Raw genomic sequence first — 55,598 nt, 5'->3', positions numbered from 1 at the left:
GCGAGATCTCAATCATTTCTGTGTTGGATGCTACCGGTGCATTGAAGATGAAAGCCAGTGTCCTTTCTATGGGGAGAAAAAGAAGATGATGGATAAAGTGGAGGAAGCGGATCTTCTCATCTTCACAACACCAACCTATTGTATGAGAGCCTCTGCGCCCATGAAGAGTTTTTTGGATTTGACGTTCAGCTACTGGATGGTCCATAAACCAAGAAAAGTCATGTTCCAAAAAAATGCTGTGGTGGTGACAACGGCTGCTGGCAGCGGAATGAGACATGCTTTGAAAGATATCTCTAATGCACTGTTCTTCTGGGGAGTACCTAGAATCAGAACCTATGGCGTTAGTGTGCAAGCGATGAACTGGGCAGGGGTTTCTGATAAGAAGAAGTCACAGATCGATAAAAGAACGGACCGGATTGTAAGAAGTCTTCAGCGTAACCATCACCCAAAAGCAGGGATGAAGACAAAGGTGTTTTTCCTTATGATGAGAAAGATGCAGCAGGGGAATAGGGGCGCAAGTATCTCCGAGAAAAACTATTGGGAAAAAGAAGGTTGGCTGGGAAAGGTTCGACCTTGGCAGAGCTAACAGCGGAGCAAGCTCGCTAGGTTGTGTTCAGGATCATAAGAAGAAGGGGATTGTATGAAAAAGGAAGAGCTGATTTTGAGCCTTGATGGAAATCAAGACTTCAAACAGATGGCTTTGGAACTCGCGGAGAAAAAAGAGGATCTGGAGTTTGTAGTGAAGTTTGTGAAGAAGGAGCAGTCCAGCCTGAAGTACAAAGCCTCAAAAATCATAAGACTCATCAGTGAGGAACACCCTGAAGTGCTCAAGCCTCACATGGATGAGATCTTATCCTGGATCCATCACCAGAACAGCTTCATCAAATGGGATGGGATTTTTGTCATGGCAAATTTTGCCGGATATGTAGAACAGGATAATCAGCTTTCTTATGTTGAAGCCTATCTTTCTCTTCTAGAAGATCCACAAATGATTACCGCAGGCAATGCTGCGGGCAGTGCCTGGAAAATAGTTCATGCACTGCCTCAATATGAAGGAATCATCACAGAAAAGCTTCTTTCAGTACCTAAGATCATCTATGTTCACAAGAGAGAGCCCTCACCGGAATGCAATGCCATTGTATGTGGGAAGGTGCTGGAGTGTTTTGAGAAGTATTATGACAAGTCGGCGCATCAGGAAGAAATACTGAAATTTGCAAAGGGGCAATTACATAGTGTGAGGAAAGCGGTGGTGAAAAAAGCGGTACTGTTTGTAAAGCGAGTGGAAGAAATCAAGAAGTAGTGAGAGAGTATTGGAGGGATAGTTTTGAATGTTTATTCTAAAAAACTGCAGCTCCTGCGAACCCCCTACCCGGAACCCACGGAGGAAGTTCTAAAGGAAGCACTTGGTAATACTTACAGCATATACTGTCAATTTGTTGAAGGTCTGAGCCTAGAGGACATCCGGCTGAACTGGAAGTTTTATAAAGATGGCCATGCATGGCTAGGAAAAGGAATCTATGGCTGGACTGGTCCTAGAGGTGGAAAAAAAGAAACAACTGTATGCTGGCTGTCCATCTGGGACGGTTTTTTCAAAGTGACGGTATATGTGCCAGACCGGGAGAAACAGAATATGATGAACTTACCTATTCAGGAGAATCTTAGGAAAGAGATCGCTGAAACCCGAAAACTTGGCGAAAAGCTGAAGTTTTTACCCGTTGTTTTTGAAGTCTATACCAAAGAAACACTGGAGGATCTAAGTGAAGTGCTTTCATTTAAGAAAGCCGTGAGATAAAGATTAAATGCTGAACGAACTGAATTTGGAGGGAATATATGCAGATCGCATTAACGAAAAAGCTTGCAGAGGCTTTAAAAGAAAAGCCAGAAGCCTTTGATGAATCCATCAGTCCGCTGTTCTCCTGGACAGCAAATTGGACCACAATCTGGAGTGACAATAAGACCGAGGAGCTTCTGATTCTCATAAATAATGCCACTAGATTCACAGTGGCAATCTATAGGGTGAAGAAAAAAGATCTGAAGAATTTCGAGCGCATAGCTGTGGAAGGTATAAGGAAAACCATGCTTGAGATGAATCTCAATCCGGAGATGGTAGAAGAATACTTGAGGCTCTCAGGAAGCTTTGTCTATGCAAAAAACAGCAACCGCCAGATCACCTCTTGGATGACCCAGACAGGAATTGATCTTTCTATCCCCATTGCGGATAGGTATGCCCATGTTCCAAATTTCTACAGTGATACCCTTGGTGTACTGGTGAACCACAATACTTTTAGAAAAGCGGGATCCAGCAAGGATAGTATCCGTGTGCCTTTGAAGGACATGGTTACAGAACTTCAGAAACTTACGGGAATGAAAGCCTATGATACCAGAGCTATTGAACTACAGATCACACTGGACCTTGAACTCTATCAGGTGAAAAGAAGAGTCCTCGTGCCTGCAGACATCAGGTTTGAAACTCTCCATAGGGTCATACAAAGCGCATTTGGATGGCAGGACTACCATCTCTTTGAATTTGAGATGAAGGATGAGAAATCTGGAAAAGTTATCAAGAGAATTGTGCCAAGGGAAGAAGATCTTGAGTACCATGAAGAGGCTGAAATCATGGAAGGTCGTATTCTTTCAGAGTTTATGCCAAGGATAAAGGAAATCAATTATGTCTATGATTTTGGCGACTATTGGGAACATCAGATCACTTTCCTGAAGGAGCATGAACACTATGATGACAGTCTTCCTTTTCTTCTGGAGTCAGAAGGAAAAACGCCACCAGAAGATGTGGGAGGTGTCGGAGGTTTTCAAGATTTTCTGGAAGCTAAAAAAGATCCATCTCATCCAAGATATGAGGATCTTCTCCATTGGAATCCCTACTGGAGTCCCGAACTGGCCGATTGGGAAAAACGCCCCAGACATCTGCACATCTACAATATATAACCACAAGACCGTTGGTCTCAGTTCTTGATCATATGAGAACTGAGACTTTTTTCATTATTTTCTTTAAAAGTTTTAAAAGCAACCTGCAGTTGACAGTAAACGAACGGAAGTTGGTTGGCATTCATTCTCTTTTCAGTTACCATAAACCTAAGAATTAACTTTATGGAGGTTAGGTATGAGTCTTGGAGAGAGAATTCAGATGCTACGGAAAGAAAAGAAGATGTCGCAGAATGACTTGGCAGAAAAAGTGGATGTATCCAGACAGTCTGTCTCAAAATGGGAGACGGATACAGCGAAGCCAGAACTTCAGAAACTCATCCTTATGGCTGAGCTTTTTCAAGTATCCTTGGACGAGTTGGTTTCAAGTGAAATCTCGGAAGGAAATGAACGTGTTATAGATAAGAGGCATGAGGATGATTCAGTGGAGTCATCAGAGCGTGGGTTCACGTTCACTTTTTTGGGGCTTATGGGCAGAACCTACAATCAGACACTGTCTACTTTGTATCTGTATCTGATTCTGTTTTTTGCAATTCTTCCTGTAAACATCTATCTCTATGAGAAAGGATTCTTTGGTCCTGTCAGCTTCAGCTTCATCCATCAGTTTGACCTTCTGGTTTTGGGGTTTTTGCCCGATCTTCCATTGATCGCAGTATTATTTGGTATCTTCATCTGGCGGCTGGTAAAGAAGGAGCATAGGTACCGTAAAGTGAAAAAGATGGATCTTGCGCTTCCTGTCATTTTTTTCCTATTATCGTTCTTGCTGCCTTTATTTTTCTGGATGGCAGACAGTCCCTGGACGTCTCTAATTATTTTAGCAGGACAGAGTGGACATCTGTTGGTATTTGCGGATCTTGCAGTGATGAATCTCATGGTTTCGGAGAAAAAAGTAAGAGCGGAAGAGTTCAGCTAGTGAGAAGAAGTGTATCAGAAAACAAAGGCTATATTCGAACCTTCGTAAATGCATGTATTAATAAGGAAAACTCCCCTGTTGACAATGGCTGACAGGGGAGTTTCTATAGGGGTGTTAAACCGATGATATGAATCGATACGATGAAAATAATGAATACACAGTGAAATATTTGTATAAGAATCATGGATTTATGCTCAAAGTCCAAGGGATATTGTATAATGATTTCACTGCAGGATTGAACGGATTGCATATAAGATATCTTGTAGAATTATCGCTATTGTAATGCTTTGAAGCATTTGAAGGAGGCTAATATGAAGAAGATTGTAGTACTTTTACTCATGCTGTTCAGCGTATCTTTTGTCATTGCAGGATGTTCCAGCTCACCAAGTGAGGAACCTCAAACTCCGGAAGAGACACCATCAGAAGGAGAAGAGGAAGAACTGATGCTTACACTGGAGGAGCTCAGTGCCTTTGACGGTAAAAATGGAAACAAGGCCTATGTTGCTGTGGATGGCATCATTTATGATGTTACAGATTCCTCTGCATGGAAGGACGGAAACCATAATGGAAATCAGGCAGGTCAGGACCTGACCAAGGAAATCATGGAAGATTCGCCTCATGGCATCAGTGCACTGGAGAATGTCCCTGCCATTGGTAAGCTTGTAGAAGACTGATGACACTCTTAGAAGTCTTGGTGCTCTCATGAAGAGGGCAACCAAGGCTTTCTTTTTTCTGCTTCTTGATTCTTCAACTTCCTGGAACTAGAATGAAAGCAAGAAATTCTATGATTTAAGTTGATGACAAATGCTAAAGAACGGAAAATAGAATCTTAAATAGGAACATGAGAAAGGAAGGTGCCAAGAGGATGTCAGTTTCTGAAAAGTACCGTAAGGATCTGGAGGAAATATGTGCGCATAGATATGATCTTGGAAGTGATCTTTGGACAAGCTAGGATAAAAGAATTCTGAAAGGATCCCTTTTCGCTGATTGAATCTGTGCAGTATCTGCAGGAAATCGGCATGAAGCCAGAGGATCTTCTATTGATAGAAGCGGCTGATCTACTTTTTTCTATTTGGAGAGAAGATGGCCCGTTTCAAGTGTATCGCTAAGGCAGCATCTTCTGGAGATACAGCACGTGGGTGGCGGTTGGAGGTGCAAGAAGTGCAGCTATGGGCAAGGCCCAGAAACTGAATTTTCCAATCCGTTTCCAACCCTCGTTGCACTGGATGCTTTCAGATACACGCCATGGATCAATGATAGGCAAGAACTGGATAAGGCTGTGGAGTTTCTTCTATGCCACTGGACCACGAATCTACCCTTGGGACCCTTCCAATATGGCATTGGCACTCTTTTAGTCAGCTGGTTCTCTTTTATGGGTCTGATTTTGTTTGGATCCCTGATTCTCATAATTTTGGGTTTTACTTTGTAAAGAAGAAACCAGTACTGTGGGAAAGCTAGGAGAAAATGAGAGAATTCCCAAAGCAAGGGGGAGTAAAAATACTGTTTGGTGTTTATCTTGTTTTGTGCTCCACTTAGGGTATCTACTATGGCATGAGCACTAGAAGACCAGCGGTCCTTATTTTTTATGCGTTGGGACTTCTGGGAACCATTTTTGTATGGGCTTATTTTTACCAGACCCATACTAGAGAATATTGATGATCTGAAAAGAAAGGCAGGTTACTCATGACTGATTACACAAATACGAAAAAGAACGTTCTTGATGAAGGTCCGTTCTATCATGGGACAAAAGCGGAGCTAAAGGCTGGAGACTTACTGGTTCCAGGATTTAACAGCAATTACGGTTCAGGCAAAACTGCAAAGTTCATCTATTTTACTGCAACCATGGATGCGGCCATATGGGGCGCTGAACTGGCACAGGGAGAGTCAGAAGGCAGGATTTATCTTGTGGAGCCTTCAGGAGACTTTGAGAATGATCCGAATCTGACGGATAAAAGGTTTCCTGGCAATCCAACGAGATCCTACCGCACCGAAGGGGCGCTTCGTGTACTTGGGGAAGTGAAGGGGTTTCAGGGACATTCAGAAGAAGATCTTGAGAGAATGAGGAGTCATCTGAGGGAGCTGAAGAATCAGGGGATTGAGGCCATCAATGAGTAATATCAAGGAAGGGATTCAGTATCATGAGGAAGAGTTGGAAGATGCAAGAAAGCATCTCCATGCGCTTACAGAAAACTGCAGGAAAATGCTGCCAAAGTTCCCAGAGAAGAGTCCGCAGCATACACTGCTCCTGAATCGGATCCGGGCACTTGAAGTCTCTTATGACGTTCTTTCAGACCCGTCTGGAAAATATTCTGAGCCGAAGAAAAGTATGGAGAGCATTCTGGAGCCATTAGCTTCCATCATCAGAAAATCTCAGAAAGCTCTGGAGAAAGCGAAGCCTCATTCACCCCAAGCCAAAAGACTAGAAAGACTCATCAAAACCATCACCATCAGTATAGAGCATCTGAACTTAAGTGAGAATAGAATGATCAAATAGAAGATCCTGAGCTCACAGAAGGAAGAAAAACTTTTGCTGGCTCAGGATCTTTTTTTGTAAAATTATTCTTCCATAGTTTTACAACTTGATGTGCGTCAAGTGAGAAAGAGAGAATTGGATTTATACTAAGCTCATCAGATCCGAATGAAATAAAAAATAGAGGAGCAGTGAGATCATCATGATGCTAAAGAAGAAGTTTGTAGAAGTCTCAGAAAAAAATGTACCAGTACTGAAACAGTATGTTCCTATCGTGAATAGAGTTCATGGAGGACACCATCCTGAAATGAACGAAGTGAAGGAGCTGTTTGAGGGAATGCTTTCCAAAATGAATCAAGCAGGTGAAAGCACCAAGGACCTTGAAGAGTATTTCTTGAAGTTGAGAGGGGTCACGGATCATTACAAAGTACCTGAGGATGTTTGTGAAAGTTATGAGGCTGTCTATCGGCTCTTAGAAGAAATGGATAAGGCTTATGACAGTGAACGGGAATAGAACCGTGAAAGGTGGGAAATAGGATGCAAAGAATCATATTAAAAAGTAAGAACCGTATTTTAGTCATGAGTGGGATCCTCATTGTTTTGGGCTTTGCGGGGGAGTTTCTACTCCAGAACGAAATGCTCGCCATGGCTGGCCTTGGGGCAGCTTCCATTCTTGGTGTTCTGCCCATTGCCATACAGGCCTATCAGGCGCTGAAGGTGAAGGTTGTGAGCATTGATGTCCTGGTGACCATCGCAGTTCTTGGCGCCTTTGCCATAAAGAATCTGGAAGAGTCAGCCATCGTTACCTTCCTGTTTCTCTTTGGAGCCTATCTTGAGCAGCGTACGCTCAATAAGACCAGATCTGCCATCAAAGAACTGACAGAGATGGCACCGGAAAGTGCTTTAAAGAGACAGCCGGATGGTTCTTTTCTTGAAGTGGACGTAGATGAAGTGGATGTGGAGGATGTCCTTCTGGTGAAAACCGGTGCCAAAGTTCCGGTGGATGGCAGAGTGCTTTCTGGAGAAGGGTATGTAAGCGAGGCGAGCATCACCGGAGAGTCTCTTCCTGTGGAGAAGAAGCAGGGCTCAAAGGTCTATGCAGGAACCATCCTGGAAAATGGAACCCTTCAGATTGTGGCAGACAGAGTGGGAGAAGATACGACCTTTGGCAGAATCATAGAACTGGTGGAAGAGGCTCAGGATGCGAAATCTGAAGCGGAGCGCTTTATTGACAGATTCTCCAAGTATTACACTCCGCTGGTACTTCTCTTATCCGCTTTTGTGTTTGCTCTGACCCGGAATGTGGAGCTTTCCATCACCATTTTGGTATTGGGATGTCCAGGTGCTCTGGTCATCGGTGTACCCGTCTCCAACGTCGCAGGTATCGGCAATGGTGCAAAGAACGGTATTTTACTCAAGGGCAGTGAAGTGATCCAGGATTTCAGCAGGGTGGATGTGATGGTTTTTGATAAAACTGGTACATTGACCGTGGGACATCCTAAGGTGTCAGACCATGCTTATTTTGGAGAGGATGAGAAAGAAACCCTGAAGTATTTATCCAGCGTGGAAAGAGAGTCTGACCACCCCCTGGCAAAGGCTGTGGTGGAACATATTGGCATCACGGATGCTTATACGGTAAGTGAAACAGAAGTGATGAAGGGCGGCGGAATCGCAGCCAAAGTGGAAGGAAGACAGGTTCTTGTGGGAAATCTGTACCTTATGGAAGAAAACCAGGTTGCATTTCCTGAAAAATCTCTTGAAATCATCCATCAGTATGAAAGACGAGGGGATTCGCTGGTACTGACCTCAGTGGATGGAGTTCTGGAATCAGCGCTTGGTGTCCGGGATCAGGTGAGACCTGGAGTGAAAGAGGATCTTAAAAAACTCAGGAAGCTTGGGGTGAAAGAGCTGGTTCTTCTTTCGGGAGACCATCAGGGCACTGTGGATGTGGTGGCAGAAGAACTGGGGCTTACCAAAGCCTTTGGACATATGCTGCCGGAAGACAAATCCGCCTATATTAAGAAGCTTCAAGAGGAAGGTCACGTGGTGGCGTTTGTGGGGGATGGGGTCAATGACAGTCCATCTCTAGCCTTGGCTGAGATTGGCATCGCCATGGGCAGCGGAACAGATGTGGCCATTGAAACTTCTGATGTGGTACTGATGAATGGAGACTTCGGAAAGCTTCCCCATGCCCTGGGGCTCACCAAAGCCACAGCCAGAAATATGAAGCAGAATATTGCCATTGCAGTAGGTGTGGTGCTGGTTCTTCTGTTCAGCTTGTTCTTCAGTGAATGGATGAATATGTCCATCGGTATGCTGGTCCACGAAGCAAGTATCCTGGTGGTGATTCTGAATGGCATGAGACTTCTGAAGTTTTCCCTATTCTCTCCCAAAGCTGAATCAAAAAGAAAAATAATGCCGAAAGAATCCTATGGAACTTGATTTGCATCAAGTACGAACCCGTGTAAAAGAGATAGTATAAAGACAAAGAAAAAAGAGGAGTGAACCCCCATGAAAAAAGGAACTATGCAGCTGGAAACCCTAACCTGTCCTTCCTGTATCCAGAAGATTGAAGGTGCCGTGAAGAAAATGGATGGCATCCAGGAAGACACATTAAAAATATCCTTCAACTCCAGTAAAGTGAAATTTGATTTCGATGAAGAGAAGGTCAGTCTTTATGATGTGGAAAAAGCCATTGTGAAACTTGGGTATGACGTTTTAAAATCCCAGGAAAAAGAAGCCTAACCTCATATCGAGGAAAGCGAAAGCATCTGATTCAGGTGCTTTTCTTTTTTGCTCCTCTTCAGTCTGGAAAAGGTCCATGGTACACTAAAAAGGAAGAAACCGACAATCTCAGGCTCCTAAAGTCGAGCTTCAGATGATGATTACGAGTAAACTGGCAGTAGAGGTGACAAATGGATTGGATTGGCAGAATGAATGAAGTGACTCAGTATGTGGAAGAGAATCTGGAAAACAGCATTACAGCTGATACAGCAGCAAGGCTCGCTGGATGCAGTGAAGATCAGTTTCTGAGGGTGTTTTCTTACTTGGCGGAGCAGTCTTTTCGTGACTATGTGAGAAACAGAAGACTGACTCAGGCGGCATTTGATCTTTTGAAGGGAGAAGGGAGAATTCTTGATCTTGCGCTGAAATACGGGTATGAGTCTCAAGATGCGTTCAGCAGAGCTTTTCGGACATACCATGGGATCCTTCCCTCTAAAGTTCGGAAAGGTGGAGCTTTTCTTCAGTCTTGCCCGAGACTTACGTTCACCTTACAGATGGAAGGAGGAAAGAATATGAACTATCAAGTGGAAGAAAGACCAGCCTTTACGGTGCTGGGATCAGTGCATCCAATAAAAACAGAGGAAGCTTTTATGAAAGTGCCTGACATCTGGGCTTGTGCCTGGAAGGATGGAACCATGGAAAAGCTGAATGAGTGTTACAGTGGACTGAAGCCGGAAGGGTATCTTGGCATTGCAGCCGGTGGAAAATGGGGTGAAAGCGACAGCATGGAATACATCCTGGGTGTGACCGTGGATGAGGAGAATATGAAAAGTAGAAGTGAAGCTCCAGAAGGATTAGAAAAGAGGTTTTATCCGTCATCCACCTGGGTGATTCTTAAAGCAGATGGAGAGCTTCCTCAGGCGATTCAGGAAAAGTACAGGGAGTTTTATAGAGAATGGCTGCCCCAGTCCGGCTTTCGTCTGGCAGATCTTCCTGTCATAGAATGCTATCTGGCAGAGAAAAAACAGGAGATTTGGATTGCAGTGGAAAAGTGAGATGAAATCACAACAATCCAAATAACGCTAAGATACCGGTTTTCCCATGGGAGGCCGGTACTTTTTTCAGTGATATTCTGTTTTTTCTTCTGAATAAAAGCTACAATAAGAGAATAGAAATGATAGTGTCTCCGAACTGATTCATATCAGTCAGGACCTGGAAGGGAGTTAGCGTATGGATATTGAAAAGAACATCGGCAAAGACTTCTCTGGCGTGATATCTGTGGTGGAAAAAGATAAGATCATCTACCAGAAGGCCTTTGGCTATAGAGACCGTGCCAATGAAATCCCAAATACTGTTGATACAAGATTTGAGACCGCTTCTGCTGGAAAAGCCTTTGTGGCGGCTGCAATTCTGAAGCTTATTGAAGAGGGGAGCTTGAACTTTGAGACTGCGCTTGGTGACGTGCTGGATTTTGATCTCCAGGGGATAGATAAAAATGTGACAGTCCATGAGCTTCTGACCCATACCTCCGGCATTCCCGACTACTTTGATGAGGATGTGATGGAGAACTATGAGGACTTGTGGGTGGAGGTGCCGAACTACCGTATCAGAACCTCCAAAGATCTTCTTACTCTTTTCATCGACAAGCCTATGATGTATGAAAGAGGAGAAAAGTTTAAATATAACAATTCTGGCTATGTGATGCTGGGATTGCTGATTGAAGCTCTGAAAAAGGTTCCTTTTGATGTATACCTTCAGGAAAAAATCTTTGATCCTGCGGGGATGAGAGATACAGGCTACTTTGAGATGGACAGGCTCCCTGCAAGATGTGCCTATGCCTATATCTATGATGAGGCTCGGGGAGACTACAGAAACAACATTTATTCTGTGGATGTGAAAGGAACAGGGGCTGGCGGCGCATTCACTACAGCAGAAGATGTGGAGAAGTTCTGGAAAGCACTCTCATCAGGAAAGATTATGTCAAAAGAGATGTTTCATGAGATGAAAAAGCCTCAGGGCAAAGCCTCCTTCTATGGATACGGGCTGTGGATCCTGGATTCGGATACACCCTGTTTTCAGGGAAGTGACCCCGGGGTGAATTTCTACACTTCCTTTGATCTGAAGGAAGAACGCATCATCACCATACTCTCCAATGTGGAATACGATGCGGAGGCCCTTCATGATCATATCAGGAATGAGCTCCGTAAATAGTTGACGTCTTAATTCGAATAAACAGGAGGAATCTTATGAGTACGAAACGTAAAGTTCTTTTAGATCTTGCAGTATCACTGGATGGTTATATTGAGGGACCTCATGGAGAGATTGACTGGTGCATCATGGAAGAAGAGATGGCTTTTGAGCAGTTTTTGGAAAGAGTGGATACGATTCTTTTTGGCAGAAAGTCTTATGAGCTGTTTCTTCAGTTTCTAAGAAATCCATTTCTTTCTGAAGAAGACAGATTCATGATGGTAACCATGAACAGCAAGAATAAAGTTGTTTTTTCCAGAAGTCTGTCAGGCTTAGATGATGCAAGGATCATATCTGAAAATCTGAAGGAAGAAGTGGAGAAGCTTTTGCTGGAGCCAGGGAAGGATCTGTGGCTTTATGGAGGTGCCAGCCTCATTGAGGCATTCATGAAAGAAGATCTTGTGGATGAGTACAGACTCTCTGTGCATCCGGTGCTGCTGGGAAGTGGAAAGTCTCTTTTTACAGGTCTTATGGAGCGGAAGAATCTGCAGCTGAAAGAAACCAAGTCTTTTCCATCCGGAGTTGTGCAGCTGATTTATGAAAAATGCGCTATTCCAGGAGAAATTATCTAAAGAATCCCGGACGTCGGGACTATGAGGTGTTTTATGATCATTGTCCTCTTTGGTGTTTCAAACGTCGGAAAGACAACTACCGCGAGGAATCTTGCTAAGCTTCTAGGGTATCAGTTTGTGGACGTTGATGAGTCCATCAGAAAAAGGTATGAGATTACCGAATCGGTATTTCTCAGAAACTATGAGCTGGTGAACAGAAAATTGCAGCAGATCAAAGAAAAAGGTATTCGTATCTCTCTGGATGACTTCGGCACAGGATTTTCTTCTCTCTCCAGACTGAGGGATATGAACATTGATATTGTAAAGATTGATAAGTACTTTATTGATAAGATCGTGGATCATGGAGAGGACAAGCTCATCACAGCGGATATCATTTCCATGGCTCATAAGTTTGGACTCCAGGCTGTGGCTGAAGGGGTGGAGGAAAGAAAACAGATGGATTATCTCAAAAAGTACCACTGTGATGTGGTTCAGGGATACTATATCAGTAAACCGCTCTCTCAGAATGATGCCATTTTATTTCTTCAAGGGGACTAGGAAGAAATGAAAAATCCCTTTTCAGCTGCATGTGTCTGCTTTAATCTAATTTTAGCTTTTTGGCGTATAGTATTCATTATGAATAGATTAAAAGGAGAAAACGGATGCGGATTGCAAATAATGAAATCAGTGAAATGGAGAAATACCTGAAGAGGATTGATGAAGACACGTTGAACTGGGTGCAGAGAAAGTCTAAAGAGGTCGCGAGGCTCATGTCTTATTACCGCTGTGCCATGATGGAGGTTGAGACCAAGCTGAATGTTCTTAATGAAGAGTTCTCTTGGGAAATGGACCATAATCCCATCAGCAGCATTAAGAAACGACTAAAATCCATGCCGTCCATCATCGGAAAGCTAGAGAGAAAAGGTCATCCTCTGTCCATGGAGAATATCGAAGAGCATCTCATGGATGTAGCAGGGGTCAGGGTCATCTGTTCTTTTCCAGAGGATGTCTATGCCGTGAGAGATGCGCTCATCCGGCAGGATGATGTGGTGCTTCTGGAAGAAAAAGACTATATCAAGAATCCAAAGCCCAATGGCTACAGAAGTCTTCATTTGATTGTTGGGATTCCGATTTTTCTTGCCAAGGAAAAGAAAATGATGAAGGTGGAAGTGCAGCTGAGAACCATCGCCATGGATTTCTGGGCATCTCTTGAACATCAGTTGAGGTATAAGAAAAACAGCTGCTTCACCAAGGAGATGGCGGAGGAACTGACGGAGTGCGCAAGGAACAGCGCAGATCTTGACCTACGTATGGATGCCATCAGAAAGAGTGTAGAAAAGAAAAAGCATCTGGAGCCATAGAAAATAAAAATCAGAATAGAAATATGAAGCATTCCCGTGTCACAGGAGTGCTTCTATTTTTTTATTTTCATGTTGAAAATAAGTGAAGGCCGCAGAAAGTGAGAGCAGTGTCATTAAATTATACACAAGTGAAGACTTAATATCAGGTGAAATATGCCGAAAAAGATGATATCACCTGATTTCACTGGACAGAGTTAAAGAAGTGAAGTTGGAATTTTTTGGGGGGAGTAAGGACGGAACGGGACAGCAGGGAAAGACAGAGAATAAGAATCAGCGTGGATTCTTAGAAAGACCATTGCACCAGTTTTGGTAGCTCATTCTAGTATACGAAGGAGAAAATTTCCAATGAAGTTAAAAGGGAAAATTGTTTTTGTCACAAGCATCATCATTGTATTGGCCATAGGAGCCCAAGCAATCGTCAGTATGATCTCCACCAGCAGATCCTTGGAGAAGGTCATCGTCATGCAGCTGGAGGATCAGATTGAGAATCTTGAAAACGAACATAATTCGGCGGATGAAGTGGTAGAAATTACGAAAAATGCGCTGAACGATAAAAATATCGCCTTAACCAGAACCGTAGCGGAGATCATTGCGTCTAATCCAGACTATCTGGAACAGGAGAAACTGGTTACTTTGGCGAAAGTGCTGGGTGTCGACGAGATACACATCACAGACGAAAATGGAGTGCTGCAGTATGGAAATATCAGTGATTTCTATGGCTTTGATTTTGCGGGCTCAGATCAGACAAAACCGTTTCTGACACTGATTGATATGAATGGAGGAAGCCTTGCACAGGAACCGACAGAGCGTGGAACCGATGGCACATTATTTCAGTACATCGGTGTTTCCAGAGTAGATGCTCCTGGTGTGGTGCAGATTGGGCTGGAGCCAAAAGCAGTGCAGGAACTTCTGAAGGCCCTGGATTTACAGAGCACCATCGCAGCGCTTAATATCGGCAATGGTGGATTTGCTGTGATTCTAGATGAGAACGGAGTCATTCTATATGACAAGGATGAAAGTTTTGTGGGTAAGACTTCTTCCGATAATCCATGGATGGCACCTGTACTATCAGAAAAAGATACACTGCATCAGGTGACTGTAGGGGATAAGCCGTTTTATGCCTTGGCAAAAGATTTTGAAGAAAGAACCTATCTCGTGACCTATCCACGAGCGGAGATCATGACCATCACAAGAAACAATCTCATCAATAATATTGTTGCAGTGGTATTATCCATCGTGATCCTTCTTGCGGTTATTTCGTTGGTTCTCGGAAGATGGGTGACAAAGCCTCTGGGACTCATGGAGAAAGCCATGGAGAGAGTAGGCCGGGGAGATTTTACTGCGGAGATGGGTTACAAGTCTAAAGATGAGATCGGTCTTGCCAGCATACAGTTTGGTGTTATGACGGAAAACATCCGAAGGCTCATCAAAGGAACCGTTTCAAGTTTCGCTTCGGTGACCAGCGCGTCAGACAATGTCATGAACAATGTGGAAGGACTCCTTTCTGCAAGCAGAGAAGTGACCAAAGCTGTGGAGGAGATTGCTGAAGGGGCCATGGAGACAGCTACGGGAGTCAATGAAAGACTTTCTGCAGGACAGGATCTTGGAAAGAGCATCCAGAAGATCACCGGACGTCTTTCTGAGGCCCAGGAGATATCAGGGGCGATGGTCCGTTCCAACACAGAAGGCAGAGGAAAAATTGGCAGCCTGCAGGAAGTCTTCCGAAAGACCGTGGAAAACACGGGAGAAGTGGCAGCCAATGTGGAGGAGCTGAGAAGAAGCTCCAAATCCATCGAGAATATTCTTGGCACCATCAAAGGCATTGCGGACCAGACGAACCTTCTGGCACTGAATGCGTCCATTGAGGCAGCTAGAGCTGGAGAAGCGGGCCGTGGTTTTTCTGTGGTGGCAGAGGAAATCAGAAAGCTTGCGGAGCAGTCTTCAGGATCTGCAGAAGAAATCAACAGCATCATCCACAATATCGTGTCAGTTGTGAGTATCACTACAAAAACTGTGGAAGAAACCCAAAGTTCTGTGGACTCAGCCAAGGGAAGCCTTGATGAAACCGTGGTGGTCTTTGACGAGGTGGATCAGAATGTCCATGCCTTGGAATCGATCCTCACGACGTTCATAGAAGAAACCCGAACCATCGATACACTGAAAAATGAGCTCATTGTCTCTTTAGAGTCCATGGCGGCAGTCAGTGAGGAAGCGGCGGCATCTACAGAAGAGATCAGTGCCTCTTCAGAAGAGCAGTATGCAAGTATCACAGAGATTGGAGAGGAGATGGAAGCTCTCAATAAGGAGATTTCCAAGATTCAGACAGAACTCAGCAAGCTGAAAGCATAAGAAATAGAAATCAAGTGCAGTAAAGGAGAAGTCTTCGGATTTCTCCTTTATTCTTTTTCAGAATCCTATGGCATCCGTAGGATAGTTCACGTAAACTAGAGTAGAATACACTGATGAAAGAAGGTTACGAGATGAACAGGGATATAGAGAACTATCTCGAGGAAATGATGAGAAAAGTGGAGGAGTCCGTGAAGAGTGGAGAAGTGAATTATGTAGATATTGTTGATAGTTATATGGAAAAACTCTCCAAGATTGCTGCGCTTCAGATTGCAGAAGAGGCTGAAAGAAATGGACACCCGTTTTCCAAAGAAGAGGATTTACAGAAAATAAAGGAGCTGAGAAAAGAAGTGGGCGATCTCAGGTTTGATCTTACGAAAGAAGAGGATTCTATAAAGAATCCGAAGTAAGAGCGTTACCTTTTCAGATTTAGAACGTATATAGGGTGAGAGGATGTGTTGCTGTGCAGAAATAAGGAGCAGGCGAAGGATCTGACCAGCGAAACATTCTACAGAGCTTTTGTGAGTTTTGACAAAAAGGAAGAAAAGCTGAAATACTGGCTGTTTCGGGTTCTCAAAAATCTATACATTGATGAGAAAAGAAAGAAACCATGGGTGCTCATGGAAAATATAGAAGTTCCTGTGGAAGAGTCTCCATTGACGCAGCTTCTAAAGACAGAGCAGCGTATGGTTCTTTATGAGAAGATCCTTCTCCTTCCAAAAGAGTATAGTGAACTGCTTGTTCTATTCTACTTCTCCAATTTCTCTGTAAGAGAGATTGCTCTGATGACAGGAGCTACAGAACCTGGAGTGAAGATGAAGCTTATGCGGGCACAGAATAAACTGAAAGGGAGTCTTGAAAATGAAGAAAAGCTATAAAGAGTTGTTCGCTAAGTATAAAGAGGGAGTTGCCACAGTTGAGGAAAGGCAGCAGGTGGAAGAGGAGCTGGAACGCTTTGAGGCGCTCTCCCAGTATCTGGAAGAGGAGTTTCACGATGGTTCTTTGGAAGAGGAGATGAATGAGCTTGTTCCAAAAGAGGTGCTGGATGTGGAAAAGCTTGTAAAAAGGAGATTGCGGGAGGTCATGCTGAAAGGAGCACTGCTTTCACTGCTTCTCTTGGGACTGATTTTCTATGGGCTGTCACCTCTGGTATCCACCTTCTTTTATAATCCCATGAATGAAAGCCTAAGCTCAGTGGAGAAAGATGTGTCTATAGACCTTGCGGTTCTTTCAGAACTGACCATGCCGGAATACTCTACCAGCTCAGTCTATGTGGAAGAAGAAGGATTTGGCCGTTATCAGATGAGATACAGCATAACAGATTTGTTTCAAGAGACCTCTCTTCTTACAGAGAAGAAAGTAGTGCGGGGCAGTGTGGTAGAAACACTGAATTCTCTTGATGACAGAGAGCCGTTATTTATCACACCGCTTGAGATCATGAGAGAAGAGAAGGAGTCCAGAAAGCAAAGAGAAGATATCCATGAACAGCTTTCTGGTCTCAGCAGCACAAACTATGGCAGTGTTTCAGTTCTTTTTAAGAACAGTCTCTCCATGGAAGAGCTGAGGGGGTTCCAGACAAAGTACGAGAATATCCGCCTGCAGTGGGTGGCGGTTGAAAATGGACAAGGAGTCCAGACATCGTCCCTCATTACAGGATTTTCTCCTCTGGGAAGCAGAAGAAGCGCTCATCTTTTCGCAGATGAATCCTTACTTAAAGAGTATCCAGGGCTCCATCTTCTGGAATGGCTGGTTCAGCCAGGTGAAAGAAACCAAGATGGGGCTTCACTGGAAGCGGAAGGTTATGAAAAGCACTATGAAGCTCTACTGTACTATGCACTGGATCGGAAAAGCGAGATTTCCGTTCTTTCCGAAAGACTGAAGGAGACTGAAGTCTTAGAAGAATCTGCAGCGTATGTGGAAGAACATGGTGTGCACACTTATGGCGTACTTCTTGAAGGAACTGTGAAAGACCTTCTTGTCCTTTTGAAGGATGAAACAGTGGAGTGGATGGAGATCAAAGAAATGAAGGTTCTGGCACCTTGATGGACCATAGAGACATTCGAAAAGAAGGGGAGAGATGCCCCTTCTTTTCAGTTATCTTTCAGTTTTTCGTAAATATCATAACAATCCTCCATGGAGCAGAGGTCTCCAATGACTTGTACACAGGGATGGGGAAGAGCCGAATCAGACAAAGTAGTGAGGATGATATCATACTTTTTTAAGTCAGATTCATCTGGAAGAGAAAAATCTATGGGAAGATCCACCGAGAGGTCTATGTTGGTGCTTTTGAAAAAATGCTCCAATCTGTTCTTGAGAAAGATACTATGAGGTGTACCAAAATCAGATAGGAGAAGAGCGGTTTTTCTTCTGGAAACTCCAGCCAACGACGGTTCTGCAAGGAGAAACCAAAAGAGGATGTTGTGGAGATTCATATGAAGGTCAAAATCCAGGCGCTGTGAAAGGACACTCAGCTCCTCTTTTACCACGGTATAAAGGAAAGGGTTTTCCCGGCCCAAGCTTTCGGAAAAATAGTAGACTCTGTCAAAGAGAAGAGAAGTGTCTTTTTTTCTCAGCTTAGCTTTATAGTAAACACTGAGAACAACAAAGAGAAAACGGTCTTTTTGTCCCGATGAGGTGCGGTAGTTCAATCTTTGGGTGAACCTGTCGATGAATCTTAAAACTTCTGTTGTCACCTGCTTCTTCTCTTTCTCCGTATGGAAGCCGCTTTGCTGAAGATAAAGATACTCATGGGTTCCACGAAGAGTTTCCTTGGTTATTCTTGGAAAATGCTGTCTAAGCGCAGTAAGGTCTTCAGGACTCAGTTCTGATTCGAGAGGATACTGGGACTTCATGGAAAAACCATGCTCTTCCCGAAACAGTGAGACCAGGTAAAACATCATCCGGTAAATCAGGGAAAGATCGTCTTGGGCTATCCAGGCAAGATGGTCTTTTGGCACTGCGTTTTTTAGATTTGCCAAGGTGATTTTTGAAAGAACAGAAAGATCTAAGGACAGATCATACTCTTTGAGATTCAACCCATAGAGCTCCAGAAGAAAACTGGCATAGAAGTCCCGAAGGAATCCCTCATCTTTACTAAAAATAGAGTATAGACCTCCCACTGCTTCAATCCTCATGTCATAAACATCTAGGAAGTTATTGATTCTAGGCAGCATCCTCTGCAGTGTAGATTTACTGGCAAAGAGTTTTTCTTCATAGTATTCCATAGGCTGATAGGGATGAAGGAGCAGTTCTTTCAGCCACATGAGGGCCACGGATTCCTGAAAGGTATCCCGGAAAACAAGACCTGCACTGGCAATATTCGGGTGGATGAGCCTAACCCCATTTTTCCTGGAGATCTCCATATGAAGCTCTTCACTGTACTTTACTTTCAGCTGGGTGAGGTCTTCCGCCACGGTCCTTTCACTGGCTTCCACCTCTTTGGCAAGAACGCTCATCGTCACGAAGTCATTCTTTGAGAGGAGAATTTCTAAGAGTCGTATGCGCCTTTGGTGGGCAGTGTCTAGTATTTTTCTCATTACACAGCTCTCCTTTCTATAGTCTTGGCAATACCAAAATTATAGCATTTATTCATAGTTTTTGTTGAGGAATTTGAATTTTCTGAGAACATCTTCTAGTATGCTGAAAGCTTCATTGAATGTCCCTTCAGATTCCAGTATATTGAGCATAAGAAGTGTGCTGAAAGAGGACGAATGCATTATATGGAATAAAGGATGTGCAGTTTATGAAGACCTGTAAGAAGTGTGGAACAGCCTATGAAAAGGAAAAAGGACATGTCTGTGAAGTGGAAAAGAAGGAAGTAGAAAGCTATATTCTCTCTCAGAAGGAAGAGATTCAGCCTCTTCTTCGAGAAATCAGAGAAACAATTTTATCTGCGGTGCCCGGCGTTTATGAGAAGATTTCCTGGAAGATGCCAACGTTCTATAGAACTCATGACATCATCCATTTTGCCGCTTTTAAGAACCACTGGGGACTCTATCCAGGTCCTGTGGCCATAGAGCATTTTAAAGAAAGGTTTGAAGGGCTGACCTACAGTAAAGGTGCGGTTCAGTTTCTCTATGACAGGCCCCTTGATAAAAAGCTGATCTATGATATGACCCGGTGGTGCCATGAGACTGGAAACCATCACTAGAGGATTGTTATAACAGACGATAAAGAGGCAGGTGCCTTACAGTGATCTACTTTCTTGAAGGGGTGGAGAAAAATGAAAGAGGAGCTTATCGCTCCATGCGGCATGAACTGCAGTCTATGTGTCAATTATCAGTTCTACAAGGGAGACCTGAATAAAGAAGGATTTCATAAAACCTACTGCCCCGCATGTGTTCCCAGAGGAAAAAACTGTACTCATATGGGATACAAATGCAGGCTTTTAGGGGAAGGCCTCGTGAGGTTTTGTTTTCAATGTGAGAAGTATCCCTGTAAAGACCTGAGAGCTCTCGATAAGAGATACCGTGAAAAGTATCATATGAGTATGCTTGAAAACCTGGAAGAGATCCGGGTAGAGGGGATGGAGGCGTTTTTAAAAAATCAGAACCTGAAATGGATTTGCCCAAACTGTGGAGAGCTCAGGTGTGCTCACAATGGATTATGCCTCTTTTGTGAGCTGGAAACTCTCCAGAAAAATAAGAAATACTGCTGGAACAGAGAAAAGAAGACATAATCACTTGAGAAGTATAAACGAAGGAGAGTCATGGCATGAACCTTAAACAGGAGTTTATCTATGTGTTGAAACCGAGAGAAGATCTGCTTCTTGAAGAAAACTGGACTGAGAAGGAGAATGAAGCGGTGGACCAGCACTTTGCCTATCTGGAAAAACTGAAAGAGCTGGGTATTCTGATCCTTGCGGGCAAGACCAAAGGAATGGATGAGAAGACCTTTGGTATTGTCGTTCTGGAAGCTGAAAATGAAATGGAAGCAAGAAGGCGGATGGAAGAGGATCCTGGTGTTTACACAGGCATCATGGGCGCGGAGCTTTTTCCTTACCATGTGGCGCTCATGAGAACGTAATGAATGATATAAAAGGAAGGAGGAAGAAAAATGGCTGTAGGTATTTATCTGATTTTTAACGGCAACTGCAGAGAAGCTGTGGAGTTCTATAGTGAAGTGTTTGGGACTGTTTCAGATGAAATCATGACCTTTGGAGATCACCCAAGCAGTGACTATCCCTTGAGTGAAGAAGAGAAAAAACTCATTATGCATACCAGTATGAGGATTTCGGGAGACTTCATCATGTTTTCAGATGCTTTTCCAGGCAGCCCTGTGACTGTGGGAGAAAATGTCAGTATTATGGTGACGTCCAAGGATATGGAGGAGCTGAAAGCCCAGTTCCATAAGATCAAAGAAGGCGGGCGGGTTGAGATGGATCTGCAGGAGACCTTCTGGAGCAAGTGCTATGGCGCTGCCATCGATCAGTTTGGTGTCAGCTGGCAGTTCAATCATGAAGAGTAGGGGTGAATAATGAATAGAACTAAGGATGAACAAGAATTTTATGAGGATCTTCCAAGAGAGACAAGAGACGCTTTAGAAAAAATCTTAAAAACGGCAGAAGAGAATCTTCCCGTAGGTTTTGAAATGAGGTATGGGGAAGGTATGATTTCTTATGTGGTGCCACTTTCTTTATATGAGAAGGGGTATCATGTGAAAAAAGGAGAGCCTCTTCCTTTTATCTCATTGGCAGTCCAGAAAGGTCATATTGCTCTCTATCATATGGGGTTATACGGAGACAAAGCGGCTACTCTCTGGTTTGAGGAAGAATACAAGAAAGAGGTGCCAACGAAGCTCGATATGGGAAAAAGCTGCATCCGCCTGAAGAATCCAGAACATATTCCTTATGGTCTTCTGGCAAAGCTTTTTAAAAAATGGACACCGGAATCCTATGTGGAATCCTATGAGAGAATTCTAGGGGAAGCGGAATCTTCCAAAAAAAGCAGGAAGAAAAGTGATGAGTTCAACGCAAATGGCAAGAAAAAAGTCTATACCTACGAAGCAGTGATTGAAAAGGTGCCTGACAAAGATGGCGCTTATGTGGTTTTTCCCTATGATCTGCGGGAAGAGTTTCAAAAGGGAAGAGTAAAGGTCCATGCGGCCTTCGATGGTGAACCTTATGAAGGGAGTATCGTCAACATGGGGCTGAAAAACGAGGATGGAAGCATCTGTTATATCATTGGTATTCAGAAAGCCATCCGGAAAAAGATTGGAAAAGAACCTGGAGACACCGTTCAAGTGACCCTATCAGAAAGAGAATAGGATATGAAGATAGGAAGATGATCCAGTGAGAACATCTTCCTATCAGTTTTTTGTGAAGCGGAACACTTTCCTTCCGGATCTCTTCCGGAAAAGTTTTTTTCAGGTATAATGAGGGATGTGGCCGGGGATCTCTATGCTGAAAGGGACAAAAATCCTAAGAGAAGCAGGAACAAAAGAAATAGTACCGGCAATATAGTATGTGTGTGAGGAGCGATTTTTAATGAAATTTGATCCAAATATTCAGCCTTATGCGTCAGAGAGACTGACCCTAGGTGCTGCAAGAGGCGTAGTGGCAACGGGAAATCCGTTGGCTGCACAGGCTGGTCTTGATATACTGAAAAAAGGTGGGAATGCCGTGGATGCAGCCATTGCGGCGGCAGCTTGCCTGACCGTTGTGGAACCCACAGCCAATGGCATCGGCAGTGATAATTTTGCTTTAGTGTGGATGAAGGATAAACTTTACGGAATGAACTCCAATGGACCATCTCCCATGGGTATTTCACTAGATGAAATCAGAGAAAAACATGAGAAGATGCCAGTTCATGGCTGGACTCCTGTGACGGTTCCTGGCGCACCCAAAGGATGGGCCAGTCTTTCTGAAAGATTTGGAAATCTATCCCTTTCCGAGTGTCTAGCGCCTGCCATAGACTATGCTGAAAATGGATTTCCTGTGGCGGCACATACTGCGCTCATGTGGCAAAGAGCCTTTGATAAATATCAGGTTATTTACAAAGACGATCCCCAATATGAGGAATGGTTCCGAACTTTTACGTTTGATGGAAAAGCACCTGAACCTTTCCAGATGTTGAAGCTTCCGAATCATGGGAAGACCTTGAGACTCATTGCTGAATCAGGTGCAAAAGCATTCTATCAAGGGGAGCTTGCGGAGCGGATAGAAAAAGATGCCATAAAGCATGGAGGATATCTCAGAAAGAGCGACCTGGAAGTGTTCGAGTCTTCTTTTGTGGAACCTCTTTCTGTACACTATAAAGGATATGATGTGGTGGAGCTTCCACCCAGCGGTCAGGGCATGGTGGCGCTGATGGCGCTGAACATTTTTAAGAACCAGGAGATTGAAGGAAGGGATGCTGCCTACTATCATGGAATGTTTGAGTCCATGAAGATGGCCTTTGCAGATGGCATGCACTACATTACAGACCCAAAGGTCATGAGGATGGATCCCAAAGCGCTTCTCACAGAAGAGTATGGAAGGAAAAGATATCAGTCCATCACAGAGGAAGCGGTGATCCATACCTATGATGATCCGTATACCAGCGGCACCGTATATCTCAATACAGCAGATAAGGATGGCAATATGGTCTCCATGATCCAGTCCAACTATATGGGATTTGGCAGCGGCATCGTGGTGGAGGGTACTGGAATCTCTCTTCAGAATCGGGGTGCTGATTTCAGTCTTCAGGAGAATCATGTGAATGTCCTGGGGCCTGGGAAGAAGACCTATCACACCATCATTCCGGGAATGCTCATGAAAGAAGGCAAATGCAAGGCTGTATTTGGAGTCATGGGCGGCTACATGCAGCCCCAGGGCCATTTCCAGGTGGTCTCTAACCTGATTGACTTCCAGATGAACCCACAGATGGCACTGGATGCGCCCAGATGGCAGTGGATGAAGGAAAAGTCCTTTGTGGTGGAGAAGGCCTTTGACAAAAATGTCATGGAAGATCTTAAGAGCAAGGGACACGAGGTGCAGGTGGAAGAGGACAGATCTCATTTTGGGCGAGGACAGATCATCATCAAGATGGACTCCGGTGCCTATGCAGTGGGGACAGAATCAAGAACCGACAGCAATCCTGCGGTATACTAAAAGGAGAATGAGAAATGAAAGAAAGTATCTCTCTGATGGAGATTTTTGGCACCTTTTTTAAGATCAATGCCGTGACCTTCGGAGGAGGCTATACCATAGTACCGGTGATCCGGGATGAATTTATGAAAAAAAGAGGACTCATTGATGAAGAGGAAATGCTGAGCCTGGTTGCTCTTGCCCAGTCTGGGCCTGGCGCCATGGCCATCAGCACGTCTCTGCTTACAGGGTACAGGCTGAGAGGATGGAAGGGGGCCCTAACGGCTCTTTTGGCATCTGTTTTGCCTTGCCTCCTGATCATCTCTGTTCTGTTTTACTTCTATGATGCTTTTTCCAATAATTTTTGGGTGAAGTCCGCGCTTCTTGGCATGGGAGGCGTCATCAGCGCTGTTCTGGTGCTGACGGTCTATGATATGGGAAAAGCTGCCCTGAAGAAACATAAAATCTTCAGTCTGATTCTAATGATTGGTGCTTTTGTGGCCAGTTTCTTTTTTCAGGTCCACACCATCATCATCATTTTGACCTTGGCGCTTCTTGGGTTTGCCACCTTTACCCTGGTGGATGAAGGGAAGGTGAAGTAACATGGTATTACTCGAGCTGTACTTCGTATTTCTTCAGATCGGAGCCTTTGCCTTCGGTGGAGGCTATGCAGTGCTTCCCCTTATTCAGAGATTTGTGGTGGAAGAACGTGGATGGATGAGCATCAAAGAAATGACGGATCTTGTGTCTCTTTCTCAGATGACTCCAGGTCCCATTGCCATCAACTCTGCGACCTTTGTGGGAACCAAGGTTGCTGGTGTTCCCGGCGCCATTGTGGCAACTCTAGCTAATGTGACGCCACAATTTATCCTCATGATGATTCTGGCTTATTTTATCTTCCGGGACAAGAAGATTGGATTCCTGGACAAAATGCTGAAAGGGCTGAAACCTGGTATTGTAGGACTCATTGCCATCGCTGCCATCAGTATGATGGAGAGCTCTCTTTTTGAGGGGGCTGTTTCAGTATCAAATATCAGTGTTGTGGCTGTGGCGGCCTTTATCATCGGATTTTTCCTGAAGCTTTCCAAACGGTTCGATCTCATTGTGCTCATTGTCATCGGCGCGTTTATTGGCATCGGTGGGAATCTTCTTCTTCAGCTCTTTTCTTGACAAGAAATGACATATCCACTAAAATCATAAAGTAAATAAATAAGAAAACTTCGCTTTTGCCACCGGGTAAAAGCTGCAAGGTGTTCACAGCATTCCGTTAGGTCTAAGAAGGAATGCTATGAGCACCTTGTTTTTTGTGAAGGAGCGGAAAATGAAACAATCAGTTTTTAATACATTTCTCAGATATGTGAGTCTCAATATCATGGGGATGATGGCCATTTCCATCTATATTCTCGCGGATACTTTTTTCATCGCCAAAAGTTTGGGTCCTTTGGGGCTCACAGCACTTAATTTCTCTATCTCTATCTACAGTATCCAGCACGGTGTGGGACTCATGATAGGGGTTGGAGGAGCCACACGGTTTGCCATTCTGAAGTCTGTAGGGAAGGAGAAAGAAAGCAGGGAAATCTTCCAGCATGCTCTGAAAACAGGGCTTATGTTCAGTCTCTTTTTTATGCTGGCGGGTATTCTCTTTACAGAGCAGATTGCGACGCTTCTAGGAGCTGACAATGAAACCTTTGCCATGACAAAAACTTACTTGGGCACCATTCTTCTGTTTTCTCCATTTTTTCTTTTCAACAATATTCTATTAGCTTTTGTGCGAAATGATCACAATCCTAAGGGTGCTATGACCGCCATGATCGCCGGCAGCCTTTCCAATATCATCCTGGACTATATCTTCATGTTTACACTCGGTATGGGGATATTTGGTGCAGTCTTTGCCACATCACTAGCGCCTCTCATCAGTATGATTTTTCTCGTGCCTCATTTCAGAAGGAGAAAGGAGCTGTTTGAAGGATTCGCAAGAAGTTTCTCTTGGAGGATAATGATGGACCACTTTACGTTAGGGGCGTCTTCTTTCGTGGTGGAAGTATCTTCGGGACTGGTTCTTATGATTTTCAATCTGGTGATTTTAAAACTTGAAGGAAATCTAGGCGTGGCAGCTTATGGGATTGTGGCGAACCTTGCTCTTGTATGCCTTGCGATTTTCACAGGTCTTTCTCAAGGTATGCAGCCTCTGGTGAGTAAGTATTATGGACAGAAAAAAGAAAAGCAGTTGAAAGATGTTCTGAAGTACGGCCTATACTCAGCAGCACTCATTGGCGGGATCTTATATTTAACAGCCCTTTTGTTCTCTGCACCGATGGTGGCTGCCTTCAATGGAGAAGACAATGAAAAAATCGCTCTTCTTGCAGAAAGGGGCCTTGTGCTCTACTTCTCAGGTCTACTGCTGGCTGGAGTCAATATCATCATCAGCACCTATCTCAGTGCTGTGGAAAGAGCTTCTCATGGATTCCTTCTCTCGCTTCTGCGAGGAGTATTTGTGATGGTACCTATGGTGATGATACTGGCTGAGCTGTTTAAGATGGATGGGGTATGGATGTCCTTCTTAGCCACAGAAGTGCTCGTCATCGGGTGTTCTCTTTATTTTATAGGAAAAGAGAAGTCCTTGCCGGTGAAAAAGAGTATTCCTGCTTAGCCCGTAGTATAATGAGGAAAAACGAGGAGTGCTGAAGATGCCAATCAGGATGAAAAGGATATATGAGGAGAAAACTGTGGATGGAGTCCGGATCCTTGTGGACCGATTATGGCCCAGGGGGATTTCCAAAGAAAATGCAGCACTGGATTTTTGGCCGAAAGAGCTGACGCCTTCAACTGAACTTCGGAAAGCATACCATGAAGAAGTGCTTACCTATGAAGAGTTCCAGTCTTCCTATTGGGAGGAGCTGCAGAGGATACCGCTGCAGGAAGACCTTATGGAAAAGTGGAGAAGTCTTCTGAAGGAGAAGGATCTGATACTGCTCTCTTCTGTGAAGGATCTTGAAAAAAGCCATGTGCCTGTGTTGAAGAGATTCCTTGAAATGAGATTGGGTGAAACACAGAAGGACTAGAACGAAGAAGAGAAGGAGAAAGAATCATGATGGAACTATGCAAGATTCTGCCCGAAGATCTGAAAGCACTTCAGAAAATCAGCAGGGAAACATTTACTGAAACGTTCAGGAAAGAGAATACGGAAGAGGATCTACGAAAGTACTTGGAGGAAGATCTAGGAGAAAAGCAGCTTCAAGAAGAGCTGATGCATCCACATTCCCATTTCTTTTTTTCCCTTGTAGAAGGAAAAATCACTGGATATATGAAACTCAATGAGCAGTCTGCACAAACAGAAAAAGGCAATGAAAATGCAGTGGAGCTCCAGAGGATCTATGTATACAAGGAGTTTAAAGGGAGAGGCATCGGCAAATTTATGATGGATAGCGCTATTTTCTTCGCTATGGATCATCATGCGCCTTACCTGTGGCTAGGGGTATGGGAAAAAAATACTGCAGCCATTTCCTTTTATGAGAAACTAGGTTTCGTTAAATTTTCGGAGCATGTTTTTCTTCTGGGAGAGGATGCTCAAACAGACTACTTGATGAAGAAGGAATTATAAAATGATAAAAAGAAACTGTGCTTTTACAAGGGAAAGCACAGTTTCTTTTTGTCAGATGTCAATTTTGAGTTTTTTGTTATGGAGCCAAACTTGAGTAAAGATATAAGTATAGAGTCCCAGTGCGAACACATAAAGACCCACATAAAAAGGTTCTTTCAGTACCGGCAGGACAATGGTGAAGAAAAGTATAATCAGCATGATAAACAGCGGTAATAGTACTTTTAGAATCCGGTTGTTTTTCTCAATAAGAGAGGCGTTGTCGGTGAAAATTTCAGGTCTCACGTCCGTGTAAGCTTTGGAAAAAAGATACCAGCCATTTGCACCAGTCCATTCCAGCTGCCATCCGTCTGCCTGGAAAATCTCCAGATAATCTTTGGATGCCTCTGGCTGATAGTCGGTTGCGAATCTTCGCTGCTGTGCTGTTCCTTTTTTGAATCGGATCCATATACAAAGTGGATCCACCTGATCGATGACCCAGCCTTTTTTAGCCTGTTCTTCCAGTTCGGACTCCAACGGGTCTGGATTCCATCCCCACCACCAAATGAGTTTCTTCTGTGTTTCTTTCATTTCTTCACCTCCAAAATGCGCACACCATTTTCAATCAGTTCTTTCAGTCTCTTCAGTTCAAAGCTTAGAAGCGATAAACCTTTGTCTGTAATCTTATATATTTTTTTTCTGTCCACTTCTTCCACTTGAGAAATCAGCTGCTGGGCTTCCAGTTTGGAGAGGGTTCCGTACATGGTTCCCGGTCCAATCTTGATACGGCCTTCCGTCAAGTTCTCTACTCGCTGCATGATGCCATATCCATGTTCAGGATTCTTCAGACAAAGAAGGATGTAATACGCGGTCTCTGTCATTGGCAAATATTTATGAAGTTCGTCCATTTGATTTTTCTCCTCTGCTATATCGCACCTTGATATAGGTTAGTGTATCACACCTCGATACATCACGTCAAGATGTAAATCGATAATAAATGAGCTTCTCAATCACTATGGTCAGATCCAAGATGAAATGCCGTTTGTCTGATGGGTTATGCGTCATCTTATAGAGATGCTCCAGAATATCGTTGAACTTAACGATGTCTTTCTGCTCGAAAGAGTTCAAGGTTCTTGAGATTGTCGGCTGGGAGGCGAGCGCCTCCTTCTCTAGCACTGCTGTAAATACAGGATCATATCGTAAATGATCTGCTGCATCATCTCTATGATAACCAGCGATATTCTGATAAATCAGTTGTTCAATGACAGAAGAGATGGAGTGAGTCTTTCGATTATCGGATCCAAAGTATTGGCTAAGAAGGTTGTCAAAACCGATCTTATGGATAAACTCTTTGATGAAGAGCAGTCCGGAATCAGAAGACAGATTCCCACCGCTGAACTCAAAAGAAAATTTACTGTTGAATTGAAGTGCACTCTGCTGTAAACTCATCATGAAAAGAACTCCTTTTTATGTTTTTGTGTGTTTTTGCAATTTCACTTTAACATAAACTTGGGTTCTTTTCTTTTATTATTTTTGTCACCCAACGGGTGACAGAGTCCAGGCCTATAGATCATTGAGTTTCAATGGTTTGAAGAGAATCAATCTAAATTGTTGAATAATCCAGGGGTGGTGCTTTTTTTGCGAATTATTTCTGAATATTCAAGTAGAGCAAGCTTACCTTTGATATAATTAATGTAGAAGATTCAAAAAATAAGAGGTGATCCTTTAAAACTAAAGAGGAAAATCAATGAAACTGGAACTGAAACACAAAGTGTTGCCGGTACTGATTCTTACAGTGGGTGGAGTTTTGCTGCTCGGACTGACTTTTATGGGATATTATGGGGTAGTACTTCTTGGGGAGCGGTTTATTGCAGGTGGAAATCCGCAGCTTTTTCCAATGGATCGAGCAAGATTCTTCACCATGGCTGTTATTTTCATCGTATATATTTTGGTAAGCAGGTTTTTAAAGAGTGATCTGTTGAAATCGCTGCTGTTTATTTCACCCTTTACCATGGCTTTGGTGGTGGTAATCCTGAAATATTATGAAACGCCGTTTGCAGCCCTTGCCATTGTAGCTCTCTTGTATCTTCTAACCCTTGGTGTATTCAGAATGAAGAAAAGAAACTGGATGTATTATTATGCGGCATCCATGTCTTTTGTCATTGCATTGGCTTACGCATGGCCAAGATAAGACAACAAAAAGAAGCAGTATGAAAGTGAGGACATATGGAAAATATCAAACAGTTCAAAGAAAAGGTTCTGGACAATGTATCTAAAGTAATTGTAGGGAAAAACAAGGAGATTGAGCTTCTTCTTACGGCGTTTCTTGCCCAGGGGCATATCCTTCTGGAAGATTTGCCGGGCATGGGGAAAACTGTCATGGTGCGCTCTTTCTCTAACACTCTGGCTCTTCCATTCAAGAGGATACAGTTCACACCAGACCTTCTTCCCGGAGACATCACCGGGATCAGTTTCTACAATCAGAAAGAAAAGGAGTTTGAGTTCCGTAAAGGTCCTCTGTTTTCAAATGTGATACTCGCCGATGAAATCAATCGTGCGACCCCAAGGACTCAGGCGGCTCTTTTGGAGGCTATGGAAGAGAGACAGATTACGGTGGATGGTGAGACAAGAAAGCTTTCTGAGCCGTTCATTGTCCTTGCCACTCAGAACCCCGTGGAGACCTACGGCACTTTTCCGTTGCCAGAAGCTCAGATGGATAGATTTCTCATGAGAATCAGTATGGGCTATCCGAGCATGGAGGAAGAAAAGGTGATTCTGCGTCAAACCCTGGGCAATATGCTGGAAAAACTATCTTCTGTGATAAGTGAGGAAGAGCTGATGCCTCTCATTGCTGAAGTAAAAGAAGTGAAATGCACAGATGAAGTGCTCTCTTATCTGCTCCATGTGGTGCGTGCCACTAGAGAAGATGAGGAAATCACCATGGGCGTAAGTCCTAGAGGAAGTATTGCGCTTTTTAGAGCTTCTCAGGTGTCGGCAGCCTTTGACGGAAGAGACTATATGATGCCGGAAGATGTGAAGAAGATGGCGCCTTATGTGCTGAACCATAGAATTGTCTGTGAAGATGCCTACGGGGTCTCATCTGCAATGAGTAAGATTGAAGAGCTTCTGACTAAAGTTCCGGTACCGCTGGAAGAAGTTGGAGAGGACGTATGACTGGAATTTTCGTAATGCTCCTTCTGGTGATTCTTCTCGTAAATAGAGTGCTTTTCTTATACAGCGGCAGATCTCTCACGTATAGAACGAGCACGGATAAAAAAGTTTACGAGATGGGGGAAATCATTAAAGTGATGCCTGTCATTGAAAACAGGAAACCGCTGACACTTCCTTTTCTTCGTGTGGATGAATATTATGATCCTTCGTTTTCTGTGGAAGTGAACAGCTACAGCCTTGTACTCATGCCCTATCAGAGAGTCAGAAGAACCTATGAACTGACAGCTGCCAAGCGGGGGCTGTACCATGTGGAAGCAGCCTCATTAAAACTGGGAGATTTTTTAGGGTTTTATGAGGCCTATCAGGAAATTCCATTGAAGGTTCCAGTTGTGATTCTTCCAGAAAAGAAGAATCTACGGAACATCGTGATTCCTTATCATAGTTTCCAAGGGGCGGTTTCAGTCAAGAGATGGATCATGGACGATCCGCTGATGATTCGTGGCATCAGAGAGTATACAGGCACAGAGTCCGAGCGGTACATCCACTGGCCATCTACGCTGAAGCATGATCGTCTCATGGTGAAGCAGTTTGACTTCACGGCTGAAAAAAGCGTGCTGCTGTTTCTGAATCTGGAAACGTCGAAACCCTTCTGGAAAAATCCGGATCTGGAAGCCATGGAAAACGCAATTGTGATCATGCGTGCAGTCATGGAGGAGCTCACGAATGAAAACGTCCCCTTCAGTTTTGCTTCCAATGCTTATAATGATCATGCATCTCAAAGAGGGTATTACTTCCCCCCAGGAATATCAAAAGACAGTCTGAAGAAATACAACGAGATTCTTGGGAAAATGGGAAAAGTCATTGCCATGCCATTGGAAGAATCCTTAAAAGGATTCACCAGGAACAAACAGTCCTATCAGACCTTTGTCCTTGTGACACCAAGGGTACTTGAAGAGTATCTCAGTCCGCTCAGATCTTTTTCCAAAACCTTCGGCAGAAGTGTTGTACTGTCTGCAAGAGAAGAAAATCTGAACCGGCTGCCAAAAGAAATGGAACTATACAAAGGGGGATTTTAGATGGAGCTTTTTTTGCTGGAACTCCTTAGAGTATTCTTCCTGGCCATATCCATTCTGATGATTCCCTTTGAGGTTGACCCATGGGAGGGATTTCTCATCCTTTTCTACTCCTTAGGGATTTCCTCGCTTTTTCTATGGAAAAAATGGAGAAAAAAACCTTGGAATCTGCTTCTGGTTCCAGTGCTGTTTTTGTTTCCGCTGCTTCTTGCCTTCTCAACAGAAAGAGTGTATTTCTCCATCCTCTACGCAGGAATTCTCTATGTATACTATGATGTGAGGCTTGGCATTCTGGACCCTAAAGATTTGTCACAACGGTTTAAAATCAGCTATGGCCTTCTTCTCTTTTTTGGTGCAGCTGCATCCATGGCGGAGGGCGTCCGGGGGATTCTTCTGAAGAACCTGCCTTTTTTGCTTCTGTATTTTTTCTCCACCATCCTTTTGAGTGTTGCAGTAAGGCACCAGGAAGCAGGGATTGATCCGAAGAAAAGCAGAAATAGAATCCTTTTATATTTGCTTGTGAGCATTCTTGTATCAGCAGTGCTGGGGACGGAGGAGTCTAGAAACTTATTCTATACCCTTACACAGGAAGTTGGGCTTGGTTTGTTGACCCTTCTTTCGTATCTGGTATATCCATTCGCTTTTGTTTTCTATGCTTTGTTTTCCAGACTCAAAGGGTTTTTCAGGCCTCCTCAGTTTGATGATTCACAAGGTGCTGAGCTGGGGGAGGATTTCCAGGAAGAGTTCAGTTCATTCGTGGGAAATGCTAGGGAGTATCCTATCCTAAAGACTCTTTTGACCCTTCTTTTGATTCTGGTTTTCCTCTATCTTCTGTACCGGTTCCTTAGGAAAAGAGGAGAAAAGCCTGTGGAAGGACTGGAATATCTAGAGCAGCGGGAATCCTTAAAAGATCACAAAACGCAAAGAAGAAAAGCTTTCAGAGGGAAAGAACCTGATGGGCTTTATGAGAAGCTCAGATACCGTTACAGAGCCTATCTCTTGAGGCTTAGGAAAAAGATGGAGATCCGTCCCTATGACACTGCAGAGGATGTTGCGGTGAGGGCCAAAGAGGTCTCTTCTAAAGAGCATATGAAAATCAGAAAGATGTATCAGGAAGTACGGTATGGCGAAAGAACAGTGACAAAGGATCTTCTGAATGATTTCAGCAAGTATGTGGAGGAGAATCAGAATGAAAAATGAGATTGAGATAAGCTCTTTTTCTATTCATGAAAAAGGGTTTGTGAATAAAGCAGCTCTTCTTTTAGAACGTGCTTTTCCGAACAGCTATAATGGGATTGGACTGGACGAAATCAAAGAGTGTCTTTCTGAAGACCGAGTGGCATTCAAGGCTACAAGAGATGGTGAATTTCTAGGATTTGTTTCTGCACTGGAAGCATATAAACCCTATGGATGGGAACTCCATCCACTGGTAGTTGCAGATAACGCTAGAAAGATGGGGATTGGACGAAAACTCGTAGGAGCTCTGGAAAAGGCGCTTTCAGAAAGAGGTGTACTGACGGTGTTTTTGGGTACGGATGACGAACGTTTTGCCACCAGCCTTTCCGATGGTAATCTTTTTGAAAATCTGTATGAGAAGATGGCGAACGTAAGAAACTATAAGGGACATCCCTATGAGTTCTATGAAAAAGCAGGGTATCAGATTGTAGGTGTCATACCCAATGCCAATGGATGGAATAAACCGGATATTATCATGGCGAAAAATATTGCAAAGAATGGGGAACGATATGACTAACAAGTGGATCAAAGAAGATATTATGAAACTGGTTGAACTAAGAAAATCCGTGCGAACATTTGAAGAACGTCCTCTTAGTGAAGAAGACCGTAAAGAGATCAGAGACTTCCTGGAGTGCTCAGAGAACCCTTTCCATGTGAAAGTGGAGTTCCGCTTTCTGGAGTCCCTGGAAAAGAACACTAGTCTAGGTACCTACGGAGTGATTAAGGGTGCCACCAGTTATCTTGGGGCTATGGTCAAGGAGGGCCCCATGGCATTGGAAGCACTGGGCTATGAGGTGGAAAATCTGATGCTGTTTCTTGTGTCAAAGAAAATTGGAACCTGCTGGCTTGGTGGAACGTTCAAGAGAGAAGACTTCAAAGAGGCCATGGTGGTTCCGGAAGGATATCTTTTTCCAGCCATAACCCCGGTGGGATATGAAAAAGTGGAGAAAAGTCTTACGGATCGTCTGGTGAGATTTATTGCCAAAGGAAATCAGAGAAAGGCTTTTGAAGAACTGTTTTTTCAGAGTAGTTTTCAAGAATCTTATCCAAGAGAGGAAGATGATCTTCTCTCAGACCTTCTGGAAATGGTCCGTCTTGGTCCTTCAGCTTCCAATAAGCAGCCTTGGAGGATTCTAGTGGAGGACCATGGTGTTCACTTTTACGAGAAAAAAACCCCCAGATACAGTGACACTTTTCCATATGATATCCAGAGGTTGGACCTTGGTATCGCCGCTTGCCATTTCCACTTGGGAGCTCTGGAACGAAATCTCCAAGGAGAGTTCATCACAGTGGGGGCTGGCGAGAAAGACTTGCCAGAAGAAATGCTGTACCGTTTTTCCTATATTTTCAAATAATGCATTGCGGTTCAGTTTTCAATTATTTATCACAGGATGAGGTATAGGGGATTCTTCCGTCAATACAGCATGAATAGTATATATAATAATATTATTATTGAAAATTATATACATCTATACTAGAAATATGAAAGTGGGGAATGAAAATGGAGAAGAAGAATGTAGTCATCCATGACAAAATCACCATCGGAATCAGTGCCTGCTGTATGGGGTCGCCTGTACGCTACAACAATAAGGGGTGGGACATGCTGGCGACTCTGGGACGGGAGAAGCAGGACTTCATGTGGTGCCCAGTCTGTCCTGAAACCATGTCGGGATTAGGCGTGCCAAGAGATCCCATACACCTTTCTGGAGGAGATGGGCTCATGGTTTTAAATGGAGAGGCCAGAATCAAAAACCGGAGAGGAAGAGATGTAACAGAAGAAGTTCTCTTGGGATGTGATTCCTGTATGGAGACATTAAAGAGAGCCAATGCCACAGCATATATATATATGGATGGAAGTCCAACTTGTGGTGTATACAGAACCTCATTAAAAAAGCAGAAGAGAGGAAATCCTCCGGGGATTTTCGGAGCGATGCTTCTTAATGAGGAAATGTTTCTCATTCCAGCAACGGATGTGCAGAGCCCTATAAAATGGTGGGATTGGAGAAGAAGACTCCTGGCTTTCCACTGGTTCAGATCTCTTCCTTTAGAGAGTAAAGATGATCTTTATAAGGCCTGGTATGTACTGAAATTCTTATGTCAGGAAATTGATGATGCTTTTGCACGGGATCTTGGCAGAAAGCTTGCAGATCTTCCAAAGACTGTTGAGGAAGATACCATAAAATCTATTCGGAAGGATATTCTTGAAACACTCCGGAAGCCATCTACTGTAAAGAAAATCACACATAGCCTTTGGAAAAATTACTCTTATTATAGAAAGACCAAAGGTCAGGAAGTGGAAGGAATCAATTCTCCAGATTTCAGGCGGAATGTCACAACCATCGCAAAAGAGCTTCTGCTCATGGAAAGGACAGCTTTTGAGGAAGAGGTGTTTTTTGCGACATCACCAGTGATTTACAGAGATAAGAGAAGGATGCCTAAAGTGGAAGCCTATGATGCTGAAATGGATGAGGAAATTGAGAATACACTGAAGGGAATCTTACCTGAAGAAGAATAAATTCAGTACTCGATAAATGTATTTCATATACTAGTGTAATTGTGAGAATTTTCCTTTAGAATATAATTAAGCCAGTAAACAGTTTTCGTTTCCGGATGGTTTACTGGCTATCTTTATGCAGAAAGTGGGGCGGTAAGAATGAAGAAAAAAATCTTGGCTGCTGTTTTACTGGCTCTTGCAACTGTAGCTTGCATTGCAGCTGCAGTATGGTTTTCTGAGGATAAGAAACCAGTCCCTGAAGTTCAAAGTACCAGGGCTTTATTTTCCTGGTCCTCATCGGCTGTAGAAGACAAAACTCTCTTGGAAACCATGAAAAAAGCAGATCTCAATACTTTATTTCAAAGCTTTTCAGCCGATAATGATAAGAATAGCATTGCATTTCTAGAAGAAGCCGCTGCTGAAAATATTACTGTCTATGCACTAACGGGCAGTCCTGAGTGGGCTTTGGATAAAAATGGAAGCAGCATGATAGAAAGGGTGAACCGAATTTCAGCCTTGAATGATAGCGTGACCGAGAGTGAGAGAGTTCGCGGAGTCATTATGGATGTGGAGCCTTATCTTCTGGATGAGTTTAAAGGCAATGAAGAGGAGATCATGGAGTCCTTCATCCTCGGACTAGAGGCGGCTTATGAGAAGGCAAAGGAGCTCAACCTGAGGTTTGGAGTATGCATCCCTTATTTTTATGACCACTGGGATCTTCAGGATGAACTGGATAAGATTGTAAAGGCTTCTGATTTTATGCTTGTGATGAACTATTACCGGGATAAAGAAATCGAGCACATGTCTTTTGAAGCAGAGCTGGCCCGTAAATACGAGAAAGAGATCATGACGATTTATGAGCTGCAGGCCCCTGGGACATATGGCCTTACGGAAAGGAACACCTATCATGGACTTGGACTTGCAAAGGTGGAACAGAATTTTTTAAAGCTTCAGGCACATTATGGAAATCAGACTGTGTCCATGGCTTATCATGAATATAACGCATTGAAGGAGGTGCTTTCGGGTGAATGAAGTGTATCGGGTGGAGAAGAAATACCTCATTGAGCAGAGGCAATACTATGAGCTCTCCCACTACCTGGATAAGATGATGATTCGGGATCAAAACAGTGAAGGGGAAGGCTATACCATACGGTCTCTTTATTTTGACTCCATCGACGACCGGGATTTCCATGAAAAAGAAGATGGGATTGAAGTGAGAAGAAAAATAAGATTAAGAACTTATCAGACATCCCCAGACTTTGGTCTTCTGGAAATGAAAAAGAAACAAGGAGAAAGACAGAAGAAGTCTTCGATGAGATTACCGGTTGAAGACTGCAGGAAACTCATTTCAGGGGACTTCGGTGTTCTTTTGAAGTATCAGACTCCTTTTGCCCTGGAGTGCTACAGCATCATGAGTATGCATGCTTACAGACCGAAATCTGTGGTGACCTATGAAAGAAAAGCCTTTATGGCGAAAGAGAATAAGATCCGAATCACCTTCGATCACCACATCCGGGGGACAGAAAGCAATTATGATATTTTTTCCGAACACTTCAATGAAAATCCCATTCTGGATCCGTATCTGGTGATTCTGGAAGTAAAATACAACGGATTTCTTCTCGGATATATTAAGGATTTTCTCGATGGTGTAGAAAAACAGGAGCTTTCCGTAGGAAAATACAGTTTAAGCCGAGTTGTCAGCAAACATTATTTATTTTAAGTGAGGTGCAGATTTTGAGGGAAATTCTACTACAAATGGTTGAACAGTCTGGTTCTCTGACTGTGAGAGACATCATGACAAACATTTCTTTTGCCACGTTCTTATCTTTAGCAGTGTATGTTTCCTATTGGTATACCCATGTGGGAACAGCGTACAGCAAAAAAATCAATGTATCTTTAGTAACACTGACGATTTTAACGTCTACGGTAATGACCGTCATTGGCAATAATATCGCACTGTCCTTGGGTATGGTTGGTGCCCTTTCCATCGTAAGATTCAGAACAGCCATCAAAGACTCCAGGGATACCACCTATATTTTCTGGGCCATCATCATTGGTATCAGTACGGGTGCAGGGGATTATCTGGTGGCGAGCTTTGGCAGTGCAGTGGTTTTCGTTGTGCTTCTCTTCCTTGGCAGAGTGAAAAATGAGAATCGAATTCTTCTCATCATCCGGGGCAATCGGGTAAAGGAATTAGAGATTGAAAGTGCAGTATACACCTATTTTCAGCATAAAGCATTTTTAAGAGTTAAGAACACCACCCAAGACAGTATAGAACTGATTTATGAATTGAGCAGAAAAGTATATCAGACTTCCACAAAAAACAACAAAACCATTTCGGAACGGATTTATGAGATTGGTGAAGTGGATTATGTGAACATCATCACTCAGAATGATGAAATCAGCTGATGACGTATGAGATATAGAGTTATTTATGTTCTGATGATCGTTGCTGTAGCGCTGATGGCACTTGGGGTGTTTACAGTGGAAGAATACGCCTTTCATGCAAGGAGTTATCAGCATGAGACCAGTGAGAGTGAAATAAGTTATACAGCAGAAGGGATCACCACGCACCTTCCTGTTATTTCGATCACTACAGATGGACAGAAGATCCCAGGGATACCAGTGGAGAATCAGGAGAATGTCTATGAACTGGCGCCTAATGGAGAGAACTCCATCGTAACGGAAATGAAGATTTATACAGCAGAGGAAAGTGAGCCTTTAGATCTTCTTTCCAGAGTCCGCTACAGAGGAAACTCGTCCAGATATTTTTCGAAAAAATCCTATGCTGTCCGTCTTGTCAATGAGAAGGATGAAGAAAGAAAGGAACCGCTTCTGGGCATGGATACACATGACGAGTGGGTTCTTCATGGACCTTATTTGGACAGAAGCCTTTTGAGAAATTACCTGGCTATGAATCTTTCAGGGGAAATCATGTCCTTCGCGCCGGATGTCCGTTATGTGGAGCTCTTTGTGGATGGCTCCTATGAAGGAGTATATCTTCTTATGGAAACCATCACCAAGGGAGAGGGGCGTGTGGAGATTTCCACACCGTCAAGAAACAGCAGACTGACCAGCTATATTCTGGAGATGGACAGGCCTCTCAAAATGAAACCGGATTTTACGCTTCGTGACTTTTTGACCTATACTCTCCGGACCCAAGGAAAAGGATTTGAAGTGGTCTATCCAGGGGTCAATCAGTTTACAGAGGACCGGATCCGATATGTGGAGCAGGACTTTTCAAATATCAGTAAGTTCCTCTATGAACGGCCTTTAGAGGATTCTACAGAGGAGATAGCCAAGGTTTTTGACATTCAGGCATTCCAGGATTATTTTATCATCAATGAACTGTTCAGAAATGTCGATGCCGGATTCTACTCCACATTTCTCTATAAAGATGTCAGAGGACTTTTAACACCAGTTGTTTGGGATTTCAACAACTCACTGGATAATTATCAGGAGATCTCCCATCCTGTCCATGGCTTCTCTTTAACGGGGGCCATGTTTTTTGAGACCCTATTAAAAGATGAAGATTTTGTGGAAGGGCTCCTCAAACGATATGAGTACTTAAGAGAAACGGTGCTGAAGGAAGAAAGACTGGTGGGTCTCATCGATGAAACAGTGGATTATCTTGGCACAGCAGTGGAGAGAAATGATGAAAGATGGGGCAGTATCTATGATCTGTCAAACTATAATGTCTATGAATATCTGGAGCGATTGGAAAGAAATGTCACAAGTCACGAGGATGCTGTGGCGCAAATGAAAGAATATCTTCTGGAGCGTGGCAGATGGCTGGATGAACATATGGTGACTTTGAAACAATACAGTCATCCATCGCGAAATGCTTTTGAAATGATACGTTAGGAGGGAACCGGTTGAAGAAGTTTTTATTTTCAGTACTTGTTGTTTTACTTATGACAGCTGGTTTTCTTTATCTGTACTTTATGCAGGGGCTTTTTATATCTTTTAATGAAACCGAGAGGGTTTCTGTACCCTTTAAAGCAGCGGATGGTCTTTATTATGTGGAGAATCATGGCACTTACGAACCGATCCACGTAAAAGGAATCCATGTGGGGCAGGCAGAAGCCTTCCACAATGCACTGGACTTTTCCACTAAAAAAGAGACCTTTATGGATTGGTTTGAGGATATTCAAAGACTTGGAGCCAATACAATAAAAGTGAATACAGTATATCACCAGGCTTTTTATGATGCGCTCTATGAGTTCAATACAAACAGCGAAGAGCCTCTTTATCTTCTACAGGGAATCAGACCCTCTGAGAGTGATGCACTTTGGGATAAAGATGGATATCACCCAGAATTTCTGGATCGTCTGAAACGGGATGGCAGAAAAGCGGTGGATGTCATTCATGGAAGAAAGATTGCCCTAAATGACACACGAACAGGAAATGGTCTTTTTATGAAAGATGTTTCTCCCTGGGTACTTGGATTTTTGGTCGGAGATGAATGGAATCTTGATCTTATGGCCTACACCAACGAAAATGAAGGCAATCCGGATGAGTTTACAGGTACTTATATCAAAACAGATGGAGCCAATGCCTTTGAGGCACTGCTGGCGAAAATCATGGACGATATGATGGGCTATGAAACCAGAAAATATGGGAATCAAAGGCCAATAAGCTTTGTGAGTTCCTCAATCTATGACCCTTTTGTCTACGAGGAGTCCTTTGCAGAGCTCATTGGAAAATACAACAGACTGAATATAGAGCATCTTAATGCCACGTCCCGGAATGAAGCAGGACTCTTTGCAGCCTACCAGTATGATGGAGTCTCCGATACAAGACTGCAGCACTTGGCAAATAACGAGATGAACCGGGCTCTTCTTCAAAGCGGAGATGTAAAGAGCTATTTGAGTCTTCTGAAGAATCATCATGAAAAACCCCTGATGATTGTAAACTTTAATGTATCCAGCGCTAGAAACACCGTGGATCATCCTGAAGGAGTCACGGAAAGACTCCAAGGGGAAGAGATCGTTGCTCTTCTTGAAAGGTTTCGGTCTTCAGGGATAGACCATGCTGTGCTCCACTCCTGGCAGGACACCTGGTATCTAAGAACCTGGAATACGGCTTATGGCTTGGATGCTCAGATGGAAAGTCTCTGGCAGAACAGCCTGACAGAAACAGAGCACTATGGGCTTGCTGTTTTTGAACCCTACCGCGGAGAAACCCTTATGAGGGTGGATGGCAAGAAAGAAGACTTCGAAGACATTGATTTCATTGAAAAAGAGGGGTTCCGCTACGCGGTGACCCGAGACTATAATTACCTGTACTTGTTCATGGAAGGAAAATCCTTTGAGAAGGAGAAGATGGTCATCGGGTTTGATTTCCTCGAAGATGTGGGCACGAAGAGCCCTGCAGGATATGGTATGACATTTGATCAGGGGGCTGATTTTCTTCTGGTTCTAGATGGCAAGGAGAACACAGAACTCCTTGTTCAGGAACGCTACAGCAGCATACGTCCTCAGTTTCTGGAAAGGCTGAAATCTGTCAACCCTTATGTGCTGAAGCCCCGTAAGGACAGCAGTAAAATGGTGCCCATCCAGATGGTCCGAAGATATACCGAAGAGGAGATTGATCTTCTTAACGAACGTCCGCTGAGTTATTACACAAGCTTCACAGTTGGCGCATTCACCTATGGTCAGGGGGACCCAGATGCAAAGGATTACGTGTCCACCTCAGATTTCTACTTTGGAGAAGAGAGCGTGGAGATCCGCATTCCCTATGGACTTCTTAATTTTTATAACCCCTTAGATGGAATGATCCATGAGGACTATTATGACAATTTCGGCGTTGAGCCACTAAAAATAAGAAAGTTCAATATCGGTATTGGCTCTTTAAATGAGGAGATTCAGATGGATACCATCCAGCTCTCACCTCTTCAGAGAAGTGCAGAGGTCAATTTCAGACTGAAAGAGTCCTATGGCATTCTGAAGTCTTATTGGGAGGGGAGCAGATGATCGTCAATGTGATTCTTTATAGTTATTTTTTCATCTGTATGCTCATACTCTCCTATACCGTGTTTTATATTTTTTATAATTATTATCGTAAGTTTGTAAACCGAAGATTGGAGAATAAGTGGAAAGTTCTCGTTTCACAGCAGATTCAGAGGCAGAGTAAAATAGGTACAACGGATAGTAGTTTCAGAAAACGGATGGAAAGAGACCTGAAAAAGCCGGGCAATCTCATGAATTTTCATCTGGCACTGGAAAGCTTCAATAGCAAGGAGGAGGCTTTCAGGATGTTTCTTCATGATATTGAGGATTCTATCGTAAAACTTGCGATGCATTATGGAACCAAAGGTGTCATGGAAAAGTCGTATTTTTGTCAGTTCTTCTCTGCCTTCAACAAGGGACAGTGGTCACAAGAAAAACTACTCTATGTATTTTTAGAGTATCTGAAGCCATCTACGGTTTATGTCAGAGAAAGTGTGCTGAAGGCAATCTACAGCTGCGGCCATGAGGAGTGGGTACTTCGTTTTTTCTCCATTCTCACGGAAGAAAACTGGTTTCACCATCCAAAGCTTCTTGGTGATGGTCTGGTTCTTTTTACCGGAGACCGGGAAAGTTTGGCAAAGGCATTATGTGAGAGAAGAGATACCTTCAGTGATTTCATTCAGCAGGGGATCATTCAGTTCATATCTCTCACCAGCGACCGGTATCAGGAAGAGATGCTCCAGTGTGCAGTGGATGAGTCAAAAAATCTCGAAATCCGTTTGGCTGCACTGCGGTATCTTAAAAAGTATCCTTACGAAAAGGCCAGACCGTTTCTGTATGATTACCTGCTGAATAGAGAAAATCTTTATCAGCTTCGCGTGGTTTCGGCAAGAACCCTAGGCAGCTATACGGCAAAAGAAACAGTAGAAGTGCTGAAAGAAGCCCTACATGATCCCAACTGGTATGTGAGATTCAATGTCAGCGAGTCTCTCATTGAACTGAAGGTGAACCTGGTGGATTTGAAGGAAATCTTTCTGGATGACGACAAGTATGCAAAAGACATACTGCTTTATCGGATCAGTGAAAGGAGGGGGAGATAAATGCTTTTTCTGGAAAATCTGGTGCAGACCATTGGGTATTTTTTTCTCATCTATATGCTGATCTATACGACATATCTGATCATCACCGTTTTATTCGGCGCTATTCAGCTGTATACACAAGATCGGATGATCCGGTATAGAAATGAACTGAAACATGGCTACTACGTTCCCATCTCCCTGCTGGTTCCAGCCTACAATGAGGAAATCACCATCGTGGACAGTGTCAGCAGTCTTTTGAATCTTGAGTATAAGCTTTACGAGCTGGTCATTGTGGATGATGGATCTAAAGATAAAACATCAGAGACGCTCATCCAAGCTTTTCAGATGAAGAGAACCAGGCGTCCCATCCAGATGCGCATTCCGTGCAAGAAGGTGCTGGAGGTTTATGAAACAACCTATAACAATATCCAGATCACCCTTGTCATCAAAGAGAATGGGGGAAAGGGAGACGCGCTCAATGCTGCTGCGAATCTTTCCCGGTATCCCTATGTGGTCTCTATTGATGCGGATTCACTTTTGCAAAGGGATTCACTGGAGAAAATCATCCAGCCGATCCTAAGAGATGAACGTATTGTTGCCGTGGGCGGAATGATCAGAATTGCGCAAACTGTCCTCATGGATAAAGGAAAAGTCATCGATTACCATGTGCCATGGAATCCCATTGTGGGGATGCAGGTGGTGGAGTATGACCGCTCATTCCTTGCTTCCAGGATTTTCCTGGATCAGTTCAATGCGAATCTCATCATATCCGGTGCCTTCGGGCTGTTTAAAAAAGAAGTGCTCATTGCGGTGGGGGGCTACAGCACAGATACCTTGGGAGAGGATATGGAGCTTGTGATGAAAATCAATAATTTCTGTATCAACAATCAGAAGAAATGCAGGATTGCCTATGAGCCAAGAGCCATCTGCTGGAGTCAGTCACCTTCTTCGTTGAAAGATATCATCAAGCAGAGGAAGCGGTGGTATCTCGGTCTTTTCCAGTCTCTGTGGCAGTACAGAGCTATGATGAATCCATTTAAGGCTGGATTCCCCAGAATGTTCTCCTATCTTTATTATGTTCTGTTTGAACTTCTTTCACCGTTTATCGAGATCATTGGCCTCATCAATATTGTCCTAGCCTGGCAGCTGAATCTCCTCTTTGTGCCCTTTATGATCAGACTTTTCATTATTTATACGGTGTATAATGTCCTGCTCTCTATTACAGCTTTTTTCCAAAGAGTATACAGTCAGGGGATAAAGCTTCACTTCTCTGATATCATCAAGGCACTCTTCATGGTTACGCTGGAAACGGCGCTTTACCGCTATGTGCTTTCTTTTGTCAGAGCTACGGCGTTCATTGGCTATAAGAGAAAAAGAACTTCCTGGGGACAGATACAAAGAACCAAACAGAACTATATATAGGTTTAAAAGAATCGGGCAGCTCCCTCAAGGAGCACACGGCCTGATTCTTTTGGTATAATGAGACTATCCAACAAGAAGTATACAAAGGAGAGTAAGATGAAAGAAATCTTCAAAACAGAAAATCTTCGTTTTTTAAATATGCTGTCCTATAAAGACATTGCCATCCCAAGAACAGGCATGACTTTTATCAAAGGACCCAGCGGTGCAGGCAAGAGCAGCCTTTTAAAGCTTCTTAACGCCAGTGCCAGTCCAAGCAGCGGCTCCATCTATTATGAGGGAAAAGAGCTGGAGAGCTTTGATACGGTGGAGCTGAGAAAAGAAGTGATTCTCATCGGACAGAGCGTGTATCTCTTTGATGAGTCCATAGAAGAGAATTTCAGGCTTTATTACAGTTATCGGGATCTTCCGTCACCAGATGAAGAAACCATGCTTCGCTATTTAAGGTTATGTGAAGCAGATTTTGGACTTCTCAAATCCTGTGTATCGCTATCCGGAGGAGAACGTCAAAGAGTCTATATCGCCATCTGCCTTTCTTTCCTTCCCAAGGTGCTTCTACTGGACGAGCCTACTTCCGCACTGGATCTTGAGACAGCCAGAACCTTATTAAAGAAGCTGAAAGAATTCGCTGCAGAAAAAGAGATGACGATGATTGTAGTAAGCCATGATGATGCCTTGGCTGAAGAATTCTCAGATCATCTTATCAGCATCACGAGAGAGGAGGCGTAGATATGGGCATAGTAGAAATGACCTTAGGGCAGTTTGCCCTGATATATGTGCTTTTACTTGTGGTTCTGGCCATCATGAAGAAAGCCAAGATTCAGAAAACAAAACTGCTTATTTGGGCCAGTGTGCGAATGACAGTTCAGCTGGTTCTTGCGGGGCTTGTTCTTACGTATATTCTGAAGAATCCGCATCCGCTGTTCACGGTGGCTTATATCCTGGCCATGACGACCTTTGCCACCTTACGTGTTCTTGGAAAGAACAGGCATCTCAATAAAAGGTTTAAAACTGCCATTGCCTTGTCTTTATCCGGGGCAGGTACAGCTGTGGTGTTCTTCTTTGTGGTGGCTGTGGTGAGAATGGATTTTTTCAATCCACAATATACCATTCCTCTCAGTGGCATGATTTTTGGTAATGCCATGACAGGTCTGACCCTGGCATTGAAATCCTTCAATGAGAATCTTTCTGCCCAGAGAAGCCGGATAGAATCTCTGCTTTATGTAGGGGTAACACCGAGGAAGATTCTTCTCCCCTTTGTGAACAGTGCGCTGGAAACTGCGCTTTTGCCTACACTGAACTCTATGCTGGGCATGGGCATCATATCACTTCCGGGGATGATGACGGGACAGATTCTTTCGGGAACACTGCCTATGACGGCGATTCTTTATCAGATTGCCATCATGATTGCCATCACGACGGTGGTGTGTCTGACGGTGTTTTCAGCGCTTTATTTCGGATACAGAACCCTTTATAATGACCGTAACCAGATGCTGATTTAAGAATAAAATAATTATTGACATATGTCATAAATGGAGTAAAATGGACTCGTGAGGTCCAGGGAGAGGAGAAAGTCAATGCCAAGACCAATGAAATGGAGAAATGTATGCTGTGTGCCTGATCTGAAAGAGTTTGGTCCCATCCAGGAGGAGGGGACAGTGGAAGATGTGGTCATCATGACACTGGATGAATATGAAACCATCAGACTTATGGATTATGAAGGGATGACTCAGGAAGAATGTGCAAAGATCATGGGCGTCGCCAGAACTACAGTACAAAGCATATACAGCAGTGCCAGAAAGAAGCTTTCAGAACTTCTTGTTTTCGGAGTCAGGCTTCGGATTGAGGGAGGAGAAGTGAAGATTTCTGAAGAGAATGAAAGAAGATGCAGCTTCAGAATGGGGAAGCGAAGAACCTGCTGCCAGAGAGAAGATCAGCCTCCTTGTGACTGTCCGAAAAAATAATTTTTCAGGAGGTCCTTGTATGAAAATTGCGGTTGCTTGTATGGGAGAGGAAATTTCGATGCACTTTGGACACAGTGAAGTGTTTAAGGTGTTTGAAGGAACAAAGGATTCCTTCCAGGAGACAAAAACCATTCACAGTCCAGGTCATGGAAAAGGTTCACTGCCTCAGCTTCTCATCAAGGAGAAAGTAGGGGTGCTCATCACGGGTGGACTTGGAGAAGGAGCGATGCAAAAGCTTGAAGCTGGAGGCATCGAAGTAGTACGGGGAGCAGAAGGCGCACCGGCTGATGCGGTAAACGAATATCTTCTTGGAACCCTTCAGTCCCGGGGAGAAGCTTGTAAAGGACATCATGATCATTCTCATGATCATGGCAGTGGAGAACATGGCTGTCATGGCCAGGGCGGGTGCCGCTAGACACAAGTGATAATGAACAGGAGAGGAAGATACAGCGTTATCTTCTTTTTTTGTTGCTGTTTCACTGTTATTGTAGTATCTTCGGGGTAATAGGAAGGTGTTTACTATGGATAAGGAAGCCCTAAAGAAGTATTTTCACTTTTTAGACCGCGCATATTTTCTGGATGAATCCCAGCATAAGGAAGCAGTTTTGGACCATCCGCTTCCCATCGGATTTGGACAGACGATTTCACAGCCGACTCTGGTACTGAAAATGACAGAGCTGCTGGATCTTGAGAAAAGCCATAAGGTTCTTGAGATCGGTACAGGCTCAGGGTATCAGATAGCGTTCCTTGCTCAGTTCGCCAAAGAAGTGTATACAGTGGAACGGATTGAGGAGTTGTCTCATAAAGCGCAAAAGAGACTGGATGGACTTGGATTCAAAAACATACACTATAAGATTGGAGACGGCACCTATGGCTGGAAGGAAGAAGCACCCTTTGACCGGATCATAGTGACTGCAGCAGCGGTAAGACTGCCGAAAGCTCTGGCAAGTCAGCTGGCACCAGGCGGTAAAATGGTGATCCCTGTGGGAGAAGAAGCACTTCAGAGGCTCTTTCTAGTGGAGAAAGATAAGGAAGGATACCTTCATGTGGAAGCCCTAGAATGGGTACGTTTTGTATCTTTGGTTGGAGAAGACGGATTTTAGAGAAGAAAGGTGTGTGTACTTTGTTTTCTTGCCTGGGGGCAGTTTATCTAAAATGAGAGTTTGACGCATATGCCTGAAAATCCATCCAGTATCATAATCGGCTGTTTTTTTTGCGTCGCCATATGATATGATGAAATTAAGACAGAAGTAGGAAGTGAAGCAAAATGATTGAGACGGAGAGATTGTGTTTACGAAGGTTTACGCAGGAAGATCTGGAAGACTTTTATGAATATGCGAAGGATCCCCTGGTGGGACCTCCTGCAGGATGGAAGCCCCATGAATCCAAAGAAGAGTCACTGGAGATCCTAAAGAGCTTTGTCAGCAGCGAGGATATTTTTGCTATGACACTGAAAAGCAGCGGAAAAGTCATCGGCTCCTTAGGATGCCATGAAGACAGAAAGAGAGAGTATAAAGGCGGCGTTATGATTGGGTATGTGCTCTCCAGCCCATACTGGGGAAAAGGTCTCATGTCTGAGGCGGTGGAAGGTCTTCTTGACTATATTTTCCTCACACTGGGGATGGATCTTGTGTCTGCCTATCATTATCCCTTCAACGAGAAATCTGGAAAGGTGCTGAAAAAAGCAGGACTGGTATATGAGGGCATCATAAGAAAGTGCTCTGTGCTTCCTACCGGTGAAGTGGTGGATGATGTCTGCTACTCCATGACAAGAGAAGAGTTCTTCAGAAAAAGAAACTGGTTATAATATTCAATCGATACTTTCTTGCAATCATCTCTTTTGGGAGACAGAAGAAAGAGAAACAACAATGATGCACCCTAAAGGAGAGATTCTTTTGGGGTGTTTTCAATTGCTTCATTATGAGAGGAGAAAAGAAGATGGATCAGTACAAAGTACCAGTGGAAAAACTCACAAGGCGCTGCTCCTTGGAGGAGCTTCAGCTCATATCAAACAGGAAGACGCTGCCAATGACCAAGGGCGTCATCGGGCAGGAACGAGCCACCAGAGCCATGGAGTTTGGGCTTCACATGGAAGCGAAAGGGTATCATATTTTTGTGGTGGGTCCACCGGGAACCGGTAGAACCTCCTATACAGAAGCCATTGTCAAAGAGTTTTCCAAGAAAAAGAAGGAGAAGCCTCTGGACTACTGCTACATTCACAACTTCAGAGCGGAAGATAGACCCATCATTGTAGAGCTTCCCATGGGCGAAGGAAAGAAGTTCCAAAGAGAGATGGAGGAGTTCATAGAAGATTTGAAAAGCATTATTCCTAAGGTTTTTGAAGATGGAGCTTATGAGAAGAGAAGAGATGAGATTGTTCTGAAGCTTCAGGAGAAACTGGATGCACTGTATGACGGGATGAAAAGAGACGCTGAAAATGAAGGATTCCTCATGAAGCCTGTGCCACCAAGATTTGTATTCATTCCACTGAAAGACGGGAAGCAGATGGCACCGGAAAGTTTTGAAAAACTCAGTCCAGAGGACAGAAAGAATCTCGATGAGAAAGGCAGAAAGCTGACCAAAGCACTGGATGATACGCTCAAGGAAAGTCAGCGTCTGGAGGATGATGCCAGAGAATATCTGAGAAAAATCGAGGAAACCTATGTGCTGGAAGCCGTTCGGCCCAAAATTGCCAGGCTTCAGGAAAGATACCGCGGATATGAGAAGATAGAAAACCATCTCCTTGACCTCACAGAGGATCTTGGGAAGAATTATGCTTCCTTCCGTGGACCGCGGCAGAAAGAAGAAGAAAAGCCCCAGAACATGTTTTCAGCCCCGGAAAAGAATCCGCTTCTCAAATACCAGGTACATGTTTTTGTGGATAATGAAGACTGCAAAGGAGCGCCGGTGGTATACGAAAGCCATCCAACCTATTACCATCTTTTCGGAAAACTGGAGTATACGTCCCATATGCTTTCCGTGGAGACAGATTTCACGATGCTTCGGCCTGGTTCTATACATAGAGCCAATGGTGGATTTCTTATACTTCAGATGAGAGATATTCTAAGAGATCCCAATGTCTGGGAGCCACTGAAAAAAGCACTGAAACATGACCAGGCGGTGGTGGAGAATATTGGTGAAGAGTACAGGCTGATTCCTTCTGGAACCCTTCGACCGGAACCTGTTCCACTGAAGCTGAAGGTCATCATCATCTGCGATCCAGAACTGTATCATTTTCTGTATCAGATGGATGAGGACCTGGAAAGATTATTTAAAGTACGGGTGGATTTTGATCTGGAGATGAAAAGAACAACAGAGAATGTGCTGAAATACGCTGCCTTTGTGGAAGAGCTCTGTAGGAGAGAGGGGCTCAGTCCCTTCAGTGTAGAAGCTATGGACAACATTGTGGAGTACGGAAGCAGAATTGCAGGAGATCAGAGCAAACTGACCACCAGGTTCAATAAAGTGACGGAAGTGATTTATGAATCGGAAGCCGCAGCGAGAATAGATGGCACTGACAGGGTAGAGGAGAAACATGTTCTGGAGGCACTGAAAGAAAGGAGGCATCGAGAGAACCTCTTTGAAGACCGCATGAAAGAAGAGATTCTAAAAGATGTGATCCATATAAAAACAGAAGGTGAAGAGATCGGGCAAATCAATGGCCTATCTGTGCTGAGCACAGGTGGATACAGCTTTGGTATGCCATCAAGAATCACCGCAAGAACCTATGTGGGGGATGCAGGGGTCATCAATATTGAAAGGGAGACCAGAATGAGCGGTAAGATCCATACCAAAGGCGTATTGACTTTATCCGGGTATCTTGGTGGGCTTTTTGCTCAGGATACACCCCTCAGTCTTACAGCACAAGTGACTTTTGAACAGTCCTATGGTGGCGTAGAAGGAGACAGCGCCTCCAGCACGGAGCTGTATGCCATCTTATCCAGTCTTTCTGGTGTTCCAATCCGTCAATCCATTGCGGTGACAGGATCTGTGGACCAGAAGGGTGAAATTCAGCCCATCGGTGGTGTGACAGAAAAGATTGAAGGATTTTTTGACATCTGTAAGGCAAGAGGGCTTACAGGAGAGGAGGGAGTCCTGATTCCAGCACAGAACATCAGCCATCTGATGCTGAAGGAGGAGGTCATAGAAGCAGTGTATAAAGGCCTGTTCAGCATCTATGCTGTGAAACATATCCATGAAGGGGTGGAGATCCTCATGGGCCGCCCTGCCGGGTATCAAAATGGTGAGTTTCTCCCTGGAAGCGTCTATGATCTGGCTTTTCGTAAAATCAGGAAGTTTCAGAAAGCCATGGAAGCAAAAAGAGAATAAAATATCATAGAATAATGGTTAAGAAAAGAGACAGATTCTGGATGCGAGTTCTGTCTTTTTTTCTTTGGCTCCCCTAAGTGACAACTCCAAAAGTTTGATGAGGTTGCATCATGGTGATTATCGTACTATAATGAATATGGATTTATTAAATAATAATGCGTGGAGGTGTCACTTTGATAATTTATGAAAATGTAACAAAAAAATATAGTGATGTTACTGTGGTGGATAATCTCAATCTCACCATTAATGAAGGAGAGTTTGTGGTTTTTATCGGTCCGTCGGGATGCGGGAAAACAACGTCTCTGAAAATGATCAACCGGCTCATTAAAATGAACAGCGGCAGTATTTATCTGGATGGCAAAAACATCAACGAGATGGATGCTGTGGAGATGAGAAGAAATATTGGATATGTGATTCAGCAGATTGCACTTTTTCCCAATATGACCATTGGAGAGAATATTACAGTGGTACCAAAGCTTCTTAAATGGAGCAAAGAGAAAAGAAACCGTAGAGCCAAGGAGCTTCTTGAAATGGTGGGGATGCCTTACCGGGAGAATATCAATAAGTATCCTAATGAACTGAGTGGAGGCCAGCAGCAGAGAATCGGGGTTCTCCGGGCTCTTGCTGCAGAGCCGCCGGTGATTCTCATGGATGAGCCCTTTGGTGCTCTGGATCCCATGACCCGTGAGAATCTTCAGGATGAGCTGAAGGTGCTTCAGAAGAAACTGAAAAAGACCATCATTTTTGTCACCCATGATATGGATGAAGCCGTGAAGCTTGCAGATAAAATTGTCTTTATGAAAGATGGGAAAATTCTGCAGGCTGCAAGTCCTGAAGAAATGCTCCGTAATCCAGCTGATCCAATGATTGCAAACTTCATGGGCAAACTTTCCTACACTGTTTCTGGAGACGATCTCACTTGTAAGGATGTCATGAAAAGGAGAGTCCTCACCGTCAGCGAAGAGAAGAAGATGCTGGAGTCTGTGGAACTGATGAAGCAGAGGGAGCTGGATTCTGCAGTGGTCATCGGGGAGGAGGACAACAAGTACCGCGGGGTTGTGACCATAGAGAAACTGGCCAAAGAGGGTAAACCAGGGCAGAGCATAAAACACCTGGTGGATCCGAAGGTTCCCTCTGTACGCACATCCACCAATGCCAAGGAGGCTTTCGAGCTGCTTATTGCATCCAAGTACAACTACATCGTGGTACTGAATAGAGATTCCACTGTGGCAGGAATCATCACAAGAACCAGTATGACAAAGGCCTTGGCCAGTGTCATATGGGGAGGTGAAGAAAGCTGATGGCAGTTTTTTTAGAACGCTATGGAGAAAAACTTCTGGAAGCGATTGTTGTGCACCTGCAGTATGTCTTTGTGTCTGTAGGCATCGGATTTGTAGTGGCGCTGATCCTTGGCATACTTCTTTCCAGGGTGCCGAAGATTTCCAGAGTCATCATCCCTATGGTGAGTATTTTTCAGACCATTCCTGGTCTGGTTTTCATTGGTGTGCTGTTTATCAGAATCGGAATTCAGCCCGCCACGGTGATCATAGCCCTTTCCATCTATGCTCTTTTTCCCATTCTGAAGAACACTTATACGGGAATTCTCAGTGTGGATAAAGGGCTCATCGAAGCAGCAAGAGGTTGCGGTATGAGCAATTGGCAGATCCTTTTCAAATTGGAGCTCCCTCTGGCAATGCCGTCCATTTTCAGCGGTCTTAGAATGTCCACCATCTATACTGTTTCCTGGGCAGTTCTTGCGGCCATGATTGGCCTTGGTGGACTCGGAGAGTTTATTTATAGAGGGATCGATACAAACAACAATACCCTCATCATCGGGGGAGCTATTCCCGCAGCGGTGCTGGCGATTTTACTGGGATTTCTCATTGACCTCATTCAGGCTAAGGTAACGCCTAGGGGACTGAAAGGAGGTCGGTATTAATGACTATGGAAAGAGTGCTTCAGCACCTGTATCTGGTGGGGATGGCCGCAGGCTTCACCATCATTTCTGGACTTGTACTTGGGATTCTCGCTTATCTGTATAAACCAATGAGACCTGTCGTCCTGTGGACCGTGGATATACTTCAGACCATTCCTGTGCTGGCGCTTTTGGGAGTGCTCAGCATTGTTGCGGGGTCTTCCAGCACCACCGTCATCATTGGAATTGTCCTGTATTCTCTTCTGCCAGTGGTGAGAAACACCTATGTGGGGCTCACCAGTGTAGACCCTGCCATCAAAGAGGCAGCCACGGGCATGGGGATGACAAAGGGTCAGAAAATCATCAGTGTGGAGCTTCAACTGGCATTTCCAATGATTTTCACAGGAATTAGAATTGCCATCGTGACGTCCATTGGTACAGCTGTATTCGGTGCGGTGGTTGGCGGTGGAGGACTAGGCTCAGTCATCAACAGAGCCATTCTCATCCAGGATATGGATACTCTTCTGGAAGCTACATTGGCACTGATGGTTATGGCTGTGGTGTTTGATTTTGGTATGGGTTATGTGGAAAAAAGACTCAAAGCCAGAAGAATCCAGACAGTTCTGGAGGAAGACAATACATTGAATGGAAAAGAAATCGTATAGACCTGACGCATCATTGAAGAAAGAAGGAGAAGGATATGAAAAAGAAAATTACAGCAGTGGCAGCAGCCATGATTTTAACCCTTGGAGTTTTAGCGGGTTGTGGACAGAAAGAGGATGGAAAATCCATCACCATTCTACGTGGGCAGTTTGCGGAGATTGATATCATCGCCGAAATGGCAGGAATGCTCATTGAGGAGAATACAGACCTTGAGGTCAAGTTTCATGACTCCATGAATACCGTGGCAGCTGGAAATGCCATGGTGGGCAAAGAAGTGGATCTTTATGTGAGCTATGATGGCACTCTTCTCACAACGCTTCTGGGATATGATCCCAGTGATGTTCCCGAAGGAGAAGATTTATACGACTTTGCCATTGCAAAGGGGGTAGAGGACAGAGGTCTTACGCTGACATCAAAGTTCGGGTTCGAAAATACCTATGCCCTTGGTGTGAAGGAAGAATTTGCAGAGGAGAATGGGATTGCATCCATCAGCGATCTCAAGCCATTTTCAGAGGAACTTGTTTTTGGTGCAGAGCATGAATTTTTTGATGAGGAAGGTACCATGAGATTCAATCCTTTCAATGAACACTATGGCATCAGCTGGGAAGATGGTGTGTCACTGGACATCGGGCTGAAGTATGCGGCCATTGACAATGAGAACATTGATGTGACCATGGTATATTCTACAGATGGACTGAATCAGAAATCGAATCTTAGGATTCTCACGGATGATCTGAAGTTTTTCCCCCAGTACTATGCAGCTTTCTTCCATAGAGAGAGTCTTTTTGAAGAGTATGAAGTGGCGGCACCAAATCTGAAAGAGGTGCTTCTGATGCTGGAAGGTCAGATCAGCAACGAGGAAATGATTGCCATGAATTTCCAGGTGGATGCGGAAGGTGCAGAGCCTAAGGATGTAGCCAAGACGTTTCTTGTGGAGAAAGGCCTTCTGAAGTAGGGCGATCATGGAGAAAAACAAAGCAAACATTCTCAGCAGGGTTTCTCCTGAGATGAAGAAGGTCATAGACTTTGAGGAGAGACAAAGAAAAGACAGAATCCGTTCTGGAGAGGAGAATCTCACAGACCGGGAAGCCTATGAGGCTTCAAGAAGCTTCTTCAATGAAGGGGGACCTGTCATGGAGAGGGTGGAAGAGATTTTTGTGGACTATGAAGGGAGACGCATTTCCTGCACATTATACGATCCCGTGAATCGACCTCTTAACAAGGCTATTTTATTCATTCATGGCGGTGGTTTTGTAGTGGGCAGTCCGAAGACCCATGATGGTATACAGAGAAGACTGGCACATCTGACAAAAGCAGTGGTTCTCAGCATGGATTATTCCTTAGCGCCTGAAGTGAAATTTCCAGTGCAGATTCATGAATGTGCGGCAGTGCTCCAGCATCTCAAGGACCACGGTATCGAATATGGAATAGATTCGGGGAATATATCACTGTCTGGTGACTCTGCAGGAGCATATCTTTCTCTAGCCACGGCAGTCTATCTTCGGGACAGGGGGGAGAGCGATGCAATACGGTCACTCCTTCTCTTTTACGGCAGCTATGGACTAAGTGATTCCAGGTCCATGAGGCTTTATGGAAATGAGTACGATGGACTGACACTGAGCGCTCTTCATTCCTACAGCACACTGTTTTGTGATGAGAAGGATCGGGAACATCCATTAAGGAACCTGTTTTTGAGTGATCTCACCTATGGACTCCCTCCTGCATTCATCCTCTCCTGCACATTGGACCCTTTAGCGGATGATTCCTCTCTTTTATATGAAATACTGAAAGAGCATGGTCTAAAGGCAGAAAATGTGGAGTATGACGGAGTTCTCCATGGATTCTTGCACTACAGCAGGATGATGAAGGATTCCGAAAAAGCAATCAGGGATGCTGCTACATTTTATCAAAAGCAATGCAGCGACAAATAGGAATGAAAAATGCAGTTCAGGCTTTCTGAACTGCATTTTTCATGGACTATATTTCATTTTTCAGATATTTTTTAGCAATCTCAATGATTTCAGAAGAACCGACCAAAAGAAGCTTGTCATTTTTATGGAACTGCAGCTGAGGGCCTGGTGTGAGAATGAGCTCTTTGTCCCGTCGTATACCAATGATGGTAGCTCCTGTTTTCTGGAAGAATTTGCTTTCTGAGATGGTTTTACCAATGAGATGGGAATCTTCCTGAAGTGCCATTTCCACTGGATTCATAGGATTGGTGTTCTTCAAGCGCTCTGAATAATCAATGATTTTATCAATGATCTCCATGATCTCATTTTCAATATTTTTCTTCTGCTCCAGAAGGGAGACGACTTCTTCTCTTAAGGAAGAAATGCTTTCCTTGCTCTGACTGCTCTCCATATAACGGTGGGCATTTTCTTTGGAACGGATCTGAACACCGCTGCCTAAGGTCGCTTGAACCACATCCATATCCTCCAGAAGGATGATCGCCCGGCGGATGGTCTCAGGGGAGACATTGTATTCACCGGCCATGGAGGAACGGCCAAAAATTTTGGAGCCTTCCGGAAATTCCCCGTTTGCGATTCTGGAAGCGATATCTAGTGCAATTTGCTTGTATCTCGGTACCTTAACTCGTCCTTCTTTTTCCAAGGTGATCACTCCATTGCTTTGATTCTTACTGTCATTATATCATAGGATTTCCAGCTTTCTACAGTCTCTTCGATATTGACAGAGCATCTTCTGAAGCGTATACTCAATTTAACGATTGAACAATCATTCAATCGTTAAATGAAACGAAATGGGAAGGTGCTTTCATGAGAGCTGAGAAATGTGATTGTGATGTAATCCATGAAGATGTCTTAAATATAGTACTCGATAAAATGCCGGCGGAGGAAGGTCTTTATGACCTTGCAGAACTGTTTAAGGTTTTTGGGGACTCTACCAGGGTGAGAATTCTATGGGCACTGGATGCTCATGAAATGTGCACTTGTGATCTGGCGTATGCCTTGAATATGACCCAATCTGCGATTTCCCATCAGCTTCGTGTGCTGAAACAGGCAAAGCTTGTGAAGAACAGAAGAGAAGGAAAAATCGTTTATTACAGCCTGGCGGACGATCATGTACGCACCATTTTTGATCAGGCTATGGAA

At 43.9% G+C, this 55,598-nt stretch carries 65 protein-coding genes and 1 pseudogene (3 of these 66 running past the window's edge); 61 read left to right on the top strand and 5 right to left on the bottom strand.

Translation table 11 applies throughout. The features are described 5' to 3' along the window. The 21 genes from T487_RS0104505 to T487_RS0104405 form a co-directional block, all read left to right on the top strand. Positions 1-586: the 3' portion of a flavodoxin family protein gene (locus tag T487_RS0104505; protein WP_031574545.1), read on the top strand. It extends 113 nt beyond the left edge of the window; 586 of the gene's 699 nt are visible here — the last part of the coding sequence; its start codon lies off the left edge, out of view; its stop codon occupies positions 584-586. 54 nt (positions 587-640) lie between these two features. Next, complete coding sequence (locus T487_RS0104500) at positions 641-1,300, top strand: hypothetical protein (RefSeq protein WP_031574543.1); 660 nt, start codon at positions 641-643, stop codon at positions 1,298-1,300. A gap of 24 nt (positions 1,301-1,324) precedes the next feature. After that, the gene (locus T487_RS0104495) at positions 1,325-1,792 is read left to right on the top strand and encodes a DUF3788 family protein (RefSeq protein ID WP_031574542.1); all 468 of its coding nucleotides are present in this window, start codon (positions 1,325-1,327) and stop codon (positions 1,790-1,792) included. A gap of 38 nt (positions 1,793-1,830) precedes the next feature. Beyond that, a complete protein-coding gene (locus T487_RS0104490) occupies positions 1,831-2,943 on the top strand; it encodes a plasmid pRiA4b ORF-3 family protein (protein ID WP_031574539.1) in 1,113 nt (370 codons plus the stop codon). A gap of 175 nt (positions 2,944-3,118) precedes the next feature. After that, positions 3,119-3,853 (top strand): helix-turn-helix domain-containing protein, encoded by a 735-nt coding sequence (locus T487_RS15775; protein WP_051651495.1) that lies wholly within the window; start codon positions 3,119-3,121, stop codon positions 3,851-3,853. Positions 3,854-4,164: 311 nt separating this feature from the next. After that, positions 4,165-4,527, top strand: a complete 363-nt coding sequence (locus T487_RS16670; RefSeq protein WP_036909068.1) for a cytochrome b5 domain-containing protein — start codon at positions 4,165-4,167, stop codon at positions 4,525-4,527. A gap of 398 nt (positions 4,528-4,925) precedes the next feature. Beyond that, entirely contained in the window at positions 4,926-5,282 is a 357-nt protein-coding gene (locus T487_RS15765; RefSeq protein ID WP_155953239.1) for a hypothetical protein, read from the top strand. Between the two features lie 254 nt (positions 5,283-5,536). Beyond that, complete coding sequence (arr, locus tag T487_RS0104470) at positions 5,537-5,968, top strand: NAD(+)--rifampin ADP-ribosyltransferase (protein ID WP_031574529.1); 432 nt, start codon at positions 5,537-5,539, stop codon at positions 5,966-5,968. Then, positions 5,961-6,347 carry a hypothetical protein gene (locus tag T487_RS0104465; protein ID WP_031574526.1) on the top strand — a complete coding sequence of 129 codons (387 nt, stop codon included), beginning with the start codon at positions 5,961-5,963 and terminating at the stop codon, positions 6,345-6,347. Before arr ends, T487_RS0104465 begins: the two co-directional genes overlap by 8 nt. Positions 6,348-6,525: 178 nt before the next feature. After that, positions 6,526-6,837, top strand: a complete 312-nt coding sequence (locus T487_RS0104460; RefSeq protein WP_031574522.1) for a hypothetical protein — start codon at positions 6,526-6,528, stop codon at positions 6,835-6,837. 23 nt (positions 6,838-6,860) lie between these two features. After that, positions 6,861-8,765: a heavy metal translocating P-type ATPase gene (locus T487_RS0104455; RefSeq protein ID WP_031574519.1), complete on the top strand. Its 1,905-nt coding sequence runs from the start codon at positions 6,861-6,863 to the stop codon at positions 8,763-8,765. A gap of 69 nt (positions 8,766-8,834) precedes the next feature. Further along, positions 8,835-9,068, top strand: coding sequence for a heavy-metal-associated domain-containing protein (locus T487_RS0104450; protein ID WP_031574516.1), 234 nt, complete (start codon positions 8,835-8,837; stop codon positions 9,066-9,068). Positions 9,069-9,238: 170 nt separating this feature from the next. After that, on the top strand, positions 9,239-10,102 hold the full coding sequence (locus tag T487_RS0104445; protein WP_031574512.1) for an AraC family transcriptional regulator: 864 nt from the start codon (positions 9,239-9,241) through the stop codon (positions 10,100-10,102). A gap of 175 nt (positions 10,103-10,277) precedes the next feature. Continuing rightward, positions 10,278-11,258, top strand: coding sequence for a serine hydrolase domain-containing protein (locus tag T487_RS0104440; protein ID WP_031574509.1), 981 nt, complete (start codon positions 10,278-10,280; stop codon positions 11,256-11,258). Positions 11,259-11,293: 35 nt separating this feature from the next. After that, the gene (locus T487_RS0104435; protein ID WP_031574506.1) at positions 11,294-11,866 is read left to right on the top strand and encodes a dihydrofolate reductase family protein; all 573 of its coding nucleotides are present in this window, start codon (positions 11,294-11,296) and stop codon (positions 11,864-11,866) included. 33 nt (positions 11,867-11,899) lie between these two features. Next, positions 11,900-12,403, top strand: a complete 504-nt coding sequence (locus tag T487_RS0104430) for an EAL domain-containing protein (RefSeq protein ID WP_051651493.1) — start codon at positions 11,900-11,902, stop codon at positions 12,401-12,403. A 104-nt stretch (positions 12,404-12,507) separates the two neighbouring features. Further along, positions 12,508-13,206 carry a GTP pyrophosphokinase gene (locus T487_RS0104425; protein WP_036909067.1) on the top strand — a complete coding sequence of 233 codons (699 nt, stop codon included), beginning with the start codon at positions 12,508-12,510 and terminating at the stop codon, positions 13,204-13,206. 345 nt (positions 13,207-13,551) lie between these two features. Continuing rightward, positions 13,552-15,555: a methyl-accepting chemotaxis protein gene (locus T487_RS0104420; RefSeq protein ID WP_031574495.1), complete on the top strand. Its 2,004-nt coding sequence runs from the start codon at positions 13,552-13,554 to the stop codon at positions 15,553-15,555. A 131-nt stretch (positions 15,556-15,686) separates the two neighbouring features. Then, positions 15,687-15,962: a hypothetical protein gene (locus tag T487_RS0104415; RefSeq protein ID WP_143004579.1), complete on the top strand. Its 276-nt coding sequence runs from the start codon at positions 15,687-15,689 to the stop codon at positions 15,960-15,962. 45 nt (positions 15,963-16,007) lie between these two features. Next, positions 16,008-16,430 (top strand): RNA polymerase sigma factor, encoded by a 423-nt coding sequence (locus T487_RS0104410; protein ID WP_081827537.1) that lies wholly within the window; start codon positions 16,008-16,010, stop codon positions 16,428-16,430. Then, complete coding sequence (locus tag T487_RS0104405) at positions 16,414-17,595, top strand: anti sigma factor C-terminal domain-containing protein (RefSeq protein ID WP_031574485.1); 1,182 nt, start codon at positions 16,414-16,416, stop codon at positions 17,593-17,595. The genes T487_RS0104410 and T487_RS0104405 overlap by 17 nt, the downstream gene beginning before the upstream one ends. Before the next feature lie 47 nt (positions 17,596-17,642). Here T487_RS0104405 and T487_RS0104400 read toward each other — a convergent pair whose 3' ends face one another. Next, positions 17,643-19,088, bottom strand: a complete 1,446-nt coding sequence (locus T487_RS0104400; RefSeq protein ID WP_031574482.1) for an AcpB/EbpR/MafR family transcriptional regulator — start codon at positions 19,086-19,088, stop codon at positions 17,643-17,645. A gap of 206 nt (positions 19,089-19,294) precedes the next feature. On the opposite strand from T487_RS0104400, the gene T487_RS0104395 reads away from it, so the two are divergent. From T487_RS0104395 to T487_RS0104335, 12 genes and pseudogenes are all read left to right on the top strand, one after another. Then, positions 19,295-19,702 carry an iron chaperone gene (locus T487_RS0104395; RefSeq protein WP_031574480.1) on the top strand — a complete coding sequence of 136 codons (408 nt, stop codon included), beginning with the start codon at positions 19,295-19,297 and terminating at the stop codon, positions 19,700-19,702. A gap of 72 nt (positions 19,703-19,774) precedes the next feature. Further along, complete coding sequence (locus T487_RS0104390; protein ID WP_031574478.1) at positions 19,775-20,230, top strand: DUF3795 domain-containing protein; 456 nt, start codon at positions 19,775-19,777, stop codon at positions 20,228-20,230. A 35-nt stretch (positions 20,231-20,265) separates the two neighbouring features. After that, positions 20,266-20,577 carry a YciI family protein gene (locus T487_RS0104385; RefSeq protein ID WP_031574475.1) on the top strand — a complete coding sequence of 104 codons (312 nt, stop codon included), beginning with the start codon at positions 20,266-20,268 and terminating at the stop codon, positions 20,575-20,577. 30 nt (positions 20,578-20,607) lie between these two features. Next, entirely contained in the window at positions 20,608-21,018 is a 411-nt protein-coding gene (locus T487_RS0104380; protein ID WP_031574472.1) for a VOC family protein, read from the top strand. A gap of 9 nt (positions 21,019-21,027) precedes the next feature. Next, positions 21,028-21,420: pseudogene (locus T487_RS16740) on the top strand (DUF1801 domain-containing protein); the annotation flags it as partial. Between the two features lie 138 nt (positions 21,421-21,558). Beyond that, positions 21,559-21,816 carry a DUF1905 domain-containing protein gene (locus T487_RS16660; RefSeq protein WP_031574674.1) on the top strand — a complete coding sequence of 86 codons (258 nt, stop codon included), beginning with the start codon at positions 21,559-21,561 and terminating at the stop codon, positions 21,814-21,816. A 220-nt stretch (positions 21,817-22,036) separates the two neighbouring features. Continuing rightward, entirely contained in the window at positions 22,037-23,641 is a 1,605-nt protein-coding gene (locus tag T487_RS0104360; RefSeq protein ID WP_031574470.1) for a gamma-glutamyltransferase family protein, read from the top strand. Between the two features lie 14 nt (positions 23,642-23,655). Then, on the top strand, positions 23,656-24,219 hold the full coding sequence (locus tag T487_RS0104355) for a chromate transporter (protein WP_031574468.1): 564 nt from the start codon (positions 23,656-23,658) through the stop codon (positions 24,217-24,219). Position 24,220: 1 nt separating this feature from the next. Then, positions 24,221-24,787: a chromate transporter gene (locus tag T487_RS0104350; protein ID WP_031574465.1), complete on the top strand. Its 567-nt coding sequence runs from the start codon at positions 24,221-24,223 to the stop codon at positions 24,785-24,787. A gap of 151 nt (positions 24,788-24,938) precedes the next feature. Continuing rightward, positions 24,939-26,267, top strand: a complete 1,329-nt coding sequence (locus T487_RS0104345; protein WP_031574464.1) for an MATE family efflux transporter — start codon at positions 24,939-24,941, stop codon at positions 26,265-26,267. A gap of 49 nt (positions 26,268-26,316) precedes the next feature. Next, on the top strand, positions 26,317-26,679 hold the full coding sequence (locus T487_RS0104340; protein ID WP_207638282.1) for a DUF488 domain-containing protein: 363 nt from the start codon (positions 26,317-26,319) through the stop codon (positions 26,677-26,679). A gap of 26 nt (positions 26,680-26,705) precedes the next feature. Beyond that, positions 26,706-27,218: a GNAT family N-acetyltransferase gene (locus T487_RS0104335; RefSeq protein ID WP_051651492.1), complete on the top strand. Its 513-nt coding sequence runs from the start codon at positions 26,706-26,708 to the stop codon at positions 27,216-27,218. 51 nt (positions 27,219-27,269) lie between these two features. On the opposite strand, the gene T487_RS0104330 is transcribed toward T487_RS0104335, so the two are convergent. From T487_RS0104330 to T487_RS0104320, 3 genes are all read right to left on the bottom strand, one after another. Continuing rightward, positions 27,270-27,785 (bottom strand): DUF2812 domain-containing protein, encoded by a 516-nt coding sequence (locus T487_RS0104330; protein ID WP_031574453.1) that lies wholly within the window; start codon positions 27,783-27,785, stop codon positions 27,270-27,272. After that, a complete protein-coding gene (locus tag T487_RS0104325; protein ID WP_031574452.1) occupies positions 27,782-28,102 on the bottom strand; it encodes a PadR family transcriptional regulator in 321 nt (106 codons plus the stop codon). Before T487_RS0104325 ends, T487_RS0104330 begins: the two co-directional genes overlap by 4 nt. A 67-nt stretch (positions 28,103-28,169) precedes the next feature. Beyond that, positions 28,170-28,646 (bottom strand): transposase, encoded by a 477-nt coding sequence (locus tag T487_RS0104320; protein ID WP_074542591.1) that lies wholly within the window; start codon positions 28,644-28,646, stop codon positions 28,170-28,172. 295 nt (positions 28,647-28,941) lie between these two features. On the opposite strand from T487_RS0104320, the gene T487_RS0104315 reads away from it, so the two are divergent. The 26 genes from T487_RS0104315 to T487_RS0104190 all read left to right on the top strand — a co-directional run bounded on the left by T487_RS0104315 (position 28,942) and on the right by T487_RS0104190 (position 54,419). After that, complete coding sequence (locus tag T487_RS0104315) at positions 28,942-29,385, top strand: hypothetical protein (RefSeq protein ID WP_031574447.1); 444 nt, start codon at positions 28,942-28,944, stop codon at positions 29,383-29,385. 35 nt (positions 29,386-29,420) lie between these two features. Next, positions 29,421-30,368 carry an AAA family ATPase gene (locus T487_RS0104310; protein WP_031574445.1) on the top strand — a complete coding sequence of 316 codons (948 nt, stop codon included), beginning with the start codon at positions 29,421-29,423 and terminating at the stop codon, positions 30,366-30,368. Next, the gene (locus T487_RS0104305; protein ID WP_031574443.1) at positions 30,365-31,441 is read left to right on the top strand and encodes a DUF58 domain-containing protein; all 1,077 of its coding nucleotides are present in this window, start codon (positions 30,365-30,367) and stop codon (positions 31,439-31,441) included. The genes T487_RS0104310 and T487_RS0104305 overlap by 4 nt, the downstream gene beginning before the upstream one ends. Then, positions 31,442-32,638 (top strand): hypothetical protein, encoded by a 1,197-nt coding sequence (locus T487_RS0104300; RefSeq protein ID WP_031574440.1) that lies wholly within the window; start codon positions 31,442-31,444, stop codon positions 32,636-32,638. Further along, the gene (locus tag T487_RS0104295) at positions 32,628-33,191 is read left to right on the top strand and encodes a GNAT family N-acetyltransferase (protein WP_051651491.1); all 564 of its coding nucleotides are present in this window, start codon (positions 32,628-32,630) and stop codon (positions 33,189-33,191) included. The genes T487_RS0104300 and T487_RS0104295 overlap by 11 nt, the downstream gene beginning before the upstream one ends. A gap of 22 nt (positions 33,192-33,213) precedes the next feature. After that, a complete protein-coding gene (locus T487_RS0104290; RefSeq protein ID WP_162178216.1) occupies positions 33,214-34,029 on the top strand; it encodes a nitroreductase family protein in 816 nt (271 codons plus the stop codon). Between the two features lie 146 nt (positions 34,030-34,175). Beyond that, the gene (locus T487_RS15760) at positions 34,176-35,189 is read left to right on the top strand and encodes a 2-thiouracil desulfurase family protein (protein WP_074542590.1); all 1,014 of its coding nucleotides are present in this window, start codon (positions 34,176-34,178) and stop codon (positions 35,187-35,189) included. 138 nt (positions 35,190-35,327) lie between these two features. Continuing rightward, positions 35,328-36,200 carry a hypothetical protein gene (locus T487_RS0104280; protein WP_031574430.1) on the top strand — a complete coding sequence of 291 codons (873 nt, stop codon included), beginning with the start codon at positions 35,328-35,330 and terminating at the stop codon, positions 36,198-36,200. Beyond that, positions 36,193-36,888 (top strand): polyphosphate polymerase domain-containing protein, encoded by a 696-nt coding sequence (locus T487_RS0104275; protein ID WP_036909066.1) that lies wholly within the window; start codon positions 36,193-36,195, stop codon positions 36,886-36,888. Before T487_RS0104280 ends, T487_RS0104275 begins: the two co-directional genes overlap by 8 nt. Before the next feature lie 35 nt (positions 36,889-36,923). Beyond that, positions 36,924-37,577 (top strand): DUF4956 domain-containing protein, encoded by a 654-nt coding sequence (locus T487_RS0104270; RefSeq protein WP_242848009.1) that lies wholly within the window; start codon positions 36,924-36,926, stop codon positions 37,575-37,577. A gap of 6 nt (positions 37,578-37,583) precedes the next feature. Further along, complete coding sequence (locus T487_RS0104265; protein ID WP_031574427.1) at positions 37,584-39,032, top strand: CotH kinase family protein; 1,449 nt, start codon at positions 37,584-37,586, stop codon at positions 39,030-39,032. An 11-nt stretch (positions 39,033-39,043) separates the two neighbouring features. Continuing rightward, positions 39,044-41,143 (top strand): hypothetical protein, encoded by a 2,100-nt coding sequence (locus tag T487_RS0104260; protein WP_031574425.1) that lies wholly within the window; start codon positions 39,044-39,046, stop codon positions 41,141-41,143. Beyond that, positions 41,140-42,219, top strand: coding sequence for a HEAT repeat domain-containing protein (locus tag T487_RS0104255; protein WP_031574423.1), 1,080 nt, complete (start codon positions 41,140-41,142; stop codon positions 42,217-42,219). Before T487_RS0104260 ends, T487_RS0104255 begins: the two co-directional genes overlap by 4 nt. Next, positions 42,220-43,620, top strand: a complete 1,401-nt coding sequence (locus T487_RS0104250; RefSeq protein WP_074542589.1) for a glycosyltransferase family 2 protein — start codon at positions 42,220-42,222, stop codon at positions 43,618-43,620. A gap of 96 nt (positions 43,621-43,716) precedes the next feature. After that, positions 43,717-44,346 (top strand): ABC transporter ATP-binding protein, encoded by a 630-nt coding sequence (locus T487_RS0104245; protein ID WP_031574419.1) that lies wholly within the window; start codon positions 43,717-43,719, stop codon positions 44,344-44,346. Between the two features lie 2 nt (positions 44,347-44,348). Continuing rightward, a complete protein-coding gene (locus T487_RS0104240) occupies positions 44,349-45,119 on the top strand; it encodes an ABC transporter permease (protein WP_031574417.1) in 771 nt (256 codons plus the stop codon). A gap of 75 nt (positions 45,120-45,194) precedes the next feature. Next, positions 45,195-45,581, top strand: a complete 387-nt coding sequence (locus T487_RS0104235) for a DUF134 domain-containing protein (protein WP_031574415.1) — start codon at positions 45,195-45,197, stop codon at positions 45,579-45,581. A 19-nt stretch (positions 45,582-45,600) separates the two neighbouring features. Further along, complete coding sequence (locus tag T487_RS0104230) at positions 45,601-45,996, top strand: NifB/NifX family molybdenum-iron cluster-binding protein (protein ID WP_051651489.1); 396 nt, start codon at positions 45,601-45,603, stop codon at positions 45,994-45,996. 106 nt (positions 45,997-46,102) lie between these two features. Continuing rightward, complete coding sequence (locus T487_RS0104225; protein WP_031574408.1) at positions 46,103-46,684, top strand: protein-L-isoaspartate(D-aspartate) O-methyltransferase; 582 nt, start codon at positions 46,103-46,105, stop codon at positions 46,682-46,684. A gap of 164 nt (positions 46,685-46,848) precedes the next feature. Then, complete coding sequence (locus T487_RS0104220) at positions 46,849-47,388, top strand: GNAT family N-acetyltransferase (RefSeq protein WP_031574405.1); 540 nt, start codon at positions 46,849-46,851, stop codon at positions 47,386-47,388. Between the two features lie 113 nt (positions 47,389-47,501). Further along, positions 47,502-49,910: a Lon protease family protein gene (locus tag T487_RS0104215; RefSeq protein ID WP_051651488.1), complete on the top strand. Its 2,409-nt coding sequence runs from the start codon at positions 47,502-47,504 to the stop codon at positions 49,908-49,910. A gap of 173 nt (positions 49,911-50,083) precedes the next feature. Continuing rightward, positions 50,084-51,211: a betaine/proline/choline family ABC transporter ATP-binding protein gene (locus T487_RS0104210; RefSeq protein ID WP_031574400.1), complete on the top strand. Its 1,128-nt coding sequence runs from the start codon at positions 50,084-50,086 to the stop codon at positions 51,209-51,211. Next, on the top strand, positions 51,211-51,849 hold the full coding sequence (locus tag T487_RS0104205) for an ABC transporter permease (RefSeq protein ID WP_031574396.1): 639 nt from the start codon (positions 51,211-51,213) through the stop codon (positions 51,847-51,849). The genes T487_RS0104210 and T487_RS0104205 overlap by 1 nt, the downstream gene beginning before the upstream one ends. After that, positions 51,849-52,490 carry an ABC transporter permease gene (locus tag T487_RS0104200; protein WP_051651487.1) on the top strand — a complete coding sequence of 214 codons (642 nt, stop codon included), beginning with the start codon at positions 51,849-51,851 and terminating at the stop codon, positions 52,488-52,490. Before T487_RS0104205 ends, T487_RS0104200 begins: the two co-directional genes overlap by 1 nt. Positions 52,491-52,525: 35 nt before the next feature. Beyond that, positions 52,526-53,443, top strand: coding sequence for a glycine betaine ABC transporter substrate-binding protein (locus T487_RS0104195; protein WP_031574389.1), 918 nt, complete (start codon positions 52,526-52,528; stop codon positions 53,441-53,443). Between the two features lie 7 nt (positions 53,444-53,450). Then, positions 53,451-54,419: an alpha/beta hydrolase fold domain-containing protein gene (locus T487_RS0104190; protein WP_031574386.1), complete on the top strand. Its 969-nt coding sequence runs from the start codon at positions 53,451-53,453 to the stop codon at positions 54,417-54,419. A gap of 46 nt (positions 54,420-54,465) precedes the next feature. On the opposite strand, the gene T487_RS0104185 is transcribed toward T487_RS0104190, so the two are convergent. After that, entirely contained in the window at positions 54,466-55,098 is a 633-nt protein-coding gene (locus tag T487_RS0104185; RefSeq protein WP_031574383.1) for a GntR family transcriptional regulator, read from the bottom strand. A 164-nt stretch (positions 55,099-55,262) separates the two neighbouring features. On the opposite strand from T487_RS0104185, the gene T487_RS0104180 reads away from it, so the two are divergent. Further along, on the top strand, positions 55,263-55,598 hold the 5' portion of the coding sequence (locus tag T487_RS0104180; protein ID WP_031574379.1) for an ArsR/SmtB family transcription factor. It continues 27 nt past the right edge of the window; the window shows 336 of its 363 coding nt (coding positions 1-336); its start codon is at positions 55,263-55,265; its stop codon lies off the right edge, out of view. Beyond that, positions 55,567-55,598, top strand: partial view of a heavy metal translocating P-type ATPase gene (locus tag T487_RS0104175; protein WP_479725066.1) — the beginning only. It continues 2,380 nt past the right edge of the window; only the first 32 of its 2,412 coding nucleotides appear in the window; the start codon lies at positions 55,567-55,569; its stop codon lies off the right edge, out of view. Before T487_RS0104180 ends, T487_RS0104175 begins: the two co-directional genes overlap by 59 nt.

The sequence above is a fragment of the Proteiniclasticum ruminis DSM 24773 genome, assembly GCF_000701905.1.
In the GTDB taxonomy this organism is placed as follows: Bacteria; Bacillota; Clostridia; order Clostridiales; family Clostridiaceae; genus Proteiniclasticum; species Proteiniclasticum ruminis.
Note: the sequence above shows the minus strand (reverse complement) of the source record. Positions and strands in the feature narration are given on the sequence as shown.

What these genes read in the sequence shown, in the direction of transcription:
- T487_RS0104490 (WP_031574539.1), top strand. Translation starts at nt 1,831, where the DNA reads ATGCAGATCGCATTAACGAAAAAGCTTGCAGAGGCTTTAAAAGAAAAG.
- T487_RS16670 (WP_036909068.1), top strand. Translation starts at nt 4,165, where the DNA reads ATGAAGAAGATTGTAGTACTTTTACTCATGCTGTTCAGCGTATCTTTT.
- T487_RS0104255 (WP_031574423.1), top strand. Translation starts at nt 41,140, where the DNA reads ATGATCGTCAATGTGATTCTTTATAGTTATTTTTTCATCTGTATGCTC.
- T487_RS0104240 (WP_031574417.1), top strand. Translation starts at nt 44,349, where the DNA reads ATGGGCATAGTAGAAATGACCTTAGGGCAGTTTGCCCTGATATATGTG.
- T487_RS0104320 (WP_074542591.1), bottom strand. Translation starts at nt 28,646, where the DNA reads ATGATGAGTTTACAGCAGAGTGCACTTCAATTCAACAGTAAATTTTCT.
- T487_RS0104300 (WP_031574440.1), top strand. Translation starts at nt 31,442, where the DNA reads ATGGAGCTTTTTTTGCTGGAACTCCTTAGAGTATTCTTCCTGGCCATA.
- T487_RS0104315 (WP_031574447.1), top strand. Translation starts at nt 28,942, where the DNA reads ATGAAACTGGAACTGAAACACAAAGTGTTGCCGGTACTGATTCTTACA.
- T487_RS15775 (WP_051651495.1), top strand. Translation starts at nt 3,119, where the DNA reads ATGAGTCTTGGAGAGAGAATTCAGATGCTACGGAAAGAAAAGAAGATG.
- T487_RS0104310 (WP_031574445.1), top strand. Translation starts at nt 29,421, where the DNA reads ATGGAAAATATCAAACAGTTCAAAGAAAAGGTTCTGGACAATGTATCT.
- T487_RS0104340 (WP_207638282.1), top strand. Translation starts at nt 26,317, where the DNA reads ATGAAAAGGATATATGAGGAGAAAACTGTGGATGGAGTCCGGATCCTT.
- T487_RS0104465 (WP_031574526.1), top strand. Translation starts at nt 5,961, where the DNA reads ATGAGTAATATCAAGGAAGGGATTCAGTATCATGAGGAAGAGTTGGAA.
- T487_RS0104190 (WP_031574386.1), top strand. Translation starts at nt 53,451, where the DNA reads ATGGAGAAAAACAAAGCAAACATTCTCAGCAGGGTTTCTCCTGAGATG.
- T487_RS15760 (WP_074542590.1), top strand. Translation starts at nt 34,176, where the DNA reads ATGGAGAAGAAGAATGTAGTCATCCATGACAAAATCACCATCGGAATC.
- T487_RS0104385 (WP_031574475.1), top strand. Translation starts at nt 20,266, where the DNA reads ATGAACCTTAAACAGGAGTTTATCTATGTGTTGAAACCGAGAGAAGAT.
- T487_RS0104330 (WP_031574453.1), bottom strand. Translation starts at nt 27,785, where the DNA reads ATGAAAGAAACACAGAAGAAACTCATTTGGTGGTGGGGATGGAATCCA.
- T487_RS0104305 (WP_031574443.1), top strand. Translation starts at nt 30,365, where the DNA reads ATGACTGGAATTTTCGTAATGCTCCTTCTGGTGATTCTTCTCGTAAAT.
- T487_RS0104350 (WP_031574465.1), top strand. Translation starts at nt 24,221, where the DNA reads ATGGTATTACTCGAGCTGTACTTCGTATTTCTTCAGATCGGAGCCTTT.
- T487_RS0104445 (WP_031574512.1), top strand. Translation starts at nt 9,239, where the DNA reads ATGGATTGGATTGGCAGAATGAATGAAGTGACTCAGTATGTGGAAGAG.
- T487_RS0104215 (WP_051651488.1), top strand. Translation starts at nt 47,502, where the DNA reads ATGAGAGGAGAAAAGAAGATGGATCAGTACAAAGTACCAGTGGAAAAA.
- T487_RS0104425 (WP_036909067.1), top strand. Translation starts at nt 12,508, where the DNA reads ATGCGGATTGCAAATAATGAAATCAGTGAAATGGAGAAATACCTGAAG.
- T487_RS0104230 (WP_051651489.1), top strand. Translation starts at nt 45,601, where the DNA reads ATGAAAATTGCGGTTGCTTGTATGGGAGAGGAAATTTCGATGCACTTT.
- T487_RS0104220 (WP_031574405.1), top strand. Translation starts at nt 46,849, where the DNA reads ATGATTGAGACGGAGAGATTGTGTTTACGAAGGTTTACGCAGGAAGAT.
- T487_RS0104195 (WP_031574389.1), top strand. Translation starts at nt 52,526, where the DNA reads ATGAAAAAGAAAATTACAGCAGTGGCAGCAGCCATGATTTTAACCCTT.
- T487_RS0104400 (WP_031574482.1), bottom strand. Translation starts at nt 19,088, where the DNA reads ATGAGAAAAATACTAGACACTGCCCACCAAAGGCGCATACGACTCTTA.
- T487_RS0104415 (WP_143004579.1), top strand. Translation starts at nt 15,687, where the DNA reads ATGAACAGGGATATAGAGAACTATCTCGAGGAAATGATGAGAAAAGTG.
- T487_RS0104335 (WP_051651492.1), top strand. Translation starts at nt 26,706, where the DNA reads ATGATGGAACTATGCAAGATTCTGCCCGAAGATCTGAAAGCACTTCAG.
- T487_RS0104460 (WP_031574522.1), top strand. Translation starts at nt 6,526, where the DNA reads ATGATGCTAAAGAAGAAGTTTGTAGAAGTCTCAGAAAAAAATGTACCA.
- T487_RS0104265 (WP_031574427.1), top strand. Translation starts at nt 37,584, where the DNA reads ATGAGATATAGAGTTATTTATGTTCTGATGATCGTTGCTGTAGCGCTG.
- T487_RS0104280 (WP_031574430.1), top strand. Translation starts at nt 35,328, where the DNA reads ATGAAGAAAAAAATCTTGGCTGCTGTTTTACTGGCTCTTGCAACTGTA.
- T487_RS0104235 (WP_031574415.1), top strand. Translation starts at nt 45,195, where the DNA reads ATGCCAAGACCAATGAAATGGAGAAATGTATGCTGTGTGCCTGATCTG.
- T487_RS0104500 (WP_031574543.1), top strand. Translation starts at nt 641, where the DNA reads ATGAAAAAGGAAGAGCTGATTTTGAGCCTTGATGGAAATCAAGACTTC.
- T487_RS0104395 (WP_031574480.1), top strand. Translation starts at nt 19,295, where the DNA reads ATGAAGACCTGTAAGAAGTGTGGAACAGCCTATGAAAAGGAAAAAGGA.
- T487_RS0104345 (WP_031574464.1), top strand. Translation starts at nt 24,939, where the DNA reads ATGAAACAATCAGTTTTTAATACATTTCTCAGATATGTGAGTCTCAAT.
- T487_RS0104295 (WP_051651491.1), top strand. Translation starts at nt 32,628, where the DNA reads ATGAAAAATGAGATTGAGATAAGCTCTTTTTCTATTCATGAAAAAGGG.
- T487_RS0104390 (WP_031574478.1), top strand. Translation starts at nt 19,775, where the DNA reads ATGAAAGAGGAGCTTATCGCTCCATGCGGCATGAACTGCAGTCTATGT.
- T487_RS0104360 (WP_031574470.1), top strand. Translation starts at nt 22,037, where the DNA reads ATGAAATTTGATCCAAATATTCAGCCTTATGCGTCAGAGAGACTGACC.
- T487_RS0104200 (WP_051651487.1), top strand. Translation starts at nt 51,849, where the DNA reads ATGACTATGGAAAGAGTGCTTCAGCACCTGTATCTGGTGGGGATGGCC.
- T487_RS0104420 (WP_031574495.1), top strand. Translation starts at nt 13,552, where the DNA reads ATGAAGTTAAAAGGGAAAATTGTTTTTGTCACAAGCATCATCATTGTA.
- T487_RS0104225 (WP_031574408.1), top strand. Translation starts at nt 46,103, where the DNA reads ATGGATAAGGAAGCCCTAAAGAAGTATTTTCACTTTTTAGACCGCGCA.
- T487_RS0104450 (WP_031574516.1), top strand. Translation starts at nt 8,835, where the DNA reads ATGAAAAAAGGAACTATGCAGCTGGAAACCCTAACCTGTCCTTCCTGT.
- T487_RS0104430 (WP_051651493.1), top strand. Translation starts at nt 11,900, where the DNA reads ATGATCATTGTCCTCTTTGGTGTTTCAAACGTCGGAAAGACAACTACC.
- T487_RS0104380 (WP_031574472.1), top strand. Translation starts at nt 20,608, where the DNA reads ATGGCTGTAGGTATTTATCTGATTTTTAACGGCAACTGCAGAGAAGCT.
- T487_RS0104250 (WP_074542589.1), top strand. Translation starts at nt 42,220, where the DNA reads ATGCTTTTTCTGGAAAATCTGGTGCAGACCATTGGGTATTTTTTTCTC.
- T487_RS0104355 (WP_031574468.1), top strand. Translation starts at nt 23,656, where the DNA reads ATGAAAGAAAGTATCTCTCTGATGGAGATTTTTGGCACCTTTTTTAAG.
- arr (WP_031574529.1), top strand. Translation starts at nt 5,537, where the DNA reads ATGACTGATTACACAAATACGAAAAAGAACGTTCTTGATGAAGGTCCG.
- T487_RS0104270 (WP_242848009.1), top strand. Translation starts at nt 36,924, where the DNA reads ATGGTTGAACAGTCTGGTTCTCTGACTGTGAGAGACATCATGACAAAC.
- T487_RS0104325 (WP_031574452.1), bottom strand. Translation starts at nt 28,102, where the DNA reads ATGGACGAACTTCATAAATATTTGCCAATGACAGAGACCGCGTATTAC.
- T487_RS0104455 (WP_031574519.1), top strand. Translation starts at nt 6,861, where the DNA reads ATGCAAAGAATCATATTAAAAAGTAAGAACCGTATTTTAGTCATGAGT.
- T487_RS0104290 (WP_162178216.1), top strand. Translation starts at nt 33,214, where the DNA reads ATGAAACTGGTTGAACTAAGAAAATCCGTGCGAACATTTGAAGAACGT.
- T487_RS0104405 (WP_031574485.1), top strand. Translation starts at nt 16,414, where the DNA reads ATGAAGAAAAGCTATAAAGAGTTGTTCGCTAAGTATAAAGAGGGAGTT.
- T487_RS0104440 (WP_031574509.1), top strand. Translation starts at nt 10,278, where the DNA reads ATGGATATTGAAAAGAACATCGGCAAAGACTTCTCTGGCGTGATATCT.
- T487_RS0104205 (WP_031574396.1), top strand. Translation starts at nt 51,211, where the DNA reads ATGGCAGTTTTTTTAGAACGCTATGGAGAAAAACTTCTGGAAGCGATT.
- T487_RS0104435 (WP_031574506.1), top strand. Translation starts at nt 11,294, where the DNA reads ATGAGTACGAAACGTAAAGTTCTTTTAGATCTTGCAGTATCACTGGAT.
- T487_RS0104245 (WP_031574419.1), top strand. Translation starts at nt 43,717, where the DNA reads ATGAAAGAAATCTTCAAAACAGAAAATCTTCGTTTTTTAAATATGCTG.